Below are 57,430 nucleotides of genomic sequence, written 5' to 3'. Positions count from 1 at the left end.
GGCCGTCGCGGGGCTGCGCCGCTGCCGCGTCCAGCACCGCTCCGCCACCCCCAAGCCGGTCTGGAACCCCGACATCCCGCTCACCGAGTCCTTCCGCGACCAGTGGCAGGAGGTCCCGGACAACGAGGAGTTCGACAACGGCTTCAAGGCGCAGTGGGAGCTGTTCCTGCGCCATGTCGCCCTCGACGAGCCCTGGCACTGGGACCTGCTGGCCGGCGCGCGCGGCGTGCAACTCGCCGAGCTGGGCCTCAAGTCGTCGGCGGAGGGCCGCCGCCTGGACGTCCCGGAGCTGGGCCTGTGACCATCCACCTCCCCGCCGAGGGCGGCGCCATCCGCCCGTACCAGCCCCGCACCGAACCCGCGGCCTTCGCCCCCGGCGGCGCGCCGCTCGCCTGCCGTACGGTCTTCTCCGCGGCCCATGTCGTCGCCGACCCGTACGCCGATGTGACCCCCGACGGCCCCGCCGCCGTCGACTGGGACGCCACCCTCGCCTTCCGCCGCCACCTGTGGTCCCACGGGCTCGGCGTCGCCGAGGCCATGGACACCGCCCAGCGCGGCATGGGCCTGGACTGGGCCGGCGCCGCCGAGCTGATCCGCCGCTCGGCCGCCGAGGCCAAGGCGGTCGGCGGCCGCATCGCCTGCGGCGTCGGCACCGACCAGCTGCCCGCCACCGACATCGGCTACCCGTACAGCCTCGACCAGGTCAGGGCCGCGTACGAGGAACAGCTGGAGGTCGTCGAGACGGCGGGCGCCCAGGCCATCCTGATGGCCTCCCGCGCCCTGACCGCCGTGGCCAAGGGCCCCGAGGACTACTTGGAGGTCTACGGCCACCTGCTGCGCCAGGCCGCCGAGCCGGTCGTCCTGCACTGGCTCGGCCCCATGTTCGACCCGGCGCTCGAGGGCTACTGGGGTTCCACCGACCTGGACGCCGCCACCCGCACCTTCCTCGACGTCATCGCCGCCCACCCCGACAAGGTCGACGGCATCAAGGTCTCCCTCCTCGACGCCCAGCGCGAGATCGAGCTGCGCCGCCTGCTGCCGGACGGCGTGCGCTGCTACACGGGCGACGACTTCAACTACCCCGAGCTGATCGCGGGCGACGACCGCGGCTTCAGCCACGCCCTGCTCGGCATCTTCGACCCGCTGGGCCCGCTGGCCGCCGAGGCGGTGCGCAGGCTGGACACCGGCGATGTGGCGGCCTTCCGCGGCCTGCTGGACCCCACGGTCGAGCTGTCCCGCCACCTCTTCCAGGCCCCGACCCGCTTCTACAAGACGGGCGTCGTCTTCCTGGCCTGGCTGGCGGGCCACCAGTCGCACTTCACGATGGTGGGCGGCCAGCAGTCATCCCGTTCGCTCCCGCACCTGGCGCGCGCGTACGAACTGGCGGACGGTCTTGGCCTGTTCCCGGACCCGGCCCTCGCGGAGTCGAGAATGAAGAATCTGCTGGCGGTATACGGAGTGGCGCAATGACCCAGGACCTCACCCGCCTGAGCCTCAACCAGGAAACGATCAAGCAGTGGTCGCTGTCCGAGCTGGCGGAGGGCTGCGTCAAGGCGGGCGTCCCGGGCGTGGGCCTGTGGCGCGCGCCGGTGCAGGAGTACGGCGTCGAGGCGGCCGCGAGGCTGATCCGCGACGCGGGCCTGGCCGTCACCTCGCTGTGCCGGGGCGGCTTCTTCACCGCGATCGACCCGGACGAGCGCGCCGCCGCCCTCGCCGACAACCGCGCCGCCATCGACGAGGCCGCCACCCTCGGCACCGACACCCTCATCCTGGTCTCCGGCGGCCTCCCGCCCGGCAGCCGCGACCTGTTCGCCGCCCGCGAGCGCATCGCCGACGCCCTGGCCGAGCTCGCCCCGTACGCCGCCGAGCGCGGCGTCCGCCTGGCCATCGAGCCCCTGCACCCCATGTACGCCTCCGACCGCTGCGTCGTCTCCACCCTCGCCCAGGCCCTCGACCTGGCCGAGCGCTTCCCGGCGGATCAGGTGGGCGTCGTCGTCGACACCTACCACCTGTGGTGGGACGACACCGTGGCCGACCAGATCGCCCGCGCGGGCGCGGGCGGCCGCATCGCCTCCTTCCAGCTCGCCGACTGGATCACCCCCCTCCCGGAGGGCGTCCTCCTGGGCCGCGGCCAACTCGGCGACGGCGCGGTCGACTTCCGCTGGTTCCGCGAGCGGGTCGACGCGACGGGCTTCGACGGCCCCATCGAGGTGGAGATCTTCAACCCGGCCCTGTGGGCACGGGACGGCGCGGAGGTGCTCGCGGAGGTGGCCGACCGCTACCGCACGCTGGTGCTCTAGCCGCCGCTTCGGGGTGTGTTCGGCAGGGGTGCGTCCAGACCGCCGAACACACCCCCGGCGCGGGGCCCGGAAACCCGCCGCCTGATCAGATGACCGGCGGCCGGCCCAGCCGGGTCATCCGCCAAACCGTGGCCCACCGCATCGGCCGACGCGGTGGGCACGGGGTGCGCAGGCCCTCGACGAAGCCTCCGAACCACGCCCGCAAACCCGCCGCCGACCTGGTGCGGGCCACGGTCAGCGTGGTCCAGACGCCCAGGTAGACGGGGACGAGGAGGGCGGGCAGGTGCCGCTTGGCCAGCCAGACCCGGTTGCGGGCCACCATGCGGTAGAAGACCGCGTGCCGGGTCGGCGACGTCCACGGGTGCCGGAGCACCAACTCCGGCTCGTAGAGCACCTTCCAACCCGCGTCCAGGGCCCGCCAGGCCAGGTCGGTCTCCTCATGGGCGTAGAAGAACGGCTCGGGCCAGCCGCCGATTTCCTCCAGCATCCGCATGGACAGGCCGTGCCCGCCCCCGAGGAACGTCGTCACCAGCCCGCCGCGCATCGGATCCGAGGCACGCAGTCGGGGGACGTGGCGGCGCTGGGTGCGGCCCCGCTCGTCGGCGACACGGAAGCTGACGATGCCCAGCCGGGGGTCGGACTCGTACAGCTCCACCAGCCGCGTGAAGACGTCCGGGCTGATCAGCAGCCCGTCGTCGTCCAGGTCCACCACCACATCGACATCCCCGAACTCCTTCAGCCGGGCCAGGGCGACGTTCCGGCCGCCGGCGATGCCCAGGTTCTCCGGCAGTTCGACACCGGTGACCCCGTCGGGGAGGGGCGGCAGCGGCGAGCCGTTGCCGACGACCACCACCCGCGTCGCGGGGGTGTCCTGCTCGGCGACCGAGGCGAGCAGGTCGGCCAGTTCGGCGGGCCGAGTGCCCATGGTCAGGATGGCGACGCCAACGCGCGGGTGACGCACGGGTGAACTCCGTTCCTGGGGCCGGTTTCCGGCGATGCTATCCGCCCCCGGGGGCCGACCCCCGTCCGCCGCCGGGCAGCGTTCCTCCCCTACAGTGGACGCGGGCCGTGACTGGCGCTGAGGTGGAGCACCACCGGGGAGCGGCCTGACACCGGTTGTCGACGCCGCGCGCCTGGGCGACTCATGTGAGTGCCTCAGGAGTGACGTACCCATGACCGCGCTGTCCCAGGACCGTTCCTAGGGACTGAGCACGAGTCCTGTTGCCAGGACTCGTGCTCAGCCGTGTGCTCCGAACGGTTGTGGGCACTCCCCCAGCTACCGCTGGGAGGTACCCCCTGGTTCCCCGCTTTCGCTCCGCGTCCGGCGCCGGCGGATCGTGTCCGTGGTCCGGGAATGCGGGGGCGGGTTCCCTCGCGCCCCAGGATTCCCGATGTGGCCTGGACGCTCCGATGCCCCGCAGCATCACTCCGGTGCTGTGGGGGCGGTTGCGTCCGTCGCTTGATTGGGTATCCCAGGGCGCGCCGTCCGATGGCCACGGCGGCGGCGTCGTGGCGGGTGGTTGTGCGGGTGTTGGTGGTCAGAGGCCGTTGCCAGTGCTGGGCGCCCCAGCGGCTGGTGTAGGCCGGGTCGACGGCCACGAGGGTGATGCCGAGTTCGGCGGCCATGGAGGTCAGCCTGCTGCGAAGCCTGCTGACGGGCATGCCGGAGATCAGACGGCGGAAGCGTTTGCGCCGCCCGTGCTTCTCGCGGGTCGTCTCCGCCTGGAAGTCCAGGTCTTCGATGGCGATGGACAGGTGGTGGCGTTGGGTCCAGTGCAGGAGGCGGATGAGGGCGTGCCGCATCTGTGCGTCCCGGTGTGGTGCGCTGCCGGACAGGTCGTAGTCGAATCTGCGGGGTTCGCCGACGGGGTTGCCGTGGGCGTCCAGGCGCCAGGCGGCCAGATGGTCGGCGTTCATGTCCACGCCGATCAGCCCACCGGACCGGGCCGCCTCCAGCGGAACCATCTTCACGGGTGGGATCTGCCAGGAGGCTGTCACGTACCAGCGCCCACGCTCCACGTCGTAGTGGATGCGGTACGCCATGGCGCGGTTGGCCGCGATACGGTCGGCCCACTGCTCGCCCCGGTGCCGGAAGTGGACCCGGCAGGCCAGTATGTAGCGGCCGTGGGGTGCGTTCGCCAGATGGGCCAGCGGCGCCGGAAGCCTGATGCTCACCTCACCGTCCGGACTGACACGGATCGTCTCGTTCCCCCAGCGTTTCCCCGACTCGCCATCGGCCTGAAGGAACCAGCGCCCGGCCTCCCACCGCTCCCGCCACCCGGTCCCGGTCAGCCGGGCGGCTTGAAGGTTGTGCCGGTTGCGCAGCAGCTTCCTTCCACCGCGCACCACCCGCACCCGCCCGGCCTCACGATCGGCCCGCTCCCGCTCCAGCCGCTCCTCCAGCAGGCGCAGGCGCCGGGACTTGGCAAACCACTCCTGCCGGGAGCGGTAACCACCCGGTGAACCCTTGGAACCCTTCGACCCCACCGGCAGCGACAACCGACGCGCGATCATGCCGATGCCTGCCTGGAGGCTGTGGATATACGCGGACTGACCGCGCCGGGCCAGCGCCCACTGATCATGCGTGGCCTTGGTGATACTGCCCGCCCAGCGCGAGGAGGACTGACCGGTCACAGCCCGCTTGCGCTCCGCCCACTGGCCACTGTCATGATCAAGACCGGCCGCGCAGCGGACCTTCAGGTCCCGGGAGGCCAGCGAGCCCAGCAGCCCACCAACCAGGCGCAGAACCCTCTCGTCCTGCCCGGTCAGGCCCTTGAGGCTGCCGCGGATCGCCACCCCGGACGGACCGGGCACCACAAACGGCGCCGCCACCTCACGCAGCCCTCCCACTTCCCCCACCCCCACCCGGCAGCGAATAACCCGTCACCACACCCAACGAGCACCTCCCGCAAAGGTCACGCATTCGACGCAAGAACTCCCGTTCCCGACGCAGGCCCGTCGCACAGTCGTCGATACTCGCTCATACGCACCAAAACATGTCCAGGTACTGTCAACCGACAGCAGCTCCCAACCCCCGGCGGCCTCATGCGGCTGCTGGACGAGTACGACGTCGACCTCGCGGGCAAACACGCGGTCGTGGTGGGGCGCAGCGTCATTCTGGGCAAGCCCGCCGGGATGCTGCTGCTCGGCCGGGACGCCACGGTGACCTACTGTCACTCGCGCACCACCGATCTGTTGGCGATCGTGCGGGAGGCCGATGTGCTGGTGGCCGCGGTCGGCCCGTCCCCGGTTCATCGCCGGGGGCGATGTGAAGCCGGGTGCCGTGGTGATCGACGATGGATACAACCCGCCCAATGTCGGGGACGTCGATTTCGAGACCGCTAGGGAGCGGGCGAGCCTGATCACCCCCGTCCCGGGCGGGGTCGGCCCCATGACCATCGCCGTGCTCCTCGCGCAGACGGCGGAGGCGGCGGCACGGCAGTTGGGGGTGGACTGAGGCGCTCCACCGGCGCCATCGGCCGCGTCCGCGCCGCCTGGATGCTTACGCGGGCCGCAGGACGTGAAGCATGAGTTCTTCGTGGATTCGGTGAGCGGTGCTGGCCTTCCGACATGGCGAGCGCACTATCAGCTCGCACAGGGCCATGGTCCGCGTGCCGTCCTCGCGGGGTCATCTCCTCGGGAAGGGGTTCGAGCATCCCGGCCCACCAGCGGGAGCGGGGCGGGAGGGGCGTGCCGTAGGCGTAGCCGACGGGCTCTTCGACGGTCCGATCGAAGTGGAGATCTTCAATCCGGCCGTGTGGGCACGGGACGGCGCGGAGGTCCTGGCGGAGGTGGCCGACCGCTACCGGACATCTGGTGCTCCAGCGGCTGCCCGGGGTGCGTTCGACAGGGTGCGCCCAGGCCGCCGGACACACCCCGGCGCGGGAGCAGTCAGGCGAGGGCGCCGACGCGCTGGGCGAACGCACGTACGCCGGGGAGGGAGCGGTCATGCCGCATCAACCCGGCGGCTATGGTCCGTACGGAGCCGCGGCGGACTTCCTGCGGTGCTGCGTGCTCTGCGGCCAGCAGGGCGCGGTAGCAACGGTCGGGCTTACCCCACTGGTCGAAGGCGCGAGCGACGTCGATCCAGTAGCGGCCCTGGCGTTCGGTGGTGGGCAGGGCGGCGGTGTCGATACGGCGGGCGTGCTCGATGGCTTGTCCGGCGTCGCCGAGCAGGTAGCTGATCGAGATCTGGTGCAGGACCACCTGGCTGGGGCCGAAGACGGCGCCGCGCCCCATTTCATCGTGGCCGAGTCGACCGGCGGTGGTCTGTGCCTCGGCGATGAGCGTTCGCGCGGTGTGTCGGTCGCCTTGCTTCGCCGCCGTGTAGGCGGCGGTGGCGTACAGGTTGCCTTGGACGGACAGCCGTTCGGTCGTGTCCGTGGTGCGGTCGGCGGCCAACTGCTGGGCCGCGGTGACGGCAACGTCGGTGGCGCGGGCGTAGTGGCCCTGGCGCCGCCAGGCGCTGGAGACCATGCGGTGGGCCTCGGCGACGGTCAGCGCGTCCGCACCCCCCAGGGCAGCGGTCAGCGCTCGGTCGGCGGTGACCGCCGCGAGACCGTCCTCGCCAAGCTTGATACACAGCCTGGTCGCGACGGTGTAGAGGTCGGCGATCGCGGTTGCCGCCTGCCGGGGGCGCCCCTCGGCGCCGAGTGCCTGCGCGAGTGCGATTCGGGACGGCAGGCCACGGGCAAGGGCGTCATAGCGGCAGGCGCTGAAGTCGCGGCGGGAGGCGCCGACCGCCGCGAGGACCGTGGACGGGGTGGGGTCCGTGCCGAGTAGCGGGCTGTTCTGCCGGTGCAGCAGCAGGTCCTCCAGACCCGACAGCATCGGCCGCGCCGGAGACTGGGCGGCGGCCGACGTGGGCCCGAAGACCGCGCTGGTGGTCGCCCCGGCCAGACCGGTCAGGAGTTCGCGGCGTCGCACTGGGTCGTCCCCCTCTTCGCCGAACAGGGCCTGCGCTCCTACCCTAGTGGTGCCGGAGAGGCGCTGATCGACGTTTCGGCGGGATGCCGCCTGCTCGTGTCGGGGTGCGAGTCCCAGCAGGTCGGGCGGTATGTCCAGATACTCGGCAACCTGCCGCAGCAGCTGTACGTCGCGCATGGGCTGTATGCCGCGCTCCATCCGGGACAGCGAGGCGGCGGTGTAGCCGACGGCCGCTCCGAGTTGGGCCAGTGTGACGTCGGCCGCGCGGCGGGCTAACCGGACGATCGCCCCGGCGTCACGGCGGGCGAGGGCATCGCGCATGGCGACTGAGCGCCAGATCGGATGTGTGCCGTCCACGACAAGTCACCTCCTATGGGGCCCTATTGTCCCGTCAAACGGTCGCCGATACAGGCAGTTGCAAACCGTTTACGCCACGTGCAAACCGTGTACGTGTCAGAGGGCGGCACCTCCCGTCGGCGACCGGGCTGCGGTGTCCTCGAAGACCAGGACGGCCCGCAGTGAGCGGGTCGCAGTGACAGCCCAGGAATGAGTGCCATGGAGCAGAAGAGCCCGGCGGCTGAGGGCGTGTGGGCGTCGGTCACGTACGCGACTCCGCTGAAGCGGGACGCGATGTACGACCACCGTGCTCAGCAGGCTGGCCTCGGCATCGAGCTGCATCACACCGATGGCCGGAGCACAGAATCGGTGCTGGTCTTCACCCCCGACCAGGTGGAGCTGTACGCCATCCAGTTCGCGCAGCTCATCGCCAAGCGCGAGCAGGCCCGTCGAGAGGGCCAGTGACGCCGTACACCTCACCACGACGTGGAGGTATGGTGCACGACCGCCAAGTCGCCGTGCAGCCGGGCGGTCAGCTCGGCGGGGCCCTCCAGCTCGGGTAGCCGTGCACCACCTTGCGTGCACGCAGAGTTGATCAACAGTCAGTCGCTAAGGAGTGCGCTATGGGAAAGCACAACAAGCCGGACCCCGATCCCGGGCAGGGCACGCCGCCGCCAGGGAACACGGACGGACAAGTGCCCAAACCGCCACCGCCGTCAGGCACGCACAGGAAGTAGTCTCCGATGACCCAGTTCGAAGAGCGGCGGATGCGGTTGGCGGAGGCCATGGAGGCTGGTGGTGACTGGCCCGACCGCTCCCCGTGGATCCGGGACGCCGTCGCCGCCCTGCCCCGGCATCTGTTCGCCCCGGACCGGCTCTGGTGCTGGGACGGCTTCCACTACCAGCCGGTGGATCGCGCCGAGGATCCGGAGCTGTGGGCCGCCGAGGTGTACGCGGGGCCGAGCGACCCGGCCGTCACTCAGGTCATGGGCGGCCGGGCGTCCTCCAGCATCTCCTGTCAGGCCGTCGTGGTGGACATGCTGGATGCTCTGATGCTGCAAGAGGGGCATCGCGTTCTGGAGCTCGGCACCGGCGCGGGATGGAATGCCTCCCTGCTGGGGTGGCGGGCCGGGCCGGGGCGGGTGGTGAGTGTCGAGGTGGATGCGGGGCTCGCGGCAGAGGCACGGCGATGCCTGGCGGTGGCGGGGGCGGACGTGGACGTGCAGGTCGGCGACGGCAGCCTCGGATGGCCGGTCGGCGCGCCGTACGACCGGGTGATCTCGACTTACGCCGTGGACCGGGTGCCCTGGGAGTGGGTGGCCCAGACGCGCGGGGGCGGGCGGATCGTCACCCCGTGGGGGCGGCTGGGGCATGTGGCTCTCACGGTGGCCGAGGGCGGTGGCTCGGCGACGGGCTGGGTGCAGGGGCTGGCGATGTTCATGCCCAGTCGGGGGAGTGAGGCGGGACTGGGCTGGAGCGAGGTACGGGGTGATGGGCCGCCGCAGGATGAGCGCCCGGTCGCACGGGAGCTGCTGTCGCTCCGGGATGACGCGCACCTGTTGTTCGCGGTGCGCGTCGTCCTGCCCGACGTGGTGGTCATCATGAACGCATGCGACGGCACGGCGGTCTGGGCCCACGACGGTGTCTCGTCGTGGGCCATGCTGTCCGCGTCCGACGACGAAGGCGCTGCCATCGCGCATCAGGGTGGGCCGCGCCGCCTCGTCGAGGAGCTGGAGCGCGCCCGGGGCTGGTGGGTGAGCGAGGGCAGGCCGGAACTGTATGACTTCGGCATGACCGTGGAGCCGGACCAGCAGTATGTGTGGTGCCGCGATCCGGTCGCGGGGTCTCGGTGGCCCGTCTAAGACTTATCCCGTAATCCTCCGAGCGTCCGTTACCCGGACGGCTGAGTATCGTTAGGCCCGGCAGTGGGCGGCAAGACGCCCCGTCGAGTCAACCACGGCAGTCCATGCCTCCGGGCCGGACACTCGTGGCAGCTGAACTCCACCCCAGGTGAAGCACAGCCTCTGCTCGGCAGATTCCGGTAGGCGCCATGTCTACCCCAGGATGAGACCCGGCTTGCCGGGACCACGCTTGGGATGCCGTGTCCGCAATCCGGACTATCCCAGCATTACGGGATAGCTCTTACGTGAACGAGATAGTGGAGCACACGCTGTACGGGAGTTGAGTGTGGGTCAGGCCGCCAGGGCCGCGCGGGCCGCGGCGAGGGCCTGTTCGGCGTAGCCGCGGCCGAAGAGGACCGAGTGGACCAGCAGCGGGAAGAGCTGGTGCAGGCCGATGCGGTCGGGCCAGCCGTCGGCGAGCGGGGCCGATTGGCGGTAGCCGTCCAGGAGGTGGTCCAGGTGCGGGCAGCCGAAGAGGTGGAGCATCGCCAGGTCGGTCTCCCGGTGTCCGCCGTGCGCGGCCGGGTCGATCAGCCAGGCGTGGCCGTCGGCGCCCCACAGCACATTGCCGTTCCACAGGTCGCCGTGCAGCCGGGCGGGCGGCTCGGCCGGGCCCGCCAGGTCGGGCAGCCGCTCGCAGACGCGCTCGACCACGGCCGCCTCGGCGGGGCGCATGGTGCCCTCGTCCACCGCGCGGCGCAGATAGGGCAGCACCCGGTGGTCGGCGTACCAGGTCGGCCAGTCGGCGCCGGGGACGTTGCGCATCGGGGCGAGCCCGATGTACGCGTCCTCGGGCCCGCCGGGCGGCGGGGCGCCGAACGCGGGGGCGCCGGCGGCGTGCAGGGCGGCCAGGTCGCGGCCGAACCGGGCCGCCGCCTCGGCGCTCGGGCGGCCGGTCGGGACCCGCTCGGTCACCAGCCAGTGCGGGTCGTGGCCGTGCACCGCCGGGACGCGGACCGTCCCGGCCTCGGCCAGCCAGCGCAGGCCCGCCGCCTCGGCCCGCGCGGCGCCGGGGTCGGTGCCGCGCTTGACCATGACCACCTGCCCGCCGTCGAGCACGACTTCGGCGAGCGCCCCCGACAGCGGGCGCAGGGCGGTCACCGGGCGGCCGGTGAGGCGGGCCGCCGCGGCGCCGGGGTCTTCGCCAGTTCCGCCTTCGTACGTGGCCGACATCGTGTCGTGTCCCTCCGGGCCGCGGTCGTACGGGTCCGAGCCATCAGCGTACGGCGCCGAGGGTCGGGTAGTCGGTGTAGCCGGTGGGGCCGCCCACGTACATCATGTAGCGGTCGCGGACCGGGTTGACGGGCGCGCCGGTGCGCAGCCGCTCCACGAGGTCGGGGTTGGCGAGGAAGGGCCGGCCGAGCGCGACGATGTCGGCCCCCGCGGCCAGCAGCCGCTCGGCCGCCTGCCGTCCGCCGTCGGCGGGGATCTGCTCGCGGGGCAGGACCGGGTTGCCGATCAGCGTGCCGGGCCAGTCCGCGCGGATGCGCTGGAAGAGGGGCTGCTCCGGATCGGCGGAGACGATGTGGAGGTAGGCCGGGTTCCGGGTGGCCACCTGCGCGAGCAGCGCCGGGTACAGGGTGTCGGCGTCGGTGTCGGCGATGCCGTTGACCGTGTTGCCGGGTGAGATGCGCAGGCCGACCCGCTCGGGCCCGATCGCCGCGGCGACGGCGTCGACGACCTCGACCACGAACCGGACGCGGTTGTCCACGCTGCCGCCGTAGGCGTCGGTGCGCCGGTTGGTGTTGGGGGCGAGGAACTGGTGGAGGAGGTGGCCGTTGGCGGCGTGCACCTCGACCCCGGCGAAACCGGCGTCCAGCGCCCGGCGGGCCGCGGCGGCGAAGTCGTTCACGGTGGCGCGGATGTCCTCGGGCGTCATCTCGCGCGGGACCACCGCGTCCTGGCGGCCGGTGGGGGTGTGGATGGTCTCCGGGAGCGGGATCGGGGAGGGGGCCACGGGGGTCAGCCCGCTGTTGTCGGGGTGTCCGACCCGGCCGCCGTGCTGGATCTGGAGAAACATCGGGCCGCCGCCCGCCGCGGCCACCGCCTCGGTGACCCGCCGCCAGCCGGCCACATGGGCGTCGGTGTGGATGGCGGTGATGTTCGGGTAGGTCTGGCCGACAGCATTGGGCGTGGACGCCTCGGCGATGATCAGCCCCGCGGAGGCGCGCTGGGCGTAGTACTCGGCCATGAGCGGCGTCGGGCTGCCGTCGGCGGCCGCCCGGTTGCGCGTCAGCGGCGCCATGACCAGGCGGTTCGGCAGGTTCAGGGGGCCGAGGCGGGTGGGGGCGAAGAGGCGGGAGGTGGTCGCTGTGTCTGTCATGGTGTCCGTCATGCGGGTACCGTAGAACTTGCCATTGATGTCAGATTCAAGCTCGTGCGGTGTGAGGTGCGTCATGCGGATCGGTGAGCTGGCCCGGCGTACGGGAGTGAGTGAACGGTCCCTGCGCTACTACGAGGAGCAGGGTCTGCTGGTGGCGCGGCGCACCCCCGGCGGCCACCGCGAGTACGCGGACGTCGCCGTCGACCGGGTGCTGCGCATCCAGGAGTTGTACGCCGCGGGGCTGACCAGCACGAAGATCGGGCAGCTGCTGCCCTGTATGCGGGACGCCGACGGCGGCCCGTCCGAGACCGCCGACGCTCGCCTGGTCACGGACCTCACGGCGGAGCGGGACCGCATCGACCGCATGATCGAGGACCTGCGGCGCTCGCGCGCGGTCCTGGACGAGGTGATCGAGACGGCCTCGGGCAGTCCCGCCGGTCTCACGCGCGATGCGCCCGCCGGCACGCCTGCTGGTTCTCCGGGGCCGAGCAGGGCAGATGGCCGTGGCGCTCGATGAGGTTCCGTCCGGTGTCACCGGCCAGGAAGTCCAGGAACTTCGAGGTGAGGGAGTTGGGCGGCGGGGTCCCGTAGGTGTACGCGTACTCGGGCTCCCAGAACGGATATGTCTCGTCCCTGACGGTGTCGATCGAGGGCCGGTGCCCGCCCAGGCCCAGCAGCCGCACATCCTTCCGCTCCTCGGCGCGGTCGTTGGCCGCCTTCAGCTCGGTGTAGCCGATCGCGCCCGGCGTCCGCGCCACGGTCTTCAGCACCTCGTCCGTGCTGTCGAGCTCGCAGCGCACGAGGTGCGTGTTGTCGAACTTCGGCGTTCGGCAGTTGTCCGACGTACGCGCGGGCTCGGTCGTGCTGCCCAGCACCCGGTTCTCGAACACCCCGCGCGTGCCCGACTTCCCGTCCCGGCTCACCAGCCTGATCGGCAGATCGGGCCCGCCGACGAGCTGCTTCCAGTCGGTGATCTCGCCCGAGTAGATCTTCCGCACATCATCGAGGGTCAGATTCGATATCCGGACCTCCTTGTTCACCACCATCGTGAACACGGACAGCGCGGTCAGATGCTCCTTGAGCCCCGGATCCCCGCTCCCCTCCCGCCCGTCGGAGAACGACAGATACGCCGGAAAGCCCTTCGCGCCCTCCCCGACGTCCCGCAGCGTGTCCGTGCCGCGGCCGCTGCCCTGGGCGTCGACGGTGATGTGGGCGGCGCCGTCGCAGTCCTCCTCGTACGCCTTGTCCAGGTCGTTCATCACCGGCTCGAACGCGGTGGAGCCGACGACCGTGAGCGTCCCCTTGGCGCAGCCTTGACGCAGCGGGTCCGGTTCCAGGAGCTGAAAGCCGATGGGCTGGAGGATCATGAGAACCACCAGGCTGCCGATGAGCCCCAGCACGCGGTTGCTGGGCCGCCGGAAATGCTCGTTGTTCCGGATCCTGCCCTCCCGGATGCGCCCGGCGACATACGGCTGCTTGTCCGTCCCGGCGCCGGTCAGCAACACCAGCAGCTTGAAATGGTCGCCCTTGTTCAGCGGCACCCTCGGCAGGGAGATCTCATTGCCGCGGCAGATCAGCCCCGGATTCGTCGCGGTGCCGCGCTGGGGCAGATGGCGCACCAGATCCGGATGGCTGGGCTCGGTGACGGCGACATCCCTGACCGTGCGGTTGGGGAAGATGGCGGTGAGCCCGCGGTGTTCGGTCGAGGGCGCGGTGATGTAGTCGTCCACGTCGACGCTGCGGAATCCGTCGTTCTCGATCCGCAGCAGCACGAGCGAGGCCCCGGCGAGGTCGGGCGTGTTCTCCAGCATGCGCAGCCGCTGATGCAGCGGGCCGTCGCTCGTGCTGTCGTCTATCAACGTGTCCATCTGCACGCGGTATCCGATGCGTTTCCGCCCCGGGATCAGCCGCTCGTACGACAGCCCCCCGACCGTGACCACGACACCGAGCAGCGCCAGCAGATTCTCCGGAGCCACCAGCTCCTTCAGCCATCCCATGAACTTTTCCCCCGTCAGGTCATGAGCCCTGAGGGGGCGAATGTATGTCTCCGGGACGGACACGGGGCCGACGTGGCCGAACTCTCATGAAGTGTTCGTCTCGCGTTCAACCGTCGACGGCGTTCGCCCGGTGTGAAGGACCTCCCGTTCCCACTGGTGCCGTTGTTGCGTGTGCAGCCGCCAGTAGTGCTCGGCGATGACATCCGGGTCGAAGTCGGTGCCGGGGGCGACCGGGCCGTCCACGGTCACGGTCGCCACATGTACGCCCGACGGGCCGTACTGTTCGTCGAGAAGTGTCACCAGCGACCGCACACCGGCCTTGCCGAGCGAGAGGCTGAGGTACTGGGGCTTCGGCTCGGGCATTCCGCCGGTGATGAGAAACGTGCCGCTGCCGCGCTCCGCCATGGCCGGGAGGACGTGCGCGGCGGCGGTGATCGCCCCGACCACGTTGACGGCCCAGGCGTCCAGGTGCGCGGACGCGGACAGGTCGCCGAGCGCGTCCGACTGGATGATCGCGGCGTTGTACACGACGACGTCGGGCAGGCCGAACTGCGCGATCGCGGTGTCCAGGGCGGCGCGCAGGGCGCGTTCGTCGGTGGAGTCGGCGACCAGCGGGCGCATCGGCACCCCGGTGGGGGAAACGGCCTCCGCCGTGGCCGCCAGTGTTTTCTCCGACCGTGCCACGAGGGCGATCGGCAGGCCCTCGCGGGCGAAGCGGCGGGCGACCGACCGGCCGATCCCCGGCCCCGCTCCGATGATGACCGCACCCGGCATGATTGCTCCTTCGACGTCGGAAGTCCCGGCGAAGGAAGGCTAAAGTCTCACATCCATGTGAGGGTCAAGCGCGAACGGGAGAGTTCACGTGCGGATCGGCGCCCTGTCCCGCGCAACGGGGGTGAGTCAGCGGCTGCTGCGGTACTACGAGGAGCAAGATCTCCTCCGGCCGACGCGGCTCTCCAACGGCTACCGCGAGTACGCCGAATCGGACATCGCCGCGGTCAGGCATATCCGGGCCCTGCTGGCGGCCGGTCTGCCCAGCGCGGTCATCGCCCGGGTCCTGGGCTGTGTCCACGACGAGGGAGAACAGCTCATCCCGTCGTCGTGCCCCGGCATGGTCGATCACCTGCGACGGGAACACGTCCGGATCAGCGAGGCGATCGCCCGACTCCAAAGTTCCCAACAGGCCCTCGGCGGGCTGCTCGACGCGGCTCTGAGGCACTCCCGCGAGTCCCGTGAGTCCCGCGACGGCTGAGGCCGTTGTCGCACATACCCCATGGGGGTATTGTCGAGTCGTTGGAGTCACGGGGCGCGGCGCCGCGCCGGTGCGGCGGAATGAGGGAATGGGGGCATGGTGGACGTCGAGGGATTCGCGGCGGACGGGTATGACGCGGTGCGTCGGGTCTTCCAGAGGCTGGTGGACGACGGCTCGGAGACCGGCGCGGGCCTGTCGGTGTGGCGGGAGGGGCGCGAGGTCGTCCGGCTGAGCGGGGGTTGGTCCGATGCCGGGCGGAGCCGTCCCTGGCGCGACGACACGCTGGTCCAGCCCTACTCGCTGTCGAAGGCGTTCGTCACCCTCGCCGCGTTGGCGGCGGTCCGTCAGGGCGCGCCGGCGCTGGACGAGCCGATCTCCGGGTACTGGGGCGAGTACGGGGTCCGGGGCAAGGATCGGACCACGCTCCGGCACGTGCTGACACACCAGGCGGGCCAGCCGCGGTTCGCGGCCGAAGCCGCGGGGATCGATCTGCTGGATGACGGCGCGCTGCGGGAGAGCCTGGCCCGGGCGGCGCCGGAGTACGCTCCCGGGACGTCCCTGGGGGAGCACGCGCTGACCTACGGCCACTTGGTGGACGGCATCCTGCGCGCGGGCGCCGGTACGACGCTCGGGGAGATGTTCCATGACGTGGTGCGGCCCGCGCTGGGTCTGGACGCCTGGTTCGGGGTGCCGGATGACGCGCTGGGCCGCGTGGCCGACCTGGAGTACGCGAACCCGGAGTGGCCGCGGCGGCTGCACGCGGCGCCGTGGTTGGAGACCCCCGACGGCGCCCTGGACGTGGCGCGGGTGAACTCCCGGGCCTGGCGGCAGTCGGTCTTCGGAGCGTGCAACCTGCACACGACCGCGACCTCCATGGCGGCGTTCTTCTCCCGCCTCACCAGCGAGGACGGACCGGTGCGCGAACTGCTCGGGCCGGAGCTGCACGCCGAGCTCCTCGCATCCCAAGTCACCGACTTCGACGAGGTCTTCGGCACCAGGATCACCTGGACGCTCGGCTTCGTACGCGACCAGGGCAAGATCGCCAAGGGTGGGATCGGCGGCTCGGTCGCCTGGTGGTCGCTCCGGCACCACCACGCCTGCGCGTACCTGACGCGTCGGTTGGACGACCACTCCCGGGCCGCCGAGATCGCCGCCGCCTTGGGTGACGACCTGGCCGTGGTGGGCGAGGACTGACCGACCGAGGACAGCGACACGCCGTGACGACGGCGTGTCGCTGTCCGGTACTCACCACATCAGCCCGCCGGCTGGGCCGACCGCGTGAATTCCGAGGTCATCGCGACCGGGACGCGGAAGAAGCCGTCGTCGTGGTTCTGCTCCGCGGCGTGCAGCAGGGCGTCCGTGTCGCCGACGCCGGCCCAGCCGAGCATGTAGCCGAGCAGCGAGGTGCGGCCGGGTGCCCCCGTGTAGAACCCGTTGTCGCGGGCCCTGGCCAGGACGAGCTCCTGGTATTCGCGCGCCCGGGTCAGCAGCGAGTCGTCGCCGAGCACCCGCCCCGTGGCGATCAGCGACTGGACGACGCCGCTGCTGCCGTGGCAGACCGACAGGTCCACCGGCCGGTGGGCGGGCAGCCGTGTCGCCGCCTCGACCAGGGTCTTCAGCCGGCGGCCGGAGAGTTCGTCGGCCCGGCCGGCGGAGAACAGGATCTCGGCGGAGGCCAGCAGCAGACCGGCGGCGCCGTTGCACCACCCCGCGAGCGAACCGCCCGTGCCGGAACCGGCCCGAGTCGTCAGCCAGTCGGCGGACTCCCTGGCCAGCGCCTCGTCGCCGAGGACCCTTCCGGTGCGGGCGCGGGCCCACTGGAGCCCCAGCTCGCCGTGCGCCAGATCGAACCAGGGCGCGGTCCTGGGGGCCTGGAGATGGCCAAGGGCCAGATCACGCAGGCGCGCGAGCCGGGGCTCGCCGCACAGGGCGGCGGGGTCGTCGCCGGCCTCCAGGCGGGACAGCAGGACCATCAGCAGACCGGCCGGGCCGTTGCTGAGGTCGGTCTCCAGGTCGTCGGACGCGGCCCGGGCGTCAATCTTGTCGAGCAGGGATCCGAGCCAGTCGGTCGGCGCCGTCTGCGGTCGGGTGAGCAGCAGGGAGGAGGCGCCGCTGAACACGGACTCCGGCATCTGGTTCAGGGTCTCGCCGTAGCCCGCCAGGAGCTCGTCGAGCCCCCGGTCCGCACGGAGGTGAATGGTCCGGAAGCCGTCGTCCAGGGTGGTCGCCCGGTTGAGGAAGGCGACGATGCCGCCCATGTCATGGAACGAGACGAAGTTGCCCGGAGTGATGGTCGCCGCGGCCCGCCCGGGGCCGATGCCGCCCAGCCAGCCGGTCCGCGGGCCGTCCGGCGTGTGCAGGGTCACGCCGAGGTCGGCGATCCGCCGCGCGATCTCCGGCCACCAGGTGCCGGGGCGGGCGTGCCGCAGGGGCGCCGCGAACACGCTGTGCCGGGACAGCCCGGCCGGGCTGTCCTCGCCGAACACCTCGCCGAAGCACTCCTCGAGCAGGTGGTGGTGGTAGCCGTCCGGCCGGGCGGCGTTGAGGGTGACGCCACGCCGGGCGTGGTCCACCGACGAGGTCTTGAACACCTCGGGGAAACGCACCCGCGAGGTCGCCAGGTCGGTGGAGTCCGCCCGCGAGCTGAAATAGGGCACGTTCCCCGTGTGCATACCGGCGCGCTCCTCGTCGCCGACGCGACGGGCCAACTCGGCCGTGAACTGGCCGGAGTTCCCGAGCAGCCCGAACAGCCGCTCGGCCTCCTCGGGCCGGGAGAGGTAGGAGGGGTGCGTCGAGGCGTCCATGAACCGGCTGTAGACCAGCGTCGCCCGCAGCACATACCGGACGGGCATGTCCCGATGGGCGTCGAGGAGCGCCGGGATCGCACCGCCGCGCACGAACTCGAGGGCGTCGGTGTAGCCGGCCAGCACATCGGAGAAGTGGTCGGTCGCGGACAGCGGCGCGTCCCCCAGCCGTGGCAGGTTGGCGTCCTGCCGGTAGGTGATGGGATCCCGCCCGACGGACATGCCGTCGGTGCCGATGTCGCGGATCACCGTCCGGGTCATCTTGGACGGCTGATCGCCGGCCACACCCACCCCCGCCATGAGGAAGTCGACGGGGGAGGCAGGGCTCATCGAGGGCACGAGCATCGTGGAGGCGACCGACAGCTTCATGTGATTGATCAGCAGGTGCGGAAGCGTGTCGTTCTCGACGCCCGCGTCCGGCCGCAGGACGGTCTCGGTGTCGATCACGCAGGGGTGTTCGCCGTGGGCCAGCAGATTCTCGTCGTGCAGATCGGACGCCCCGATGGCGGAGAGGATCGCGCACAGCGCGCCGAACCGGTAGAAGTACCGGGCCGGTTGATCGGGCGAGGTCATCGGCTCCGAGGGGATGAACTGCTGCCAGCCGTGGGAGCCGGACGTCACCGACATGGGCAGGCAGTCCCGCAGCGAGAAGGTGAGGTAGGGGTCGGCGGCGGTGTACAGGTCCCGTACGAAACTGTCCGTCGCCAGGGCGCGCGGCTTGAAGATCAGCCGCGCGCCGCTGGTCAGCCGCACCCCGATCACCTGGCGGTTGTCGTTGTGCGGATCGGACCCGGTGAGGAAGATGTCCTCGACCAACTCCCCGGCCGCCGCCGTACGGGGCGTCAGGCAGTCGGCCCGCAGCGCCTCCTGGTCCGCCGTGTACGCGGCGAACATATCGGTGTACGCGTCGAGCGAGTTGTCCACCAGAGCCGCCAGCCGCTGCCGCAGCACCGGGTAGGCGTCGGAGATGCGCCGGCAGGTGCCGGGCGCGCCGAGATGCCTGCGGAACCGCTGTAGCGCCTCGTCGACGTCTGCCGTCATGGGCAGCCCCAGGCCCTCGCGGAAGGCGTGGAACTCGCCGATCAGCGTACGGAAGGAGTGGCCCTCGACAGCCGTCAGCAGCTCTCCCCAGATGGTGTCCACCACCGCCTCGCGCCGTTCGGGGCGCGTGACCGGGGCCATGACCTCGCGCAGCGCCGCGACCACGGAGCTCCTGGGCACGAGGTGCTGATAGAAGGGGAGGAAGGCGGGGATCGAAACGTCCGGGTCGGGGACCGGGCCCTCCGGGCCGGTTATGCCTTCCGGTCCCGATATCAGGACATCGGGGTCACTTTCCGCGTAGAGATTCATGTAGACCGGTCCTCCGTTCAGCAATTCCTCGTGTGTGCCCTGTTCGATGACGCGTCCGCGGTCGAGCACGTAAATGCGGTCGGCCGCTTTGATGGTCGCCAGTCGGTGGGCGATGATGATCTGTGTCGCGCCTATGTCCTGGATGATGTCCGTGACGCGTCGCTCGTTGATGGTGTCCAGCGAGGCCGTCGCCTCGTCGAGCACCAGGATCGCGGGCCGCTGGAGCAGGGTCCGTACGATGGCCAGCCGCTGCCGCTGACCGCCGGAGAAGTTCGCGCCCATTTCCGAGATCAGGGTGTTGAGCCCCATGGGGAGGTCCTGGAGGAAGTCGAGGATTCCGACGCTCTCGCAGAATTCGCGCACTTGTTCCTCGGAGATGTCCTGCCCCATTGTCAGGTTCTCCAGGATCGTGCGATTGTGCAGATGCACTTCCTGGGGGATGTATCCGATGGAGCGGCGCAGCGAATCCTTGTCGTATTCGGTCATGTCCCGCCCGCCGAACTCGATGGTGCCCCGCGTCGGTTCGTAAAGACCGCAGATGATCTGTCCCAGCGTGCTCTTACCGGATCCCGAGGTGCCGACGAGGGCGACCTTGGCCCCGGCCGGAATGTCGATCGAGACATCGCTCAGGACCGGGTCACTGTGGGCCGTGTACTGGAAGCCGATGTCGGTCAGGCGGATGGAGGTCGAGGGCAGCCGCTTGAGGTCGCCGCCCCGGTTCTCCGACGGCGTCTCGACGATGTCGTTGAGCCGCGCCATGTAGCGGGACGCCTCGGCGAACTCGGTGCAGGTCTGGAACACCGACGTCGACAGCGCGAAGTAGGTGCCTGACACCGTCTGCACCGCCATGGCCTGGCCCAGGGAGATCTGTCCGTGGCCGACGAGGTACAGGCTCGACAGCAGCAGGATCAACGGGCCGAACATCTGGGTGGTGGAGGTCAGGCCCGAGATGCGGCCCTGTTGCAGGCGCATACGGTCCTTCATCGCCTGGAGGGACGAGGAATAGACCTTGCTCCAGCCGGTCAGGAACTCGGCCGCATAGCCGCCCATTTTGATGGTGGGCACCGAGACGATCGCGTCCAGCTGGGCCGACTGGCTCCTGCTCAGCTGAGTCATCTCCGCGTCCACGGACTCCAGCACCCGGACCCGGGTCTTCATCAGATACAGGGCATTGGCCAGGGACAGTCCCGCCGTTACCAGGCCGAGCCGCCATTCGGCGATCAGCAGATAGCCGCTGACGCATATCAGCGTCCCGACGTCCAGCACACCCTGCGCCACGCGCGAGGAGAGCAGATCCCTGATCACATTCACGCTGCTGAGCCGGAACAGAAGGTCGCCGGGTTGTCGCGTCGTGAAGAACTTGTACGGCAGGGAGAGCAGCTTGGAGAACGTCTGGATCATCAGATGCTCGCCTATCATCGCCACCACGGACGAGAGCACGGCGACTCTGAGCAGATACAGCGCGAAATACCCGACGGCTACGGCGACGATGACCGAAAGGACCGTGGCCAGGTCGTCCAGGCCTCCCCAGCGGACGTACCGGTCGACCGCCCATTCCGTCAGCATCGGTATGCCGAGGGTTCCCGCGTATCCACCGAGCGAGAGAAGCCCCACCAGCGCGATGCGCCTGCGCGAACCCTTTGCGAAGAGCGGGACACCGCGCCACTCCGCCATGAACTTCCGCGGCGTCGGTTCGAAGTCGGGGCCGGGCTCGGCGGATACGGCGATACCGCTGAAGCCGGCCTCCAGTTCCTTCCTGCTGAGGCGCCGCCGCCCGAGCGCCGGGTCCATGATGACCGCTCCGCGGCCGTCGAACCGCTCGAGCACCACGAAGTGGTAGTCCTCCCAGTAGAGGATCACCGGCGAGGTGAACTTCGCGAGCGCCGACACGTCCTTGACGCGGAAGAGCTTCGCGTCCATGCCGCGCTCCCGGAGGAAGCGGGCCAACTGGGTCGCGCTGAGGCCGTCCCGGCCGGCATCCATGACCTGCCGCGCGCTGGATATCTCCTCGGCGCGCCCGTGGTAGCGCAGCACCGCGACACAGCAGCACAGGCCGCATTCGGTCTGGGCCACCTGCGTGATCGTCGGTACCCGCCGGGCCGGGCCGGACCGGCGGAGGATGGTATTCCACGTCATGTCATCGGCCCTCCGCGCTCAGATCGACTTGGGACAGGTCGACGGGGGACAGGCGGACGGACGGATCGAGGCGGTTGACGAGATGGATCACCATCCCGGCGGTCCCGACGAGGAGGCTGTTGGTGTGCGCGTACCGGCTCCGTGTGTCCGCGGCCTTGCGGGTGAACACCTCGGGGCGCAGCCAGGTCCGCTCGATGACCGCGACCTCGGCGCGCAGCGAATCCTCTGTGCTCGCCACGGCGGAGAGGATGTCGTGGTTGCCGAGATCCCCATGGCACCAGGTCAGATTGCGCCCGAAGCCACGGCGGAGCATGTTGCCCACGGCCACCTTCCGCATGCGCTCCACCGACTCGTCGCCGGTCATCGCGCCGTACGCGCTCAGGGCGAGCGCGATGCCGGCCGAGCCGTGGCACCAGCCGGTGGCGAAGGACCAGGGGGTGGCCACGTTGGAGTACCAGTCGCCCTCACGAGGGGCGTAGAAGTCCCGCAGCCGCGCGATCAGGCGGGACAGCGTGGCGTCAACGGTTCCTCGTTGCTGCTCGGGCAGGCGCGGGTAGGCCCGGCTCAGCGCGTGGATGACACCGCTCACCCCGTGTCCGAAGCCGGACTGGTCGAGTACGGGGTGATGGGCGTCCGGCCGCAGGGCGTCCGTGAGCATGGCCGTCAGCGCGGCGGCCGACTCGCCGGCGTGCGGTCCGCCGATCGCCGTCACGCAGGACAGGACGCCCGCCAGTCCGCTGATCATGTCCAGGGGCCGGTCGGCGGCAGGGTGAGCGCCCACGAGATCGAGCACATCGGGCACCGCCTGCTGCGCGGTGCGGACCCAATCGGGCTGTCCGAGCAGCCTGCCCGCCGCCGCCAGCGCGAACGGCGTGCCGGCCGATCCGGCGTAGGCCGAGAAGGGCGCCGTCTGCCGTGTGTCCGATGTCTCGGACGGTGTATCGGACAGGCCCTCCGCGATGGCCGAGAAGATCTGTGTGGCGAGGCCCCGGTAGGCGGGGTGGTCCAGGACGCGGCCGGCCGCCGCCAGGGCCAGCGCGGGGCCGACCCTCCCTGTGTACAGGTCGTATCCGAGCACCGCGGGCGGCCATGGCCGATTGGACTGGGCGGAGGCGAGCGGACCGATCCAGGTGTGGGGAAGATCGGCGTACCGGTCGGGCAGGGCCGAGGCGACCATGGTGTCGCACAGCCGGGTCACGACCCCGGCGAGCGTGTCGTCCGGGTTCCCCGTCGACCGCCCGCCCGCCGTGGCGCCGGGCAGCGGGGGTTCGAAGTCGTCGGCCGAGGCCAGATGGTCGTCGGGGAAGCGGCAGGAGAAGGCAGAGCGGATGAGCCTCAGCTGCTCGCTCACCTCGAACTCGGTCAGGGCGGTGACCTTCGCCGCGGCCAGATCGAGTGGCGATGTGGTCAGCACCGCCCCGACCTCGGCGCCCTCGCCGTCCATGAGGGCCACGTCCGCCGCGGCGACGGTGAAGTAGGGGATGTCGCGCCCCGCGAGCTGCCGCAGCTCGGAGCGGACGATCGCGCGCGCGGCGGACTGGCTGGCAATGGCCACCCGCTTCAGCACCGCCAGATAGGACGCGCGGTAGCTCATGGCCCGGGCGCTCGACGCCGTACGCAGCGTCTGCGCGTACACCATCGTCGGATGGTGGAGGTAGCGCACGCGCACACCGGCGGCGGCCTTGCGCACCAGCGCCGTCCAGCGCCCCTTGTCCGACATCACCGCGCGGCACACCCGGACGAATCCGGCCGCCATCCCCTCGCCGAGCGCATGGACCTCGTCCTGGCTCAGCGTCCCCACGACCGTCTGCCGTTCCTCCGCCGCCTGCTTGCTCAGCGTCAGTCGCACCTCGTCGGTGAACGGGGCCTCGAACTGAAGGGACTTGAACGGCGACTCGCCGCCGCCCTGTTCGCCGAGGAAGCCGAGGTCGACATAGCCGGAGTCCTCGTCCCGGCCGCCCATGAGCAGGGGCAGGATCCCGATGCCGTAGACCGACTGTGTGATCCTGTGATGGGCATTGTCCGGTGTCTCGGCGGGCGTACCGAGGTGGAGCCGGACGGGCTGGAGGATCGTCTCCAGATCGATCGGCACCGGGCCGCGGCGGGTGGCCACGACATTCTCGAAATGCATGTCCTGCGCGTTGAGCAGGTACATCACGGCGGCGAGCTCGCCACTGGCCTGCATGAACGGTGCGGAGATGTCGGCGACGTCCTCCGCCGCCACGTACTCCACGTATCCATAGCCGGCCCGCTCCAGGACCTTGGCGGCGACCAGGGAGGTGCCCAGCCAGTCGTTGGCCTCGCGGGCGATGACGGTGTACGCGGCCTCGCAGGACACGTCCCGTGGCTTGTAGGCCAGCTTCCTGCCGGACCGGAACTCGAGGACGGACACGCTGCGGCCGTGGTGGTGCGCGTCGCCGTCGGCGAACCCGCAGGAGACGACCTGGTCCGCCGGGTCGATGCCGAAGGTGGCGGCGATCGCGTCCCGGTCGGCCGTGAGCCTCTGGCAGAGCTCCCGGAAGTTATGCGCCTCGTAGGTCAGCACGACGCGTGTGACATGCCGCAGTACGGGAAACGACAGGCCGCTCAGTTCCTCGAAGGACCCGCGGATCGACTGGTCGACGAAATGCTGGTACCGCAGAGCCGGGTCCGCGCCCATGAGCCGACCGTGCCGGCGTGCGTGGTTGATGGCGGCGACCAACGGCCTGGTGTACACCTCGCGCAGCCGGGCCTCGGCACGCTCCAGCAACTGCCGCAGCACAGCCGGGGGATCGGCGAACAGCGGCGCGAACGGGGTGACAGGATCGGGGTCCGCGAGTGAGGCGGCGGCGATTCTGATGATCCTCTGGAACGGATAACGCTCGGGCGCCGCGCACCACTGCACCACCGCGGCGCGGATGGCCGGGAGCTCGGTGGCACGGGGACTTTCTGTGCCTCGAAACACTTCGAGGGTCTGTGCGTCGAATTGCGCCAGCGGCGCAATGGCATCCGAGATCTGGGCTTCGCTCAGTTCCGGATAGTACGGGGCTGTGGTTTTCACGACTCGTCATACTCCATATTCATGTGGACGCGCCGGATTTGGCGGACGGGGCGGAACCGGGGGCCCGTACGCGGGCCCCCGTTCCACCGCGATGCGTTACGCACTCACCGAACCGGGCACCCGGCGCTCAGCACCTGCTGGTGCACTTGGTGGTGGGGCAGAACGCGGCGGAGACCGCGGTGGCGACCCCGGCCTGGATGGCGGTGATACCGAGGATGAGACCGGTGGCGACGCACGCGGGCCCGGTGCCCCCGTGGACGTCCGCCTCGCTCAGTTCGACGAGCTCGGTTTCGTCCCATGCGCCGAGGATGTCCGTGTCCTTCTGCATGGCAATTCCCTTCTGTGTTTGGTTCGTCAGTTGCAGTTGGGCTGGCATTCCTTGGTCAAGGTGCAGAACAATCCGAACCCGCCCTTCCCTCCGTAGTGCGCACTGACGCGCATGATGAAGGGGGCCATTTGGTCCGGGCCGATCGTGCCGCCGTTCTGTGCGGCGTCGTGGAGGTCCTGCTCCGCGAGCTCTTCCACGAGGGGAACGTCGCCCTCGAATTCCTCACGCATTTTCTTTCTCCTTCGTCGGATTGAATACGGGCGCCGAGCGCCCCGCTGTTCCGGCGGCCCGTGAATTCAGTCTGCGAGGCCGTTGTTGACTGGCCGCATCGCGAAGAGCGGGGTTCGCGCACAGGCCGTGCATACGGCCCGCACAGGCGTCAGGCGGCCGGCGCCAGCGCCGCCACGAGGCGCTGGGCTTCCACGCGGTCCCAGTTCAGCGCCGCGGTCCGCATCGCCGCGACGTTCGGCGGCAGGTCGAGCCCCAGGTCGTCGGCGAACAGGCGTTGACACCGGCCGATGACGTCCAGGGCGCCGACGGCGTCGCCGTTGATGCAGTGCACCGCGGACAGCAGCTCCCAGAAACGCTGCCGATAGGGCGCCTCGGCGATGGCGCTCTCGATCCGATAGGAGAGCGTCTCGGTGCGGTCGGCCAGAACGGCCGCGGTGAACAGGTCCTGGTACGCGTCGAAGCGCGCGCTGTTGAGCCCGGCGACATGGGCGCCGAACCAGCGGGTCGGCGGCAGACTCGGGCCGAACGGACCGCGCCACAGAGCCACCGTCTTCTCCAGCGCGGCCACCGCCCGGTCCGCGTCGCCGCGCAGGAGCAGGTTCCGGCCGTGCCGGGCGGACACCATGAACATCGGCACGTCGAATTCCTCGGGGGCGACGTCCAACGCGTAGCCGCTGAGGCTGCCGCGACAGGTCCGCACCCGCCGGCTCAGGCCCGGTTCGATGTCGTCGAGGTCGCGGCGCAGGGCCGTGAGGTGACTGCGGATGTTGGCCGCGGCGGAGGCGGGCGGTTCGTCCCACAGCAACTCGGTGAACTCGGCCACCGTGATGGCCTGCCCGGCGCGGAGCAGAAGGGCGGTGAGAATGGCCCGCCTGAGCGGCGAGGCCGGTTCGTGTCCGCCGAGGACTTCCATGGGGCCGAGAACTCTGAAGAGCATGAGCGATTCCGCTGCCCGCGGTTCCCGGTCGATGGTCGAGAGGGCCGCCGTTTTCCCCTCGCTTTTCATGGCTGTGTTTATGGCCGTCAACTCTCTTCTCCCCGTTTTCCAGCTCGTCGAGATCGAGCAGACCGTGATGTCGCTTGATTGCCGGCAACAAAATTCCTACCAAGGCGGACCGGGGGGAACAACGGATGGACGTCGTCCCGGACAGTCCGCCGCCGTCCGGTCCCGGTCGACGCTGTCCGGCCTGGTCAGAGACGCGCGCGACGGTCGTCCGGGACGTCCCGGACGACCGTGGGAATTCCTCTGTCGCATATCCGGGGGAGGCTCGGACATGTAGAGGCGGAAGCTACGGAAGGAAGCCATGCTTCGTACGCCGACGTGTTCATCCCATGAACGTCGACGACATCGTCGGAGAGACATTCCTCGCCGCGGGCGCGGCCTTCGTGGCCACCTGCCGAAGCGGCGGCGGGCGGCCTACCAGCCGCCCGTCGCCAGCTCGGCCACGACCGCCGCGTGGTCGGAGGGCCAGACGCCGACCTCGTCGACGGGTCCGTCGCCCGCGCGGCGTACGGAGCGGACGTGGCCGAGGCCGTCGGGTCCCGGCGGGCCGACGTGGATGTAGTCGATGCGCGCGCTCGGCTCGAAGGTCCGGGCCACGTACGGGTTCGCGGCGTCCCAGGTGGCCGACGGCGCCGCCGGGTCGGCGTACTCCCAGGCGTCCAGCAGCACCTGCCCGGGGACGGCGGGGGCCGTGCGGTAGCCGCCGTGCAGCCGCATCTCGTCGGAGTCCGGCCAGGCGTTGAAGTCCCCGGTGACCACCGCCGGGAAGGGCGTGGCGCCGCGGCGCTCGGCGATGAACCGGGCCAGGGCGGTCACCTGGGCGCGGCGCACCGCGGACTCGTGCGGGTCGGCGTTGAGGTGGGTGGTGAAGAACGGCACCGCGTGGCCGGGCGCGTCCACCAGGGCGTACAGCGCCAGCCGCCCGTCGTCCGGGCCGCCCGCGGCCGGCAGCCGGGCCACGTCCCGCTCGGCGATGGGCCAGCGGCTGAGCACCGCGTTGCCGAAGTCGATGGTCGGGTCCCCGATGCGGCGCTGCCACTTCTGGGGGCGGTCGGAGGCGGCCCAGGTCCAGTGCATGCCGAGTTCCCCCGCGAGCCACCCCGCCAGGTTCTCGGCGCCGTCCGCCCACACCTCCTGGAGGCCGAGCACATCGGGCCGTACCGAGCGCAGGGTGGCGAGGATCGCCTCGCGGCGTCGCTCCCAGGGGCCGAACCGCCACCAGACGTTCCAGGTCATCACCCGCATCCCGCCGCTCCCGCCTTCCGGTCCCGCGCGTGATCACCCTCCCGGTGTGATCATCACCGGCTCGACCATATGCGGCGCGGGCGGCGGCGGGGAGGATGCCGAAACTCCGGGAATTCGTGCAACCCTTCCGGCCCCGCGCGGGTCGTATCTGGCGTCAGGCTTCCTGGGGGGATCCGGGGGGATCGAGAGGAAGCCTTGCGGAGGGGGAAACGAGGGGCCCGGCCGATGGCCGGGCCCCTCGAAATATGTCCTTAAATGTCCGCGTGTGCGCCCGGCGGGCGGCCGGTCAGAACGGCACGCCGCAGCGCAGCAGCACATTCGCGTACGGCCGCGCCTCGCCCGTGCGCACCACCAGCCGCGCCGCCGCCGTCCGCGCCTTGAGCTCCTCGTGGGGCACCAGCTCCAGCGCCGGGCCGGGGAAGAGGCCGTCCAGGAGGGCGGTCGCCGACGGGTTGTGCTCCCGCACCTCTAGGGCCGCGGTCGCGCCCTCGATCACCAACTCGTCGAGCAGCGCCGTCAGCACCTGCTCGAAGGACGGCACCCCCGCCACGAAGGCGAGGTCGACCACGGGCGGACCGGCGGGCCCGGCGGGGATCGGCAGCCCGGCGTCGCAGACCATCACCGTGTCGGTGTGGCCCAACTCGGCCAGCGCCCCGCTCAGCTGACGATGGAAAATCCCGGACCGCTTCACAGCGCCGCGACCTCCTCCGCCGTGGGGAAGGACTCCTGCGCGCCGTCGCGGGTCACCGCGGCCGCGCCGACCCGTACGGCGAACCGCACCGCCGTCTCCAGGTCCTCGCCGAGGCCCAGGCGCCAGGCCAGTGCGCCGGTGAAGGCGTCCCCGGCGCCCGTGGTGTCCACCGCCTTGACCGGGAGGCTCGGGACCAGGGCCGTACGGTCGCGGTCGGCGACCAACGCGCCCGCCGCGCCCAGGGTGACCACCACCGAGCGCGGGCCGCGCGCCAGCAGGGCGGCCGCCCAGGCCTCGGGGGCCTCCTCGCGGCCCGCTGGGTCGTCGCCCAGCAGGAAGCGCGCCTCGTGCTCGTTGACCACCAGCGGATCGCAGACGGCCAGCACCTCGGCGGGGAGCGGGGCGGGCGGCGAGGGGTTGAGGACGACCCGCGGGCCGCCCTCGCCCGTGCCGTCGCCCGTGCCCTCGCCCCTGCCCTCGCCCGTGTCCGCGCCGCCCCGTGCCGTACGGACCACCTCCGCGACCGTGGCGACCGTGTCCAGCGGGATCTCCAGCTGAAGCGAGACCACACGGGCCGAGGCCAGCAGCGCCGCGGCGGCCCGCACGTCCTCAGGGCTCAGCCGGGCATTGGCGCCGGGGGAGACCACGATGCTGTTGTCGCCGGACGGATCCACGGTGATCAGCGCCACGCCGGTGGGCGCGCCGCCGACCAGGACACCCGCGGTGTCCACGCCCGCCGCCCGCTGCGACTCGAGCAGCAGCCGGCCGTAGGCGTCGTCGCCCACGCGGGCCAGCAGGGCCGTACGGGCGCCCAGCCGGGCGGCGGCGACGGCCTGGTTGGCGCCCTTGCCGCCCGGGTGGACGACGAGGTCGGAGCCGAGGACGGTCTCCCCGGCGGCCGGGCGGCGTTCGACGCCGATCACCAGGTCGGCGTTGGCCGACCCTACGACCAGCAGGTCGTAGTCGGGCATCCTGCACGTCCTTTCGCTTCGCTGCATATGTGCGTGTGTGAGTGAGGGGTTCGGGCGCTCCGGCCGGCCCCGGGGCGGGGCCGGCCGGACCCGCGTCACTTCGCGGCGACGACCTTCACCGGCACCTTCACCGTCTGGTCGACCTTCTGCCCCTTCGCGATCTTGATCGCGTTCTGCACGGCCATCTTGCCGAGTTCCTTGGGCTGCTGGGCGACCGTCGCCGCGAGGGTGCCCTTCTGGACCGCCGTCAGGCCGTCGGGGGTGCCGTCGAAGCCGATGACCTTGACGGACTTGCCGGCCTTGGAGCCCAGGGCCTTGACCGCGCCCAGCGCCATCTCGTCGTTCTCGGCGAAGATTCCGTTGATCCCGGAGTGCGCCTGGAGCAGGTTGGTGGTGACGTCCAGGCCCTTGGTGCGGTCGAAGTCCGCGGGCTGCTTGGCGACGACCTGGATGCCCGGGTAGGCCTTCAGGCCCTCCGCGAAGCCCTGGCCGCGCTCGCGCGAGGCCGAGGTGCCGGCGGTGCCCTGGAGGACCAGGATCCGGCCCTTGCCGCCGAGTTGCTCGGCGAGCGTCTTGGCGGCGAGCTTGCCGCCCGCGATGTTGTCGGAGGCGACGAGCGTGGCGATGTCCGCCTTGTTGACGGTGCGGTCGGCCGCGAGCACGGGGATGCCGGCCTTGTTGGCCGCCCTGACGGACGGTCCTGACGCGTCGGAGTCCACCGGGTTGATGATGATCGTCTTCACGTTCTGGCTGGTGAAGTTCTGTATCTGGTTGGCCTGCTGGGAGGCGTCGTTCTGCGCGTCGGTGACGGTGAGGCTGATCCCCTGGGCCTTGGCCTCCGCCTGCGCGCCCTGCTTCAGCTGGACGAAGAAGGGGTTGTTGAGGGTCGAGACCGACAGGGCCACCTTGATCTTGCCGCCGCTGCCGGAGGAGTCGGAGCGCCACACCGCGGCGCCGATCACCACCGCCACCACGGCCACCGCCGCGACCGCGTACTTGCCGATCTGGGCGGGCGTCATCCTGCCCCCGGGGCCGGCGGAACCACCCGCGGCGCCGCCGGGCGCGCCCGGGCGGGACCCGGCGCGGCGGCGCACGGTGTCGAGCAGCACGGCCAGCGCGATGACGACGCCGATGACGACCTGCTGCCAGAAGGCGGAGACCTCGAGCAGGTTGAGCCCGTTGCGCAGCACGGCGAGGATCAGCGCGCCGATGAGCGTGCCGGAGGCCTTGCCGACGCCGCCGGAGAGGCTGGCGCCGCCGATGACGACCGCGGCGATCGCGTCGAGTTCGTAGCCGACCGCGGCCTGCGGCTGCGCGGAGGACAGCCGGGAGGCGAGCACGATGCCCGCGACGGCCGCGAACGCGCCGGACAGGGCGTAGATGGCCAGCTTCTGGCGGTTGACGCGGATGCCGGAGAGCCGGGCGGCCTCCTCGTTGCCGCCGATCGCGTACATGGCGCGGCCGACGTACGTACGGGCCAGGAGGCCCGCGGTGAGCAGGCCCATCACGACCATGACGATGACCGGGACCGGCAGCCAGCCGCCGATGGTGTCGCCGAGGTGGGAGACCGAGTCGGGGAACGGGATCGGGCTGCCCTGGGAGATGACCAGGGACAGGCCGCGGCCGACCGACAGCATGGCGAGGGTGGCGATGAACGGCGGGAGCTTGCCGAAGGAGATCAGCGCGCCGCTGACCAGGCCGCAGGCCAGGCCGGTGGCGACGGCGAGGATCACCGCGAGCCACACCGGCAGGCCCTGAGAGGTCGCGGACCAGGCGAGCACGGTCGCCGACAGCGCGGCCACCGAGCCGACCGACAGGTCGATCCCGGCCGAGACGATGACGAAGGTGACGCCGAAGGCGAGGATCGCGGTGACCGCCGCCTGGACGCCGACGTTGAGCAGGTTGTCGGTGGTGAGGAAGTCGCCGGACAGCAGCGACATGGCGGCGAGGAGCAGCACCAGGGCGCTCAGCGCGCCGTTGTCGAGCAGCACCCGGCGCAGCGCCGACGTGCCCCCGGAGCCCGGCCGTACCTGGCGGGGCTTGATCGTGTCAGTGGCCACGGGAGCCCTCTCTTTCCTTGTCGTCGCCGAGCGCCTCGAGGGCGTCGGCGTTGACGGTTTTGACGTCCTTCACGGCCAGGGCCATCACGGCGTCCTGGGTCGCTTCCTGGCGGCCCAGTTCGCCGGTGATCCGGCCCTGTGCCATGACCAGCACCCGGTCGCTCATGCCCAGCACCTCGGGGAGGTCGCTGGAGATCATCAGCACCGCGTGCCCGGAGGCGGTGAGTTCGTTGATGAGCTGGTAGATCTCGACCTTGGCGCCCACGTCGATGCCGCGGGTGGGTTCGTCGAGGATGAGCACCTTGCTGTCGGCGAGCAGCCACTTGCCGATGACGACCTTCTGCTGGTTGCCGCCGGACAGGGTGCGTACATGCTGGTCCAGACCGGCCATGCGGACCGCGAGCTGCTCGGAGATCCGGGCCGCCGCGCGGCGCTGTCCGGCCCGGTCGACGAGCCCGGCGCGGGTGGCGCGGCGCAGCGTGACCAGGCCGAGGTTCTCCTGGACGGAGGCGTCGAGCACCAGGCCCTGGCCCTTGCGGTCCTCGGGGACGAGCCCGATGCCGGCGGCCATGGCGGCGCCCACGTCGTGGCGGGGGAGCCGCTCGCCGAGGACCTCGATGGTGCCGGAGTCGTAGGGGTCGGCGCCGAAGACGGCGCGTACGACCTCGGTGCGGCCCGCGCCGACGAGCCCGGCGAGCCCCACCACCTCCCCGGCGCGCACCTCGAAGGCGACGTCATGGAAGACGCCGTTCCGGGTCAGCCCGTCGACCTTGAGCAGGGGCGCTCCGGCCTCGGCGGGCTGCCGCGGGTACTGCTGCTCGATGGAGCGGCCCACCATCAGCCGGACCAGCTCGTTCTCCTCGGTGGAGGCCGGGACCTGGGTGACGCTGCGGCCGTCGCGCAGGACGGTGACGCGGTCGCCCAGGGCGGCTATCTCCTCCAGGTGGTGGGTGATGAAGACGATGCCGACGCCGTCCGCGCGCAGGGTGCGGACGATCCGGAAGAGCTTGTCGACCTCTTCGGTGGTGAGCACCGCGGTCGGCTCGTCCATGATCAGGACGCGGGCGTCCAGGGACAGCGCCTTGGCGATCTCGACCATCTGGAGCCGGGCGATGCCCAGGTCGCGGATGCGGTCGGCGGGGGAGACGTCCACCCCGACGCGGGCCAGCAGCTCGGCGGCCCGCTGGTGCATCGCCTTGCGGTCGATCAGCCCCAGGCGGCGCGGCTGGCGGCCGAGGAAGATGTTCTCCGCGACGGTGAGGTCGGGGACGAGGTTGAACTCCTGGTAGATGGTGGCGATGCCGAGCCGCTCGGCGTCCTGGGCGCTGTGGATGCGCGCCGGGGAGCCGTCGACGAGGATGCGGCCGCCGTCGGGGCGGTGGGCGCCGGAGAGCATCTTGATCAGCGTGCTCTTGCCCGCGCCGTTCTCGCCCAGCAGGACGTGCACCTCGCCGCGGCGCAGGTCGAAGTCGACGCCGTCGAGCGCGACCACTCCGGGGAAGGTCTTGCGGACACCCTCCATGCGCAGCAGCTCGGCCGCGCCCTCCGCGCTCGGCGGCACGCCCTGCGGCGGCTGTATGGCGCTCGGCGTGCTCATGGCTTGCTCCCTTCGGGCTCGCCGCACGAGCGGCGGGTGACCAGGCGGGCGGACAGGATCACCGAGTCGGTGGTCCGCCCCTCGACGCGGTCGATCAGCGCGCGCACGGCGGCGCGGCCGAGTTCGCCCGTCGGCTGGGCGATGGCGGTGATCGGGGGATCGGTGTGGACGAACCACGGGATGTCGTCGAACGCGGCGAGCGCCACGTCGTCGGGCACCCGCAGGCCGCGCGCGCGGATCTCGTCCATCGCGCCGAGCGCCATGAGGTTGTCCGCGGCGAAGATGACGTCGGGGGGTTCGGGCAGGTCGAGGAAGCGGGCGGTCATCCGCCGTCCGCTGTCCGCCTGGAAGTCGCCCTGCCCTATGTGGTCGGCGGGCAGGGCCAGGCCGAACTCGCGCAGCGCGGACCGGAAGGCCTCCACGCGCTCGCGGCCGGTGGTGGTGGCGGCCGGGCCGGCGATGATGGCGAGCCGGCGGTGGCCGAGCGCGCACAGATGGGCCACCAGGTCGCGTACGGCGCCGCGGCCGTCGGTGCGGACCACGGGCACGTCCACGCCCCTGATCCAGCGGTCGACGAAGACCATCGGAGTGCCCGAGCGGGCGGCGTCCAGCATCAGCGGGGAGCCGCCGTCGGTGGGGCTGACCAGCAGGCCGTCGATGCGGCGGTCCATGAGGGTGCGCACATGGTGGTCCTGAAGGTCGGGGCGCTCGTCGGCATTCCCGATCACCACGCTGTAGCCCAGCGCGCGCGCCTCGTCCTCGACCGAGCGGGCGAGCTCGGTGAAGAACGGGTTGAGTACGTCGCTGATCACCAGCCCGAGGGTGCGGGTCTGGTCGGTGCGCAGGGAGCGGGCCACGGCGTTGGGTCGGTAGCCGAGGTCGGCGACGGCGGTGAGCACCCGGTCACGGGTGTTCGCGCGGACGGACGGATGGTCGTTGAGCACGCGGGAGACCGTTGCCACGGACACTCCGGCGTGGTGCGCCACGTCCTTGATGCTCGCCATTCCACCTCCTCGTGGAATCGATTACAAAGAGGATTGGAATCGATTACACGGGGCCGGGCAAGGGTGCGGCGGCACTCGAAACCGGATCGTAATATTCCGGTCGATGGCCGCCCATGATCGGCTCCGCGGGAGTTGTGCACAGGGTTGTGCACAGGGCCGGGGGCGTGTCGGCGTCCGGCGGTACCGTCGGGACATGCTCAAACTCGCGGTGGTCGAAGGGGTCCTGGAGCGGATCACCTACGCCAATGAGGAGAACGGCTACACGGTCGCCCGGGTCGACACCGGCCGTGGCTCCGGCGATCTGCTCACCGTCGTCGGCTCGCTGCTGGGCGCGCAGCCGGGCGAGTCGCTGCGGATGGAGGGCCGCTGGGGCTCCCACCCGCAGTACGGCAAGCAGTTCACCGTCGAGAACTACACCACCGTGCTGCCCGCCACCATCCAGGGCATCCGGCGCTATCTGGGCTCCGGCCTGATCAAGGGCATCGGGCCCGTCTTCGCCGACCGCATCACCGAGCACTTCGGCCTGGACACCCTGCAGGTCATCGAGGAGGAGCCGAAGCGGCTGATCGAGGTCCCCGGCCTCGGCCCGAAGCGCACGAAGAAGATCGCCGATGCCTGGGAGGAGCAGAAGGCGATCAAGGAGGTCATGCTCTTCCTCCAGACGGTGGAGGTGTCCACGTCCATCGCCGTGCGGATCTACAAGAAGTACGGGGACGCCTCGATCTCGGTCGTGAAGAACGAGCCGTACCGGCTGGCCGCCGATGTGTGGGGCATCGGCTTTCTGACCGCCGACAAGATCGCCCAGTCCGTCGGCATCCCGCACGACAGCCCCGAGCGGGTCAAGGCCGGCCTTCAGTACGCGCTGTCCCAGTCGACGGACAGCGGCCACTGCTTCCTCCCCGAGGAGCAACTGATCGCGGACTCGGTCAAGTTGCTCCAGGTCGACACCGGCCTGGTCATCGAGTGCCTGGCCGAGCTGGCGGACGAGGAGGGTGTGGTGCGCGAGAGCGTGCCGGGCCCGGACGGGGGCGAGCCGGTCACGGCCGTCTATCTGGTGCCCTTCCACCGCGCCGAGATCTCCCTGGCCGGCCAGGTGCTGCGGCTGCTGCGCGGCGGGGAGGACCGCATGCCCGCCTTCCAGGATGTGGACTGGGACAAGGCGCTGGCCTGGCTCACCCGGCGCACCGGCGCGGATCTGGCCCCCGAGCAGAGCGAGGCGGTCCGGCTCGCGCTGACCGAGAAGGTCGCGGTGCTGACCGGCGGGCCAGGCTGCGGCAAGTCCTTCACCGTGCGGTCCGTGGTGGAGCTGGCGCGCGCCAAGAAGGCCAAGGTGGTGCTCGCGGCGCCCACGGGCCGGGCCGCCAAGCGGCTGGCGGAGCTGACCGGCGCCGAGGCGTCCACGGTCCACCGGCTGCTCGAGCTCAAGCCCGGCGGGGACGCGGCGTACGACCGGGACCGGCCGCTGGACGCCGATCTGGTGGTGGTGGACGAGGCGTCCATGCTCGATCTGCTGCTGGCCAACAAGCTGGTCAAGGCGGTTCCGCCGGGTGCCCATCTGCTCTTCGTCGGGGACGTGGACCAGCTGCCGAGCGTGGGCGCGGGCGAGGTGCTGCGCGATCTGCTGTCCGAGGGCAGCCCCGTCCCGGCGGTGCGGCTGACCAGGATCTTCCGCCAGGCGCAGCAGTCCGGCGTGGTCACCAACGCCCACCGGATCAACTCCGGGGTGCCGCCGATCACCCACGGCATGCCCGACTTCTTCCTGTTCGCCGAGGAGGACACCGAGGCCGCCGGGAAGCTCACGGTGGATGTGGCGGCCCGTCGGATCCCCGCCAAGTTCGGCCTCGACCCGCGCCGTGATGTGCAGGTCCTGGCCCCGATGCACCGCGGCCCGGCCGGCGCCGGCACGCTCAACGGACTGCTTCAGCAGGCCGTCACCCCGGCCCGGCCGGATCTGCCCGAGCGCCGCTTCGGCGGCCGGGTCTTCCGCGTCGGCGACAAGGTCACCCAGATCCGCAACAATTATGAGAAAGGGGCCAATGGGGTCTTCAACGGCACGGTGGGCGTTGTCACCTCCCTCGACAGCGACGAGCAGTGTCTGACCGTGCTGACCGACGAGGACGAGGAGGTGGCGTACGACTTCGATGAGCTGGACGAGCTGGCACACGCCTATGCGGTGACCATCCACCGCTCGCAGGGCAGCGAGTACCCGGCCGTGGTCATCCCGGTGACCACCGGCGCCTGGATGATGCTTCAGCGAAATCTGCTCTACACGGCGGTGACCCGCGCCAAGCGCCTGGTGGTGCTCGTCGGCTCGCGCCGCGCCCTGGGACAGGCGGTGCGCACGGTGTCGGCGGGCAGAAGGTGCACCGCGCTGGACCACCGGCTCGCCACTTTCGGCCGATGAGGTTTGGCACGAGTGTCGGAGCGAACGTGTCGGGAGGGTTTCCGGACCGTCACGAACGGGGCAGGATGGCCGTGGACGCGGCACTCAGTGCCGCAAAAAGGCCCTTCGGCCGACCCCGAGTGCACGTTCATCGTCCGAATGGGGGAAGGTGGGGGGAGTCAGGGCACCTCGAAGAAGAGAACCAGACGTCGGTGAGGGATGACGTGAGTGACAACTCTGTAGTACTGCGGTACGGCGACGGCGAATACACCTACCCGGTGGTCGACAGCACTGTTGGTGACAAGGGCTTCGACATCGGCAAGGTTCGCGCCCAGACCGGTCTGGTGACCCTGGACTCCGGTTATGGCAACACCGCCGCCTACAAATCCGCGATCACCTATCTCGACGGTGAGCAGGGGATCCTGCGCTACCGCGGCTACCCCATCGAGCAGCTGGCGGAGCGCGCCACGTTCCTCGAGACGGCCTTCCTGCTGATCAACGGGGAGCTGCCGACCGTCGACGAGCTGGCCGAGTTCCGGGACCAGATCACGACGCACACGCTGCTGCACGAGGACGTCAAGCGGTTCTACGACGGCTTCCCGCGCGACGCCCACCCGATGGCGATGCTGTCCTCCGTGGTCAGCGCGCTGTCGACGTTCTACCAGGACAGCCACAACCCGCACGACGAGAAGCAGCGCTACCTCTCCACGATCCGGCTGCTGGCCAAGCTGCCCACCATCGCGGCGTATGCGTACAAGAAGTCCGTCGGCCACCCGTTTGTCTACCCGCGTAACGACCTGGGTTATGTCGAGAACTTCCTGCGGATGACCTTCTCGGTCCCGGCGCAGGAGTACCAGCTCGACCCGACCGTGGTCAGCGCCCTGGACAAGCTGCTGATTCTGCACGCCGACCACGAGCAGAACTGTTCGACCTCCACGGTCCGCCTCGTCGGCTCCTCGCAGGCCAACATGTTCGCCTCGATCTCGGCGGGCATCAGCGCCCTGTGGGGCCCGCTGCACGGTGGCGCCAACCAGTCGGTGCTGGAGATGCTGGAGGGCATCCAGGCCTCCGGCGGCGACGTCGACTCCTTCATCCGCAAGGTGAAGAACAAGGAAGACGGCGTGAAGCTCATGGGCTTCGGGCACCGCGTCTACAAGAACTTCGACCCCCGGGCGAAGATCATCAAGTCGGCGGCGCACGATGTCCTCTCGGCGCTCGGCAAGTCCGACGAACTGCTCGACATCGCGCTCAAGCTCGAAGAGCACGCTCTTGCCGATGACTACTTCGTGGAGCGCAAGCTCTACCCGAACGTGGACTTCTACACCGGTCTGATCTACCGGGCGATGGGCTTCCCGACCGAGATGTTCACGGTGCTGTTCGCGCTCGGCCGGCTGCCGGGCTGGATCGCCCAGTGGCACGAGATGATCAAGGAGCCGGGCTCGCGCATTGGCCGTCCGCGCCAGATCTACACGGGCGTCGTCGAGCGCGACTTCGTCCCGGTCGAGCAGCGCTGACACCCGGTGCCACGCACGGCCTGAAAGAGGTCCAGGAGAGGGCTGGAAGAGGCCTGGACGAGGCGTAGGGAAACGCGAAAGCGCCCCGCTGCCGATCCCCCCACGGGTCGGAGCGGGGCGCTTCCATTCCCGGTTACGGATTCCCCCCACGGGATCCGGCCGGGTGTCCGCTGGCCGCACACGAGCCTTGCTTCGGTGCGGCACGCGATCTGCCGGGACGCGTACGTGCGGGAGGGCCGCTCAAAGCTCCCCGAGTACGTCGCCCCGGCCACGCGTAGCGGGATCCGTCCCCCAAGACGAATCCTCACCGCCCCATTAGACTCCCCACCCCCCATGATGGTTACGTTCGGTCGCCTGTGATCTGCGTCTCTTGCCATATGGGGGCGTAAAAGGGCAAGAGCCTCGATCTGAAGATCAGGGCCCCGGTGTATGGGTGTTGTGCGGCTTATGGGGACTTGGTGAATCTATGGAGATTCGGTGAAGGTCCGCAGTCGCAGGCTGTTGGTGACCACGAAAACCGACGAGAACGCCATCGCGGCGCCCGCGATCATCGGGTTGAGCATCCCGGCCGCGGCGAGCGGCAGCGCGGCGACGTTGTAGCCGAAGGCCCAGAAGAGATTGCCCTTGATGACGGCCAGGGTCCGGCGCGCCAGTCGGATCGCGTCCGCGGCCACCCGCAGATCGCCCCGCACCAGCGTCAGATCGCCCGCCTCGATGGCGGCGTCCGTCCCCGTGCCCATCGCCAGGCCCAGGTCGGCGGTGGCCAGGGCGGCCGCGTCGTTGACCCCGTCGCCGACCATCGCGACCGTACGGCCCTCCGCGCGCAGCCGCCGGATCACGTCCACCTTGTCCTGCGGCAGCACCTCGGCGATGACCTCCTCGATGCCCACCTCCCGCGCCACCGACTCGGCGACCAGCCGGTTGTCGCCCGTCAGCAGCACCGGGTCCAGGCCGAGGCCGCGCAGCCGGGCCACGGCCTCGGCGCTGGTCTCCTTGACGGCGTCGGAGACCGACAGCACGCCCCGTGGGCGCCCGTCCCAGGCCACGGCGATCGCCGTGCGCCCCTCGGCCTCGGCGGACGCCTTCGCGGCCGCCAGATCGTCCGTCAGCCCGATCCCATGGGCCGCGAGCAGCTTCTCGCGGCCGACGAGGACCGTGTGCCCGTCCACGACGCCCTGGACGCCGAGACCGGGCACGCTCTCGAAGTCCTGGGCCGTGGGCAGGGCGCCCGCGCGGGCGGCCGCCCCGTCGGCCACGGCGCGGGCCACCGGGTGCTCCGAGGCGTGCTCCAGGGCCCCGGCCAGCCGCAGCAGTTCGTCCTCGGCCACGCCGGGCGCGGGGTGGACGCCGTGCAGCCGCATCCGTCCCGTCGTCACCGTGCCGGTCTTGTCGAGGACGACGGTGTCCACGCGGCGGGTCGACTCCAGCACCTCGGGGCCCTTGATCAGGATGCCGAGCTGGGCGCCGCGGCCGGTGCCGACCATGAGTGCGGTCGGGGTGGCCAGGCCCAGGGCACACGGACAGGCGATGATCAGCACGGCCACGGCGGCGGTGAACGCGGCGGTCGCGTCCCCGGTCAGCAGCAGCCAGGCCGCCAGTGTGCCGACGGCGATCAGGACCACGACCGGTACGAAGACCCCGGAGACGCGGTCCGCGAGGCGCTGCACCTCCGCCTTGCCGTTCTGCGCGTCCTCCACCAGCGCGGCCATCCGGGACAGCTGGGTGTCGGCGCCCACGCGGGTGGCCTCGACGACCAGGCGGCCGGAGGTGTTCACGGTCGCGCCCGCCACGCTGTCGCCCACCGCGACGTCCACCGGCACCGATTCGCCGGTCAGCATGGCGGCGTCCACGGCCGAGGCGCCCTCGACGACCGTGCCGTCGGTGGCGATCTTCTCGCCGGGGCGCACCACGAAGTGGTCGCCGACGGCCAGCCGGGAGACCGGGACGCGGACCTCCCGGCCCTCGCGCAGCACGGCCACGTCCTTGGCGCCCAGCTCCATCAGCGCGCGCAGCGCGGCGCCCGCCCGGCGCTTGGACTTCGCCTCCAGATAGCGGCCGAGGAGGATGAAGGCGGTCACCCCGGCGGCGGCCTCCAGATAGATCGTGGACGACCCGTCCGTACGCGCGACGGTGAGGTCGAAGCCGTGGCGCATGCCGGGCATGCCCGCGTCGCCGAAGAACAGGGCCCACAGCGACCAGCCGAAGGCCGCCAGGGTGCCGAGGGAGACCAGGGTGTCCATGGTGGCCGCGCCGTGCCGGGCGTTCGTCCAGGCGGCCTTGTGGAAGGGCAGACCGCCCCAGACGACCACGGGGGCGGCGAGGGTGAGGGACAGCCACTGCCAGTACTCGAACTGGAGCGAGGGCACCATCGCCAGGAGGACGACGGGCGCGGACAGCACGAGCGAGACCAGGAGGCGGTGGCGCAGCGCGTCGCTCTCCGGGTCGGTGGGGGCGGCCTCCCCGGTGGTGCTGTCGGGCGCCGCTTCGGGCCCGGATCCCGGCTCGGGCTCGGGTTCCGGTTCGGCGGGCTTCGGCGGCTCGGCGGTGTAGCCGGTCCGGATGACGGTGGTGATCAGATCGGTGATCTGGGTGTCGCCGCCGTAGGTGACCTTGGCCTTTTCGGTGGCGTAGTTGACCGTGGCGGTCACGCCGTCCATGCGGTTCAGCTTCTTCTCGACGCGTGCCGCGCAGGAGGCGCAGGTCATGCCGCCGATGGTGAGCTCCACCTGTGACGTCGGGGCCGTCGTCGGGGCCTGCTCCGCTGTGGGCGGCTGCCCCTTCGCGGCTTCCGGGGCCGTGCTGGTCATTCTCGGTCTCCTGGGAGGAGGGCCGGGCCGTGCGGGTGGGCGAGTGGGCGCCGCGCGGCCCGGCGGGGGTGTCGTCGGGCGCTCAGGCCTGGCCGGTGAGCTCGTAGCCGGCCTCGTCGACGGCGGCGCGCACGGCCTCCTCGTCCAGCGGGGCGGCCGAGATGACGGTGACCTGACCGGTGGCGGCGACGGCCTTGACGGAGCTCACGCCGTCGATGGCGGAGATCTCCTCGGACACGGCCCCCTCGCAGTGGCCGCAGGTCATGCCGGTCACCTGGTAGACGGTGGTGACGCCGGACGCGGTGGTGGCCTCGGTGCTCATGGCTTCTCCTGTGGTGAGCGGGGCGGATGCGGCTGTGTTCATCGTGGTCAGGGGGCAAGGGTGACCCGGTGGCCCTGATGATGACACCATGATACCCCTAGGGGGTATGGAATGGGCCGACCTCCCCCTTCTTTCCCGGGGCGCCGTGTCGGACGGCGGTCGGCGGGAGGCGGTCGCGGTCAGGGGGTGCGGGAGGGCATCCCCGCGCCGATGATCGGGGCGAGATAGCCGTGGAGGGAGGCCTTCAGCTCCTCGACGTATGCGTCCCGCTCCTCGCCCTCGTGGGCCAGTACGAGCTCGAGACCCGCCTTGAACAGGGAGAACACCATTGTCGCGGTGCGGGTGCGGCGGTCGGCGGGGAGCGCGGGCTGGATGAGCTCGATCAGCTCCTCGAGGCGCGCTTGCAGGGCCACATGCAGCGCGTCGTGCTCCTCGGTCATCAGGCCGGGGACGTCGCCCGAATGGATGAGCGTCAGAAAGACGGGGTTCTGGCAGTTGAACTCGACCATCGGGTCGATCACCGAGTCCAGCATCTCGGGGAGCGGGAGCGAGGCGTACTCGGGGGTGAAGAGTACGCCGTGGGCCTCCCGCATCTGGTGGGTGAGGCGCTGGCCGAGCTCGACGGCGATGGCCTCCTTGTTCGGGAAGAACTGGTACAGCGTGCCGGGGGAGACGCCGGCTTCGCGGGCGATGGCGTTGGTGCTCGCCGCGGCGTAGCCCGTCCGGCTGAACACATCGGCCGCGGCGTCGAGCAGCTGCTGGATCCGGCGCTCGCCGCGCGCCTGCCGCCGGCGCGGCTTCGCTTCGCCGGCGGGCCGGTCCGCCTTGGTCTCGGTCACGCGTCCATCATCCCCAGTTTTCGATCCGCATTGACAAACACGAGCGCCCGCTCGCATTCTTGAGAAACGCGAGCGGTCGCTCGTGTTTGCCGCTCCTTGGGCAATCAGCGACCCATGCTGCCTGCGACAACGACGGCTGGGCGCATGGGCACAGGTGAAGGGGACACCGCGCTATGACCGTTGTCAACCGGCCGCACGAGAGCCGGGGCAGAGGCTGGACGGGGGTGGTGACCGCCCGTCCGCGGCTGACCCTGCTGCTCGCCCTGCTGTTCACGGCCCTGGCCGTCGTGGCCGGCAGCGGGGTCGCCGACCGGCTGGGAAGCGGCGGCTGGCAGGACCCGGCCGCCGAGTCGGCCTACGCCACCAAGGCGCTCGAGAAGCACTTCCCGGCCTCCCAGCCGAATCTGCTCCTGCTCGTCGACACCGGCAAGGCGACGGTGGACACCCCGGCGGTCGCCGCCGAGGGCCGCGCGCTGGCCGGAAAGCTCGCGGGCGAGCCGTCGGTCACCGGCGTCACCTCCTACTGGGACGGGGCCGCCGGCCTGCGGGACAGGGACGGGCGCGAGGCCCTGATCGCGGCGCGGATCGTGGGCGACGAGACCGCCGCCTCGAAGACGCTGGAGCGCATCGCCCCCGCCTACCGGGGCGACCACGGTCCGGTGAAGGTCTCGATCGGCGGCCCGGTCGCGGTGCGCCATGAACTTCAGACCACCATCCAGGAGGATCTGCTGCGGGCCGAGATGATCGCCCTGCCCATCACCCTGGTGCTGCTCGTCATGGTCTTCGGCAGCGCGGTCGCCGCCCTGCTCCCGCTGGGCGTGGGCATCATCGCGATCCTGGGGACCGACGCCGTGCTGCGCGGCCTCACCGAGTTCACCGATGTCTCGGTGTTCGCCCAGAACCTGACCACCGCGCTCGGCCTCGGACTCGCCATCGACTACGCCCTGTTCATCGTGCGGCGCTTCCGGGAGGAGCTGGCCCGGGGCGCCGGGACGCTGCCCGCCATCGCCGCCACGCTGCGCACCGCGGGCCGTACGGTGCTGTTCTCCGCGCTCACCGTCGCCGTCTCGCTCGCCGCGATGCTGGTCTTCCCGCAGTACTTCCTGCGCTCGTTCGCCTACGCGGGCATCGCCGTGGTGCTGATCGCCGCGCTGGCCGCGCTGGTGGTGCTGCCCGCCGCGCTCGCCCTGCTCGGCGAGCGGGTCAACGCGCTGGACCTGAACCGGCTGATCCGGCGCGGCCGCCGGGAGCGCGGCGAGTCCGGGGCGGGCTGGGCCCGGGTGGCCCGGCTGGTGATGCGCCGGGCCCCGCTGTTCGCGCTGGCCACCACCGCCGGTCTGATCGTTCTCGGGCTGCCCTTCCTGCGGGTGGAGTTCGGCACCGCCGATGACCGCCAGCTGCCCGCGAGCGCCGAGTCCCATGTGGTCCAGCAGCACATCAGGGACAACTTCCCCGGCAACCCCGGCGGAGCGATCGACATCCTCGTCGACTCCCGGCCCGGCCAGGCGGCCCTCGCCGACTACAGCGGCCGGATCTCCGCCCTGCCCGGGGTGGCGCGTGTGGACAGCCCGGCCGGCCGGTTCGCCGGCGGCCGGCAGGTGGCGGAGCCCGGCCCGTCGGAGGCGCTGCGCGCCGCCGACGGCGCCGCGTACATCACGGTGCTGTCCAAGGGCGAGGTCGTGGACCAGTCGAGCCAGCGGCTGGTGCGCGACATCCGCGCCCAGCACCCGCCGTTCGCCGCCTCGGTCACCGGCGTCGCCGCGGTGCTGGTGGACAGCAAGCACTCCATAGCCGAGCGGCTGCCCTGGGCCCTCGCCATCATCGTGGTCGTCACCCTGCTGCTGGTCTTCCTGCTCACCGGAAGCGTGCTGATCCCCCTTCAGGCCGTGCTGCTCAACGCCCTCAGCCTCACCGCGATGTTCGGGGCGGTGGTGTGGGTCTTCCAGGAAGGGCATCTCTCCGGCCCGCTGTCCTTCACCAGCACCGGGGACATCGAGACGACGTTGCCGGTGCTGATGTTCTGTGTGGCCTTCGGACTCTCCATGGACTACGGGGTGTTCCTGCTCTCCCGGATGAAGGAGGAGTACGACCGCACGGGCGACCACCGGGCCGCCGTCGAGTTCGGCGTGCGGCGCACGGGCGGGCTGATCACCGCGGCCGCCGTGATCCTCGCCGTCGTCATGGTGGCCATCGGCACCTCGCGGGTCACCAACACCAAGATGCTCGGCCTCGGCATCGCGCTGGCCGTCCTGATGGACGCCATGGTGGTGCGCAGCCTGCTGGTGCCCGCCGTGATGCGGCTGACCGGCCGGGCGACCTGGTGGGCCCCGGCCCCGCTGCGCCGGCTGCACGCCCGTATCGGCCTCAGCGAGGGTGAGTCCACGGGCCCGGCCCCCGGCGCCGCCCCCGTCGGGGGCGCGGACGACGGCGAGCGCGGCCCCGCGCGGGACGAGGCGCGGCGCCGGGTGAGCGCGGGCGGCTAGTGCCTGGCCGGGGGCGGGCCAGGGGCGTCCGCCCCCTACGCCTCAGGCCCGCGGCGGGAGCGGTTGCCGGGTCTGAGGGTCACCCAGGTCCGGATGGTGTCCGCGTACCAGAACGGCTTGCCGCCCTCCACGAGATCGGGGGGCGGCAGCAGGCCGTGCTTGCGATATGACCGTACGGTGTCCGTCCGCACGCCGATGTGCGCGGCGATCTCCTTGTACGACCAAAGCCTCCGGTCGGTCATCTCTCGCGCCTTCCTCCGGGCGCCGCAGTCACGGTCCGCGAGGGGCCGTTGGGGGAAACTGCGGCGCGACCGCTTGTGATCACTCAGCCTGTGCCCGGTCAACGACGGTGAGTGACGCGCTGGTAGGCGTTGTTGAAGGCTTGTGACGGAAGGATCGCCGAGATGTGACGGCCGTGACAGCCGGGTGACTCAGCTGTAGAACGCGGGTCGTTCGATCATTTCCACGACCGTGCGCTCACCGGTGGTCTGGGCCCGGACCCCCGCCTCGGAGACGGCGGCGGCCGCATAGCCGTCCCAGGTGCTGGGGCCCTCCACCGCGCCGCGCCGGGTGGCGTTCACCCAGGCCTGGACCTCGCGGTCGTACGCCTCCTCGAAGCGGGCCACGAAGTCGGGGGCGATCTCGCCGCCCCAGCCGCTCGCGCGGTTGATCAGCATGCCGTGGGCGTCGCCGACCCGCGCGGTGCCGCGCTCGCAGACCGCCTCGGCCTGCACCTGATAGCCGAAGCCGCAGGTCACGAAGATCTCGACGTCGACGAGCGCTCCGCCGTCGGTCTCGAAGATCACCAACTGCGGGTCCCCGAGCCCCTCGGGGGCATTCGCGGTGGGGGCCGGGCGCAGCACGGTCACCGCGGTGATCTCCTGCTCCAGCAGCCAGCGGGACTGGTCCATCTCGTGCACCACCGAGTCGGTGATGAGCATGTCGCTGGTGAAGTAGGAGTGCACCGAGGCGTTGCGGTGGCGGCAGTGCAGCAGCAGCGGACGCCCGAGTTCGCCGCCCGCGAGCAGCGACTTGAGCTTCATGAACTCGCTGTCGTAGCGGCGCATGAAGCCGACCTGGACCCGGCGGTGGCCCAGCCGCTGCTCGGCCTCCAGCACGCGCAGCGCGGACGCCGGGTCCGGGGTGAGCGGCTTCTCGCACAGCACCGGCAGGTCGTGCTCGAAGGCGGTGAGCAGCGCGGCCTCGTGGGCCGGGCCGGGCGAGGCGATCAGCACCGCGTCCACGTCCGGGGCGGCCATGGCGGCGGCCGGGTCGGTGTAGGCCCGGGCGCCCTCGACACCGTCGGCGACATGCTTGGCGCGGGCCTCGTCGATGTCGACGACGGCGGCCACCCGCGCCCCGCTGATCACGTCGTTGATCCGGCGGACGTGGTCGGCGCCCATCATGCCGGTACCGATGACGGCGACTCCGAGCGTCCCCTGCTGCGTCATGGTGTGTCTTCTCTCCCTGTTCTGGTGTGGCGGGTGCGCGGGTGTGGTGTCAGGCGCCGCAGGAGCGCAGGAAGCGGCGGGTGCGCTGGGCGATCGGGAACGGCTTGTCGGGCGGGCAGGGGTACATGTCCTGCTCGACGATGGCGAACAGGTCCACGCCCAGCTTCTGGGCCGCGGCCAGCACCGGCTCGAGGGCGGGGACGCCGTCGGGCGGCTCGCACATGACCCCGCGCTGGACGGCGGGACCGAAGGGCACCCCGTTCTTGACCACGTCGGCCAGGATCTCGGGGTCGACCTGCTTGAGGTGGAGATAGCCGATGCGCTCGCCGTAGGTCTCGATCAGCTTGACGCTGTCGCCGCCGCAGTAGGCGTAGTGGCCGGTGTCCAGACAGAGGCCGACCACGTCGGAGTCGGTGGAGTCGAGGAAACGGGCGACGTTCTCCTCGCCGTCGATGTGGGTGTCGGCGTGCGGGTGGACCACGATGTCGAGCCCGAACCGCTCCCGCACCTGGCGGCCCAGCCGCTCCATGCCGGTGGACAGATGGCGCCACTGCTCGGCGGTCAGCTGCGGGGGCTCGATCAGCTCGGCGGTCTTGTCGTCCCGCCAGAAGGCGGGGATGACGACCAGGTGGCGGGCGCCCATGGCCTGGGTGAGCCCGGCGACCTCGGAGACATGCTCCCAGGTGGCGTCCCAGACGCCGGGGCCGCGGTGCAGCGCGGTGAAGACCGTGCCGGCCGAGACCTTCAGATTCCGCCGGCCGACCTCCTCGGTGAGCCGCGCCGGGTCGCTCGGCAGATAGCCGTACGGGCCCAGCTCGATCCACTCGTAGCCCGCCTCGGCGACCTCGTCGAGAAAGCGCTGCCAGGGGACCTGCTGCGGGTCGTCGGGGAACCACACCCCCCAGGAGTCGGGGGCCGAGCCGACCCGGATGCGGTCCAGGGCGGGTACGGGGGAGGCGGCAGTCATGGAGGGGATCTCCTCTCACCGGTCGTCGGTGACCGGGGAAGGGGCGCGGTGCGGATTGCGTGCGGGCGGCGAGCCGTGGTGTGTGCCCGGGTGATGTTGTTTTCGGGCAGCTTCACGGCCCGGGTGGCCGTCCGTCAAGGGTCGTCAGGACATTCGGACGTAAGGTCAGGATGTCAAGGTGAACCTACCGTCGGCACGGGGTTCGGAAGAGGGGGGGCGAAAGGGGTCAGGCGGAGGGAGTCTGCACCGTCTCGGGGAGCTCCTCGACATCGACCCCGCGGACCTGCGCGAGCTCGTGCTTGAGGGCGGCCAGCTCGGCCCCGCCCGCCATGTGGTTGGTGAGCTCCTCCAGGGTGACGTCCGCGCGGGCGGCGTTCAGCTCCAGCGCGCCGAGCCTGAGCACCGAGAAGTGGTCGCCCACCATGTAGGCGTGGTGCGGGTTGTGGGTGATGAAGATGACGCCGAGCCCGCGCTCGCGCGCGGCGGCGATGTACTTGAGCACCACGCCGGACTGCTTGACGCCGAGCGCCGCCGTGGGCTCGTCCAGGATCAGCACCCGGGCGCCGAAGTACACGGCCCGGGCGATGGCCACCGACTGGCGCTGGCCGCCGGAGAGGGTGCCGATGGGCTGGTCCAGGTCGTCGAGGTGGATGCCCATGGCGGACAGCTCCTCGTCGGTGGTCCGCTTCATCCGCTCGATGTCCAGGCGGCGTACGGGCCAGGGGCCGCGGGTCAGCTCGGAGCCGAGGAAGAAGTTCCGCCACACCGGCATCAGCGGCACGGTGGCCAGGTCCTGGTAGACGGTGGCGATGCCGAGGTCGAGGGCCGCGCGCGGGTTGGAGAGCCGCACCGGCTTGCCGTCGACGAGGAATTCCCCGTCGTCGTGCTGGTGCAGCCCGGACACGATCTTGATGAGGGTGGACTTGCCGGCGCCGTTGTCGCCCAGGACGCAGGTCACCCGGCCCGGCCGGACGGTCAGGTCGATGCCGTGCAGCGCGCGGACGTTGCCGTAGAGCTTGCCGACGCCGTTCAGCCGGACCACCGGCTCCGGGTCCTGCCCCGGGGCGGCTTCCTTGATCTGGTTGGTGGTCATTGCCATCACCTCCTGGTCGCCTGGCGGCGCACCCACAGATTGACCAGCGTCGCGAGCAGCAGCATCACGCCGACGAAGAACTTGAACCAGTCGGGGTTCCAGTTGGCGTAGACGATGCCCTGGTTGACCATGCCGAAGATGAAGGCGCCGAGAACCGCGCCGATCGCCGAGCCGTAGCCGCCGGTGAGCAGACAGCCGCCGATCACCGCCGCGATGATGTAGTAGAACTCGTTGCCCACGCCCTCGCCGGCCTGCACGGTGTTGTACTCGAACAGCAGGTGCATACCGACGAACCAGGCCGCGAAGCCCACGGTCATGAACAGCGCGATCTTGGTGAAGGTCACCGGGACGCCCACGGCCCGGGCGCTCTCCTTGGAGCCGCCGACCGCGAAGATCCAGTTGCCGAACTTGGTGCGCAGCAGCACCCAGGTGGCGATGGCCGCGAAGAACAGCCACCACAGCACGGTGATCTTCACATCGACGCCGCCGATCGAGACCTCGGAGGCGAAGACCGACTTGGCCTGGTCGAAGCCGTCCATGTCATTGATCGGGTCGGAGGCGACATTGTCGGTCAGCAGCTTGGTGACGGCCAGGTTGGCGCCCTGGAGCATCAGGAAGCTGGCGAGGGTGACCAGAAAGCTGGGCAGTCCGGTCTTGATCAGCAGCACACCGTTGATCAGGCCCACCGCGAGCGAGACGGCCAGGGCGACCACGACCCCCACCCACACATTGGTGGTGAGCTGGAAGCTGAGCATGCTCGCGGTCAGCGCCGAGGAGGTGACGGCGACACCGGCCGACAGGTCGAACTCGCCGCCGATCATCAGCAGGGAGACGGCCAGGGCCATGATGCCGATGGTGGACCCCTGATAGAGGACCGTGGCGAAGGCGTCGGCCTGGCGGAAGGTCGGGGCGACGGCGAAGAAGAAGAGGTACACGCCGACGGCCGCGACCAGCGCGCCGATCTCGGGGCGGGCCAGCGTCCTGCGGACCAGCGAGCGCTCGGTGGTGCGGGACGTGGGAACGGTGGGGGAGGCCGGCGGCGTGGCGGCCGCCGGCGTCGTGGCCTGGGTCATCGGGCGATCACCGGGTGCCCTTCTCGGCGAACTTGGCGATGGTCTCCACGTTGTCCTTGGTGACGAAGGCGGGTCCGGTCAGCACCGGCTGCTCGCCGCCGCCGCTGAAGTTGCCGTTCACCTTGTAGAGCCACAGCGAGTCGATCGACAGATAGCCCTGGAGGTAGGGCTGCTGGTCGACGGCGAACTGCACATCGCCGCTCTTGACCGCGTTGACGAGGGTCTTGTTGAGGTCGAAGGTGGCGACCTTGGCCTTGCCGCCCGCTTCCTTGGCGGACTGCACGGCGGTGAGGGCGAAGGGGGCGCCGAGGGTGACGACGTAGTCGATGCTCGAGTCCTGCTTGAGCTTTGCGCTGATCGTCGACTTGACCGACGGCATGTCGGTCCCGTTGACGTAGAGGTTCTCCGTCTTGCCCTTGAAGGTCTTCTTCACGCCGGCGCAGCGGGCCTCGAGGGCGACATGGCCCTGATCCTGGATCACACAGATGTTGTGTTTGGCGCCGAGCTCGTTAAGACGCTTGCCGAAGGCCTGGCCGGCGATGGACTCGTCCTGGCCGAAGTACTCCAGCAGGCCCATGTCCTTCCAGTTGTCGAGTCCGGCGTTGAAGCCGACGACCGGGATGCCGGCCTTCTCCGCCTTCGCTATGACGCCCTTCATGGCGTCGGGCTTGGCGAGGGTGACCGCGATGCCGTCGACGTGCTGGTCGATGGCGTTCTGGATGTAGTTGGCCTGGTCGGCGGCGTTGGCGCTGCTGGAGTACACCAGCTCGACGTTGTCCTTGGCCGCCGCGGCCTGCGCGCCCTTGCGGATGGTGTCCCAGAAGGTGTCTCCGGGAGGGGCGTGGGTGATCATCGCGATCTTCAGCCGGGGGGTCTTCGCCTTGCCGCTGACGGCGATGTTTCCCGAGTCTTCCTGGGCCTTCTTGCCGCCTTGGCTGCTGCATCCGGTGGCGACGAGGACGCCTGCCGTGACCAGTGCGGCCAGGGCCGTCGCTCTGCGGGTTCGGTTGATTCTGAGGTCCATCTGTTCCAGCACCTCTCCAGCCGGGACCGTTGTTGACACGGCCGTTGCAGAAGGGGAGCCAACTCCCCGGGGCCGTGGGCTGTCAAGGGTTTGTCATGACAACATTTCATCTGGACGTAACGACGTGATAACGTCGCCCCCCGGTGCGCATGGTAGGTCCGAATGTAAGGACAAATCCTTGACAGGGGGCGGGCGGCGCGTCTAGACCTGAAGGGCCACAGCCGCCCCGGCGTTCGTGGGCCATCAGTCTGAGCTGCGTCTTTCCTGAAGGGGTACGCATGAGTGAGCCGTACGACCTGATCACGATGGGCCGGATCGGGGTGGACATCTATCCCCTTCAAACCGGTGTCCCGCTGCCGCAGGTCGAGACGTTCGGCAAATTCCTCGGCGGCTCCGCGACCAATGTCGCGGTGGCCGCCGCCCGGCTCGGCCGTCGCACCGCGGTGATCAGCCGCACCGGGGCGGACCCCTTCGGCGAGTACATCCACCAGGCGCTGCGCGAGTTCGGCGTGGACGACCGCTGGGTCACCCCGGTCGACGCCTACCCCACGCCGGTCACGTTCTGCGAGATCTTCCCGCCCGACGACTTCCCGCTGTACTTCTACCGCCGGCCCAAGGCCCCCGACCTGGAGATCCACCCCGGCGAGCTGGACCTCGACGCCGTGCGCGCCGCCCGCATCTTCTGGATGACCGGCACCGGCCTCAGCGAGGAGCCCAGCCGCGCCGCCACCCTGGCCGCGCTGGAGGCGCGCGCCAAGGCCGGCCCGACCGTCTTCGACCTCGACTGGCGGCCGATGTTCTGGCCGGACCCGGCCGAGGCACGCGCCTACTACAAGCAGGCGCTGAGCCACGCCACCGTCGCCGTCGGGAACCTCGACGAGTGCGAGGTCGCCACCGGGGTGCGGGTCCCCGCGGCCTGCGCCGAGAGCCTGCTCGAGGCGGGGGTGGAGCTCGCCGTCGTCAAACAGGGCCCCAAGGGCGTCCTCGCCGTGCACCGCGACGGCACCACGGCCGAGGTGCCGCCGGTCCCCGTCGAGGTCGTCAACGGCCTGGGCGCGGGCGACTCGTTCGGCGGGTCCCTGTGCCACGGCCTGCTGTCCGGCTGGGACCTGGAGCGCATCATGCGGTACGCCAACGCCGCGGGCGCCATCGTGGCGTCCCGCCTCGCCTGCTCCTCCGCGATGCCCACCGAAGCCGAGGTCGAGGCCCTGCTCGCCGGGGATTGACACACCGGCGCCCAGCCATCCCCTTCTCTTGATCACCCGCTCCTACAGCCCCCGGCGGGCCCGGGCCGCGCGGCCCGGGCGGACGGCGTGATCTCATGAACGCGACTGCGAGGAGCACAACGTTGAGCATCAGCATCTCCGACCTCGTCACGGTGCGGAGCCGGCACCCGGAGGCGATCGCCGAGGCGGCCGCCCGCCGCGTCCGGCGCCCCCTCATCGGCGACAGCGGCCGTCTGATGATCGTCGCCGCCGACCACCCCGCGCGCGGCGCCCTCGCCGTCGGAGGCCACAAGCTGGCCATGGCCAACCGCGCCGAGCTGCTGGAGCGGCTGTGCGTCGCCCTGTCCCGCCCAGGCGTCGACGGAGTGCTCGCCACCGCCGACATCCTCGAGGACCTGCTGCTGCTCGGCGCCCTCGACAACAAGGTCGTCATGGGCTCGATGAACCGCGGCGGCCTGGCCGGGGCCTCCTTCGAGCTCGACGACCGCTTCACCGGCCACCGCCCCCAGGACATCGCCCGGCTCGGCTTCGACGCGGGCAAGCTGCTGCTGCGCATCGACTACTCCGACGAGGGCTCGCTGGCCACCATGGTCTCCACGGCCAGAGCCATCGACGAGATGGCCGAGCGCCGGCTGCCCATCTTCGTCGAGCCCTTCATCTCCCGCCGGATCGACGGCAAGGTCACCAACGACCTGCGCGCCGAGGCCGTCACCAAGTCCATCGCCATCGCCTCCGGGCTCGCCGGAACCTCCGCGTACACCTGGCTGAAGGTGCCGGTCACGGACGACGCCGACGACATGGCGGCCGTCATGGAGACCTCCACGCTCCCCGCGGTGCTGCTCGGCGGGGACGTCGGCAAGAGCCCGCAGGACCAGGAGGGCGCGTACGAGAAGTGGCGCAAGGCGCTGCGCCTGCCCACCGTCCAGGGCCTGGTGGTCGGCCGCGCGCTGCTCTACCCGGCGGAAGGCAGCGTCGAGCAGGCCGTCGACACCGCCGTCGGCCTGCTGTGACGGCGGGGACCAGGGCATAGCGCAGACAGGCACAGGCGAGCGCCGACAAGACGTGACAAGGCGGAGACTGACGACATGACCACTACGGACCCCTCCAGCTTCCATCTCCAGGCCGGCAAGGCGGCCGCCGGGCCGTACGCCGTGGACATCGACCCCGAGCGGGCCGGCTGGGGCTACTCCTCGCTGCGCGTCCTCGACCTGCCGCCCGGTGGCTCGCACCGGCTGGCCACCGGCGACAGCGAGTGGATCGTGCTGCCGCTGAGCGGCGGCTGCACCGTGGTGACGGAGGGCCGGACCTTCGAACTGCACGGCCGGGAGAGCGTGTTCAGCGGCGTCAGCGACTTCGCGTATCTGCCGCGCGACGCGCACGCCGAGATCGCGAGCGAGGCGGGCGGGCGGTTCGCGCTCACCGGCGCCCGCTGCGAGCGGCGGCTGCCCGCCCGCTACGGACCGGCCTCCGCCGTCCCCGTCGAGTTGCGCGGCACCGGCAACTGCTCGCGTCAGGTGAACAACTTCGGCGCCGCCGCCCCCGCCGGAGGCGGAAAATCAGGTGGCAGTTTCGAGTGCGACAAGCTGATCGCGGTCGAGGTCCTCACCCCCGGCGGCAACTGGTCCTCGTACCCGCCGCACAAGCACGACGAGTGCCGCCCCGGCGAGGAGTCCGAGCTGGAGGAGATCTACTACTTCGAGATCGCCGAGGCGCACGGCAACGAGGGCGTCGGCTACCAGCGGGTCTCCCCCTCCGGGCGCGGCCGCGGCACCGATGTGCTCGCCGAGGTCCGCTCCGGCGACCTGGTCCTGATCCCCGACGGCTGGCACGGCCCGTCCATCGCCGCCCCCGGCCACGACATGTACTACCTCAACGTCATGGCGGGCCCCGGGCAGGACCGCGACTGGCTGATCTGCGACCACCCCGACCACGCCTGGATCCGCGCCACCTGGCCCGACCAGCCCGTCGACCCCCGCCTCCCCCTCTACGACGCCCCCTTGGGAGACCCACGATGAGCGGAGCCACCCGCAGGCTCACCACCGCCCAGGCACTGGTGGAGTTCCTGACCCACCAGTACACCGAGCGCGACGGGAGGCGACAGCGCCTCATCACCGCCTGCTGGGGCATCTTCGGGCACGGCAATGTGGCGGGCCTCGGCCAGGCGCTGCTGGAGACCGGCCAGGGCGCCATGCCGTATCTCCAGGGCCGCAACGAGCAGGCCATGGTGCACGCGGCCGTCGGCTACGCCCGCCAGTCCGACCGGCTCGCCGCCCAGGCCGTCACCACCTCCATCGGCCCGGGGGCCACCAACCTGGTCACCGGCGCCGCCCTGGCCACCGTCAACCGGCTGCCCGTGCTCCTGCTGCCCGGCGACACCTTCGCGACCCGCCCCGCCGACCCGGTGCTCCAGCAGTTGGAGGTTCCCTTCGCGGGCGATGTGTCGGTCAACGACTGTCTGCGGCCGGTCTCCCGCTACTTCGACCGGATCGTCCGCCCCGAGTCGCTGATCCCGGCCGCGCTCCAGGCCATGCGGGTGCTCACCGACCCGGCCGACACCGGCGCCGTCACCCTCGCCTTCCCGCAGGACGTCCAGGCCGAGGCGTTCGACTGGCCCGAGGAGTTCTTCGCCGACCGCGTCTGGCACGTACGCCGCCCGGCGCCCGAGCCGGCCGAGCTGGCCGCGGCCGCGAGCGCCGTGCGCTCCGCCCGGCGGCCGCTGATCGTCGCGGGCGGCGGCATCCACCACAGCGAGGCCGAGGAGGCCCTGCGCGCGCTCGTCGACGCCACCGGCATCCCCGTCGCCTCCACCCAGGCCGGCAAGGGCTCGCTGCGCCACGACCACCCCGCCGACATCGGCGGCATCGGACACACCGGCACCGCGGTCGCGGACGACCTGGCCCGCGCCGCCGACCTGGTCATCGGCGTGGGCACCCGCTACAGCGACTTCACGACCGCCTCCGCGACCCTCTTCTCGAACCCCGGCGTCCGCTTCCTCAACCTCAACATCGCGCCGTTCGACGCGCACAAGCTCAGCGCGACGACCCTGGTCGCCGACGCCCGCGCCGGTCTCGAGGCGCTCACCCAGGCGCTGGCCGGCCATCGCGTCGAGGAGGCGTACGAGGCCGAGTACGCCGCCGGGAAGGCGCGCTGGGAGCAGCGGGTCGACGCCGCGTACGCCGCCGGGGACGAGTCCGCCCGGCCCTCCCAGACCCAGGTCCTGGGCGCCCTGGACGCGACCGTCGGCGACGAGGACGTGATCATCAATGCGGCCGGCTCGCTCCCCGGCGACCTGCACAAGCTGTGGCGGGCCCGCTCGCCGCGCCAGTACCACCTCGAATACGGCTACTCCTGCATGGGCTACGAGATCCCGGCCGCCATCGGCGTCCGGCTCGCGGCGCCCGACCGGCCGGTGTGGGCGCTGGTCGGGGACGGCACGTATCTGATGATGCCGACCGAGATCGTCACCGCGGTCCAGGAGGGCGTCAACATCAACATCGTGCTGATCCAGAACCATGGCTACGCCTCCATCGGCGGCCTGTCGGAGGAGACTGGTGGTGAGCGCTTCGGCACCGCCTACCGCTTCCGCGCCGCCGACGGCACGTACTCCGGCGACCCGCTCCCCGTCGACCTGGCCGCGAACGCGGCCTCGCTCGGCATGGAGGTGATCCGCGCCGGGAGCGTGGCCGAACTGCGCGAGGCGCTGGCCGCGGCCCGCGCCTCGGACCGGCCCACATGTGTCTATGTGGAGACCGAAACAGCCGACACAGTGTCCGGCGCGCCCGCGGCGCAGGCGTGGTGGGATGTGCCCGTTGCCCAGACCGCGACCCGCGCGGCAGCCGTCAAGGCCCGTGAGGCGTACGACCGGCAGGCCGCGGCCCGCCGCCGCCACCTCTGACCGCCGACTTGTGACTGAAGAGAAAGGCTCCGCACCCATGAAGACCGTCAACCACTGGATCGGTGGCAAGCCCGTCGAGGGCGCGTCGGGAGACTTCGGCCCGGTCTACAACCCGGCGACCGGCGCGCAGGAGACCCGGGTGGCGTTCGCCTCCGTGGCGGAGGTGGACGCGGCCGTGGCCGCCGCCCAGGACGCGTTCGCGTCCTGGGGCACCGTCTCGCTGGCCAAGCGCACCGCGATCCTCTACAAGTACCGCGAGCTGCTGGACGCCCACCGCGACGAGATCGCCGGGCTGATCACCGCCGAGCACGGCAAGGTGCACTCCGACGCCCTGGGCGAGGTGGCCCGCGGCCTGGAGATCGTCGAGCTGGCGTGCTCCATCGCGGAGAAGCTGAAGGGTGAGCTGTCCACCCAGGTCTCCAGCGGGGTCGACGTCGCCTCGATCCGCCAGCCGCTCGGCGTGGTCGCCGGCATCACGCCGTTCAACTTCCCGGCCATGGTGCCGATGTGGATGTTCCCGGTGGCCATCGCCTGCGGCAACACCTTTGTGCTCAAGCCCAGCGAGAAGGACCCCTCGGCTTCCTGGCGGCTGGCCGAGCTGGCGGCCGAGGCGGGCCTGCCGGACGGCGTGCTCAACGTCGTCAACGGCGACAAGGTGGCCGTCGACCGGCTCCTTGAGCACCCGGACGTCGCCGCGGTCAGCTTCGTCGGCTCCACGCCGATCGCCCGGTACATCCAGGCGAAGGCCATCGAGCACGGCAAGCGGGTGCAGGCGCTCGGCGGCGCCAAGAACCACATGCTGGTGCTGCCCGACGCCGACCTGGACTTCGCCGCGGACAACGCCATCAACGCGGCGTACGGCTCGGCCGGCGAGCGCTGCATGGCCGTGTCGGTCGTGGTCGCGGTGGGCGACACGGGCGACGAGCTGGTGAAGAAGATCGCCGACCGCGCGGCCAGGCTCCGCATCGGCCCCGGCGACGACCCGGCCTCCGAGATGGGCCCGCTCATCACCAAGGAGCACCGCGACAAGGTCGCCTCCTATGTGCACGGCGCCGCCGCCCAGGGCGCCGAGGTCGTGGTGGACGGGACCGGCTACACGGTCGAGGGCCACGAGAACGGGTTCTTCATCGGCGTCTCGCTGCTGGACAAGGTGCCCACCACCGCCGACGCCTACCGTGACGAGATCTTCGGCCCGGTGCTGTGCGTGGTCCGCGCCGAGACGTACGACGAGGCCATCGAGCTGATCAACAGCTCGAAGTGGGGCAACGGCACGGCCATCTTCACCCGCGACGGCGGCGCCGCCCGCCGCTTCCAGCTGGAGGTGGAGGCGGGCATGGTCGGCATCAACGTGCCGATCCCGGTGCCCGTCGGCTACCACTCCTTCGGCGGCTGGAAGGATTCGCTCTTCGGCGACCAGCACATCTACGGCAACGACGGGGTGCGCTTCTACACCCGCGGCAAGGTCATCACCACCCGCTGGCCGGAGCCGTCGGAGGAGGTCGGGATCAACCTCGGCTTCCCGAAGAACCACTGACGGTATGTCAGTGAAGTCCCGGGTCGCGGCAGGTCCGCTCGCGGGCCCGATCTGATCGACCACCCGTTCGAGTGAAGCCCCCCGCCGGTGCGGAACCGGTGGGGGGTTTCGTGTGTATCAGAGAAGGGGATCCCAAACGGACATTCGCGCACGGGGGAACGGCGCGCAGAGGGACTTGGGGGCGATCGCGGTGCCGATGAGCGGGCGTCAGGTCGGGACGAGATTTCTGGAGGGGGAGGGCGCCGACGAGTTCATGGCGGCGTTCAAGCGGGCGGTGGTGCCGGCGGACCGGCGGGCCGCGGCGCGCGATGTGCTGCCGCCGGTGGTGCTGCTCGCCGAGGGTGGGGAGAGCGGCGAGGGTGACGGTGGGGGCGAGGATCCGGGCGGGCGGGCGCACCGGGCCATGCGCGGTCTGGAGCGGTGTCTGCGCCGCGAGCGGGGCGGCAAGCTGGTGCCGTACGCGGCGCTGGGGGCGGCCGAGGCGGCCCGCGCCGTGCGGGGCCGCCGTCCATTGACGCTGGCCGTCGGGCAGCGGCTGTGCGAGGACGTTCCGCCCAGGACCGGGCGGCTGCGCCTGCCGGACTTCCAGCTGATGCGCGATGTCGTCGAGTGCGCCCTGGAGCAGGGGCCCGGGGCTCAGTCGCTCACCGGCGAGCAGATGCGCGACCGTTGTTACGAGGGGCGTCGCAGACGAGGCCCGGTGCTGCGGGCGCTGTGGCAGCTGGGCGGCGGTGATCCGCCGACGGCGCAGAGCCCCGCACAGGGCCCCGGCTGGCTGGCGCTCGCGCTGGCCGCCGTCGCCCGCCCGGCGTTTCAGGTCTTACCGCGCTGGTGGTGGGCGCGCCGTTGCACCCGTCGGCTGCTGTGGTCGGGCACCACCGGCTGGTTCGCCGACTGGCGGGGGAGCGGTCATGGGAGGCGCTCCGAGGAGTTCTTCGAGAGCGCCGCGCAGCTGGTGGAGTTGCCCGCGCCGGAGGGTGAGCGACAGGACGAGAGCGAGGCGGGACACGGGCCGGAGGGGGAGGAGTGGCTCTCCACCGTTGAGCAGCTGCTGCTGCGCGCCCTGCTGGCGGATCTGAAGGCCACGGCCGGGCCCGGGCGGGTCTCGCCGTGGCGGCGTCGGAGAGCCACGCGCTTCACCGTGCTGTTGGAGCTGGGCGCTGATGGCGGAAGTGGCGATCCGGCGGCGCGCTTTCTGAGCGCGTACGGGACCGCGGCCGAGGAGCTGGAGTGCGCGGCCACCGTCGTGGTGGCCACGGGCCCGGCAGGGGTGGTGGTCCCGGGGGAGCGCTGCGCCCGGCTGTCGGACGCCGCCACGGCGCTG

The 57,430-nt window shown here is 71.1% G+C and carries 44 protein-coding genes, 2 pseudogenes and 1 riboswitch (2 of these 47 running past the window's edge); of the genes and pseudogenes, 19 read left to right on the top strand and 27 right to left on the bottom strand.

All coding sequences use genetic code 11. From position 1 onward, the window contains the following. The 3 genes in view from ACZ4WQ_RS05930 to ACZ4WQ_RS05920 are tightly spaced (each overlapping or abutting the next) and all read left to right on the top strand, a layout consistent with a single transcriptional unit that may run on beyond the window. Window positions 1–301: the final stretch of a Gfo/Idh/MocA family protein gene (locus tag ACZ4WQ_RS05930; RefSeq protein WP_311729657.1), read on the top strand. 851 nt of this gene lie to the left of the window's left edge; the window shows 301 of its 1,152 coding nt (coding positions 852–1,152); its start codon lies off the left edge, out of view; it ends in the stop codon at window positions 299–301. Then, entirely contained in the window at window positions 298–1,470 is a 1,173-nt protein-coding gene (locus ACZ4WQ_RS05925) for a dihydrodipicolinate synthase family protein (protein WP_385340740.1), read from the top strand. Before ACZ4WQ_RS05930 ends, ACZ4WQ_RS05925 begins: the two co-directional genes overlap by 4 nt. Beyond that, on the top strand, window positions 1,467–2,300 hold the full coding sequence (locus tag ACZ4WQ_RS05920) for a sugar phosphate isomerase/epimerase family protein (protein ID WP_398369241.1): 834 nt from the start codon (window positions 1,467–1,469) through the stop codon (window positions 2,298–2,300). Before ACZ4WQ_RS05925 ends, ACZ4WQ_RS05920 begins: the two co-directional genes overlap by 4 nt. Before the next feature lie 85 nt (window positions 2,301–2,385). On the opposite strand, the gene ACZ4WQ_RS05915 is transcribed toward ACZ4WQ_RS05920, so the two are convergent. Together ACZ4WQ_RS05915 and ACZ4WQ_RS05910 are read right to left on the bottom strand one after the other, a co-directional pair. Then, on the bottom strand, window positions 2,386–3,261 hold the full coding sequence (locus tag ACZ4WQ_RS05915) for a glycosyltransferase family 2 protein (RefSeq protein ID WP_398369243.1): 876 nt from the start codon (window positions 3,259–3,261) through the stop codon (window positions 2,386–2,388). Window positions 3,262–3,358: 97 nt separating this feature from the next. Beyond that, window positions 3,359–3,446: riboswitch (ZMP/ZTP riboswitch) on the top strand. 9 nt (window positions 3,447–3,455) lie between these two features. Next, window positions 3,456–5,150 (bottom strand): IS200/IS605 family accessory protein TnpB-related protein, encoded by a 1,695-nt coding sequence (locus ACZ4WQ_RS05910; protein ID WP_398369245.1) that lies wholly within the window; start codon window positions 5,148–5,150, stop codon window positions 3,456–3,458. 180 nt (window positions 5,151–5,330) lie between these two features. Here ACZ4WQ_RS05910 and ACZ4WQ_RS05905 point away from each other — a divergent pair. Both ACZ4WQ_RS05905 and ACZ4WQ_RS05900 read left to right on the top strand, forming a co-directional pair. After that, a pseudogene (locus ACZ4WQ_RS05905) lies at window positions 5,331–5,757 on the top strand (bifunctional 5,10-methylene-tetrahydrofolate dehydrogenase/5,10-methylene-tetrahydrofolate cyclohydrolase); the annotation flags it as partial. A 259-nt stretch (window positions 5,758–6,016) separates the two neighbouring features. Continuing rightward, a pseudogene (locus ACZ4WQ_RS05900) lies at window positions 6,017–6,106 on the top strand (sugar phosphate isomerase/epimerase); the annotation flags it as partial. Between the two features lie 85 nt (window positions 6,107–6,191). On the opposite strand, the gene ACZ4WQ_RS05895 reads toward ACZ4WQ_RS05900, so the two are convergent. Beyond that, window positions 6,192–7,583 carry a helix-turn-helix domain-containing protein gene (locus ACZ4WQ_RS05895; protein ID WP_398369247.1) on the bottom strand — a complete coding sequence of 464 codons (1,392 nt, stop codon included), beginning with the start codon at window positions 7,581–7,583 and terminating at the stop codon, window positions 6,192–6,194. 198 nt (window positions 7,584–7,781) lie between these two features. On the opposite strand from ACZ4WQ_RS05895, the gene ACZ4WQ_RS05890 reads away from it, so the two are divergent. Together ACZ4WQ_RS05890 and ACZ4WQ_RS05885 are read left to right on the top strand one after the other, a co-directional pair. Next, window positions 7,782–8,027, top strand: coding sequence for a hypothetical protein (locus ACZ4WQ_RS05890; protein WP_311729651.1), 246 nt, complete (start codon window positions 7,782–7,784; stop codon window positions 8,025–8,027). 278 nt (window positions 8,028–8,305) lie between these two features. After that, on the top strand, window positions 8,306–9,424 hold the full coding sequence (locus ACZ4WQ_RS05885) for a methyltransferase domain-containing protein (RefSeq protein WP_398369249.1): 1,119 nt from the start codon (window positions 8,306–8,308) through the stop codon (window positions 9,422–9,424). Between the two features lie 330 nt (window positions 9,425–9,754). On the opposite strand, the gene ACZ4WQ_RS05880 is transcribed toward ACZ4WQ_RS05885, so the two are convergent. Both ACZ4WQ_RS05880 and ACZ4WQ_RS05875 read right to left on the bottom strand, forming a co-directional pair. Beyond that, window positions 9,755–10,636, bottom strand: a complete 882-nt coding sequence (locus ACZ4WQ_RS05880) for a fructosamine kinase family protein (RefSeq protein ID WP_398369251.1) — start codon at window positions 10,634–10,636, stop codon at window positions 9,755–9,757. 43 nt (window positions 10,637–10,679) lie between these two features. Then, the gene (locus ACZ4WQ_RS05875) at window positions 10,680–11,786 is read right to left on the bottom strand and encodes an alkene reductase (protein ID WP_398369253.1); all 1,107 of its coding nucleotides are present in this window, start codon (window positions 11,784–11,786) and stop codon (window positions 10,680–10,682) included. 73 nt (window positions 11,787–11,859) lie between these two features. Between ACZ4WQ_RS05875 and ACZ4WQ_RS05870 the strand changes: the two genes are divergently transcribed. Beyond that, window positions 11,860–12,303 carry a MerR family transcriptional regulator gene (locus ACZ4WQ_RS05870; RefSeq protein ID WP_311729647.1) on the top strand — a complete coding sequence of 148 codons (444 nt, stop codon included), beginning with the start codon at window positions 11,860–11,862 and terminating at the stop codon, window positions 12,301–12,303. On the opposite strand, the gene ACZ4WQ_RS05865 is transcribed toward ACZ4WQ_RS05870, so the two are convergent. After that, window positions 12,227–13,783, bottom strand: coding sequence for a substrate-binding domain-containing protein (locus tag ACZ4WQ_RS05865; RefSeq protein WP_398369255.1), 1,557 nt, complete (start codon window positions 13,781–13,783; stop codon window positions 12,227–12,229). The two genes, ACZ4WQ_RS05870 and ACZ4WQ_RS05865, sit on opposite strands and share 77 nt — an antisense overlap. Window positions 13,784–13,867: 84 nt before the next feature. Next, window positions 13,868–14,557 (bottom strand): SDR family NAD(P)-dependent oxidoreductase, encoded by a 690-nt coding sequence (locus ACZ4WQ_RS05860; RefSeq protein WP_398369257.1) that lies wholly within the window; start codon window positions 14,555–14,557, stop codon window positions 13,868–13,870. Window positions 14,558–14,645: 88 nt separating this feature from the next. On the opposite strand from ACZ4WQ_RS05860, the gene ACZ4WQ_RS05855 reads away from it, so the two are divergent. Continuing rightward, a complete protein-coding gene (locus ACZ4WQ_RS05855; protein ID WP_385340757.1) occupies window positions 14,646–15,035 on the top strand; it encodes a MerR family transcriptional regulator in 390 nt (129 codons plus the stop codon). 96 nt (window positions 15,036–15,131) lie between these two features. After that, on the top strand, window positions 15,132–16,229 hold the full coding sequence (locus tag ACZ4WQ_RS05850; protein WP_311729643.1) for a serine hydrolase domain-containing protein: 1,098 nt from the start codon (window positions 15,132–15,134) through the stop codon (window positions 16,227–16,229). 59 nt (window positions 16,230–16,288) lie between these two features. Here ACZ4WQ_RS05850 and lanM read toward each other — a convergent pair whose 3' ends face one another. The 11 genes from lanM to ACZ4WQ_RS05795 form a co-directional block, all read right to left on the bottom strand. Continuing rightward, complete coding sequence (gene lanM, locus ACZ4WQ_RS05845) at window positions 16,289–21,325, bottom strand: type 2 lanthipeptide synthetase LanM (protein WP_398369260.1); 5,037 nt, start codon at window positions 21,323–21,325, stop codon at window positions 16,289–16,291. 1 nt (window position 21,326) lies between these two features. Next, window positions 21,327–24,365: a type 2 lanthipeptide synthetase LanM family protein gene (locus ACZ4WQ_RS05840; RefSeq protein WP_398369262.1), complete on the bottom strand. Its 3,039-nt coding sequence runs from the start codon at window positions 24,363–24,365 to the stop codon at window positions 21,327–21,329. A gap of 127 nt (window positions 24,366–24,492) precedes the next feature. After that, a complete protein-coding gene (locus ACZ4WQ_RS05835) occupies window positions 24,493–24,693 on the bottom strand; it encodes a class II lanthipeptide, LchA2/BrtA2 family (protein WP_311729640.1) in 201 nt (66 codons plus the stop codon). Window positions 24,694–24,719: 26 nt separating this feature from the next. Beyond that, window positions 24,720–24,923 carry a plantaricin C family lantibiotic gene (locus tag ACZ4WQ_RS05830; protein ID WP_311729639.1) on the bottom strand — a complete coding sequence of 68 codons (204 nt, stop codon included), beginning with the start codon at window positions 24,921–24,923 and terminating at the stop codon, window positions 24,720–24,722. Window positions 24,924–25,072: 149 nt separating this feature from the next. After that, complete coding sequence (locus tag ACZ4WQ_RS05825) at window positions 25,073–25,861, bottom strand: AfsR/SARP family transcriptional regulator (RefSeq protein ID WP_398369265.1); 789 nt, start codon at window positions 25,859–25,861, stop codon at window positions 25,073–25,075. A 480-nt stretch (window positions 25,862–26,341) separates the two neighbouring features. Next, on the bottom strand, window positions 26,342–27,172 hold the full coding sequence (locus ACZ4WQ_RS05820; protein WP_311729637.1) for an endonuclease/exonuclease/phosphatase family protein: 831 nt from the start codon (window positions 27,170–27,172) through the stop codon (window positions 26,342–26,344). A 286-nt stretch (window positions 27,173–27,458) separates the two neighbouring features. Then, window positions 27,459–27,863: a D-ribose pyranase gene (gene rbsD / locus ACZ4WQ_RS05815; protein ID WP_361182765.1), complete on the bottom strand. Its 405-nt coding sequence runs from the start codon at window positions 27,861–27,863 to the stop codon at window positions 27,459–27,461. Then, window positions 27,860–28,834: a ribokinase gene (locus tag ACZ4WQ_RS05810; RefSeq protein ID WP_311729635.1), complete on the bottom strand. Its 975-nt coding sequence runs from the start codon at window positions 28,832–28,834 to the stop codon at window positions 27,860–27,862. The genes rbsD and ACZ4WQ_RS05810 overlap by 4 nt, the downstream gene beginning before the upstream one ends. A gap of 95 nt (window positions 28,835–28,929) precedes the next feature. Further along, window positions 28,930–30,894 carry an ABC transporter permease/substrate-binding protein gene (locus ACZ4WQ_RS05805; RefSeq protein ID WP_361182761.1) on the bottom strand — a complete coding sequence of 655 codons (1,965 nt, stop codon included), beginning with the start codon at window positions 30,892–30,894 and terminating at the stop codon, window positions 28,930–28,932. Continuing rightward, a complete protein-coding gene (locus ACZ4WQ_RS05800) occupies window positions 30,884–32,416 on the bottom strand; it encodes a sugar ABC transporter ATP-binding protein (protein ID WP_311729725.1) in 1,533 nt (510 codons plus the stop codon). The genes ACZ4WQ_RS05805 and ACZ4WQ_RS05800 overlap by 11 nt, the downstream gene beginning before the upstream one ends. 71 nt (window positions 32,417–32,487) lie before the next feature. Further along, window positions 32,488–33,495 (bottom strand): LacI family DNA-binding transcriptional regulator, encoded by a 1,008-nt coding sequence (locus tag ACZ4WQ_RS05795; RefSeq protein ID WP_311729633.1) that lies wholly within the window; start codon window positions 33,493–33,495, stop codon window positions 32,488–32,490. 193 nt (window positions 33,496–33,688) lie between these two features. Between ACZ4WQ_RS05795 and recD2 the strand changes: the two genes are divergently transcribed. Both recD2 and ACZ4WQ_RS05785 read left to right on the top strand, forming a co-directional pair. Next, window positions 33,689–35,899 (top strand): SF1B family DNA helicase RecD2, encoded by a 2,211-nt coding sequence (recD2, locus tag ACZ4WQ_RS05790; RefSeq protein ID WP_361182758.1) that lies wholly within the window; start codon window positions 33,689–33,691, stop codon window positions 35,897–35,899. A 203-nt stretch (window positions 35,900–36,102) separates the two neighbouring features. Then, a complete protein-coding gene (locus tag ACZ4WQ_RS05785; RefSeq protein WP_311729631.1) occupies window positions 36,103–37,392 on the top strand; it encodes a citrate synthase in 1,290 nt (429 codons plus the stop codon). A gap of 464 nt (window positions 37,393–37,856) precedes the next feature. Here the strand turns inward: ACZ4WQ_RS05785 and ACZ4WQ_RS05780 are convergent, their stop codons facing one another. From ACZ4WQ_RS05780 to ACZ4WQ_RS05770, 3 genes are all read right to left on the bottom strand, one after another. Continuing rightward, window positions 37,857–40,199: a heavy metal translocating P-type ATPase gene (locus tag ACZ4WQ_RS05780; protein WP_398369269.1), complete on the bottom strand. Its 2,343-nt coding sequence runs from the start codon at window positions 40,197–40,199 to the stop codon at window positions 37,857–37,859. Window positions 40,200–40,281: 82 nt separating this feature from the next. Continuing rightward, window positions 40,282–40,521 carry a heavy-metal-associated domain-containing protein gene (locus ACZ4WQ_RS05775; RefSeq protein WP_311729629.1) on the bottom strand — a complete coding sequence of 80 codons (240 nt, stop codon included), beginning with the start codon at window positions 40,519–40,521 and terminating at the stop codon, window positions 40,282–40,284. A gap of 179 nt (window positions 40,522–40,700) precedes the next feature. After that, the gene (locus ACZ4WQ_RS05770) at window positions 40,701–41,360 is read right to left on the bottom strand and encodes a TetR/AcrR family transcriptional regulator (RefSeq protein ID WP_352128366.1); all 660 of its coding nucleotides are present in this window, start codon (window positions 41,358–41,360) and stop codon (window positions 40,701–40,703) included. Window positions 41,361–41,533: 173 nt separating this feature from the next. Here ACZ4WQ_RS05770 and ACZ4WQ_RS05765 point away from each other — a divergent pair, with 173 nt between their 5' ends. Continuing rightward, window positions 41,534–43,843, top strand: coding sequence for an MMPL family transporter (locus ACZ4WQ_RS05765; RefSeq protein ID WP_398369272.1), 2,310 nt, complete (start codon window positions 41,534–41,536; stop codon window positions 43,841–43,843). A gap of 35 nt (window positions 43,844–43,878) precedes the next feature. Here the strand turns inward: ACZ4WQ_RS05765 and ACZ4WQ_RS05760 are convergent, their stop codons facing one another. From ACZ4WQ_RS05760 to ACZ4WQ_RS05735, 6 genes are all read right to left on the bottom strand, one after another. Continuing rightward, window positions 43,879–44,085 carry a helix-turn-helix transcriptional regulator gene (locus tag ACZ4WQ_RS05760; protein ID WP_311729626.1) on the bottom strand — a complete coding sequence of 69 codons (207 nt, stop codon included), beginning with the start codon at window positions 44,083–44,085 and terminating at the stop codon, window positions 43,879–43,881. Between the two features lie 189 nt (window positions 44,086–44,274). Further along, on the bottom strand, window positions 44,275–45,294 hold the full coding sequence (locus ACZ4WQ_RS05755) for a Gfo/Idh/MocA family protein (protein ID WP_311729625.1): 1,020 nt from the start codon (window positions 45,292–45,294) through the stop codon (window positions 44,275–44,277). Window positions 45,295–45,343: 49 nt separating this feature from the next. Next, complete coding sequence (locus ACZ4WQ_RS05750) at window positions 45,344–46,261, bottom strand: sugar phosphate isomerase/epimerase family protein (RefSeq protein WP_385340778.1); 918 nt, start codon at window positions 46,259–46,261, stop codon at window positions 45,344–45,346. Window positions 46,262–46,487: 226 nt separating this feature from the next. After that, window positions 46,488–47,354 (bottom strand): ATP-binding cassette domain-containing protein, encoded by an 867-nt coding sequence (locus ACZ4WQ_RS05745; protein WP_352128370.1) that lies wholly within the window; start codon window positions 47,352–47,354, stop codon window positions 46,488–46,490. Between the two features lie 5 nt (window positions 47,355–47,359). Beyond that, complete coding sequence (locus ACZ4WQ_RS05740) at window positions 47,360–48,427, bottom strand: ABC transporter permease (RefSeq protein ID WP_398369276.1); 1,068 nt, start codon at window positions 48,425–48,427, stop codon at window positions 47,360–47,362. A gap of 7 nt (window positions 48,428–48,434) precedes the next feature. After that, the gene (locus ACZ4WQ_RS05735) at window positions 48,435–49,451 is read right to left on the bottom strand and encodes a sugar ABC transporter substrate-binding protein (RefSeq protein WP_311729621.1); all 1,017 of its coding nucleotides are present in this window, start codon (window positions 49,449–49,451) and stop codon (window positions 48,435–48,437) included. Between the two features lie 278 nt (window positions 49,452–49,729). Between ACZ4WQ_RS05735 and iolC the strand changes: the two genes are divergently transcribed. The 6 genes from iolC to ACZ4WQ_RS05705 form a co-directional block, all read left to right on the top strand. Continuing rightward, window positions 49,730–50,677, top strand: coding sequence for a 5-dehydro-2-deoxygluconokinase (gene iolC, locus ACZ4WQ_RS05730; RefSeq protein WP_311729620.1), 948 nt, complete (start codon window positions 49,730–49,732; stop codon window positions 50,675–50,677). Between the two features lie 122 nt (window positions 50,678–50,799). Further along, window positions 50,800–51,687 (top strand): Cgl0159 family (beta/alpha)8-fold protein, encoded by an 888-nt coding sequence (locus ACZ4WQ_RS05725; RefSeq protein WP_311729619.1) that lies wholly within the window; start codon window positions 50,800–50,802, stop codon window positions 51,685–51,687. Between the two features lie 75 nt (window positions 51,688–51,762). Next, a complete protein-coding gene (gene iolB / locus ACZ4WQ_RS05720) occupies window positions 51,763–52,692 on the top strand; it encodes a 5-deoxy-glucuronate isomerase (protein ID WP_385340786.1) in 930 nt (309 codons plus the stop codon). Then, window positions 52,689–54,572 carry a 3D-(3,5/4)-trihydroxycyclohexane-1,2-dione acylhydrolase (decyclizing) gene (gene iolD / locus ACZ4WQ_RS05715; protein ID WP_398369280.1) on the top strand — a complete coding sequence of 628 codons (1,884 nt, stop codon included), beginning with the start codon at window positions 52,689–52,691 and terminating at the stop codon, window positions 54,570–54,572. The genes iolB and iolD overlap by 4 nt, the downstream gene beginning before the upstream one ends. 37 nt (window positions 54,573–54,609) lie before the next feature. After that, window positions 54,610–56,106, top strand: a complete 1,497-nt coding sequence (locus tag ACZ4WQ_RS05710; protein ID WP_361182742.1) for a CoA-acylating methylmalonate-semialdehyde dehydrogenase — start codon at window positions 54,610–54,612, stop codon at window positions 56,104–56,106. A 196-nt stretch (window positions 56,107–56,302) separates the two neighbouring features. Further along, on the top strand, window positions 56,303–57,430 hold the start of the coding sequence (locus ACZ4WQ_RS05705) for a hypothetical protein (protein WP_398369282.1). Its footprint extends 1,686 nt past the window's final position; 1,128 of the gene's 2,814 nt are visible here — the first part of the coding sequence; its start codon is at window positions 56,303–56,305; its stop codon lies off the right edge, out of view.

Source organism: Streptomyces sp. NPDC028305, assembly GCF_055569495.1.
Note: the sequence above shows the minus strand (reverse complement) of the source record. Positions and strands in the feature narration are given on the sequence as shown.

Excerpts from the sequence above, each read along its gene's own strand:
- ACZ4WQ_RS05735 (WP_311729621.1), bottom strand. The coding sequence starts at position 49,451 with ATGGACCTCAGAATCAACCGAACCCGCAGAGCGACGGCCCTGGCCGCA.
- ACZ4WQ_RS05835 (WP_311729640.1), bottom strand. The coding sequence starts at position 24,693 with ATGCAGAAGGACACGGACATCCTCGGCGCATGGGACGAAACCGAGCTC.
- ACZ4WQ_RS05740 (WP_398369276.1), bottom strand. The coding sequence starts at position 48,427 with ATGACCCAGGCCACGACGCCGGCGGCCGCCACGCCGCCGGCCTCCCCC.
- ACZ4WQ_RS05865 (WP_398369255.1), bottom strand. The coding sequence starts at position 13,783 with ATGGGATGGCTGAAGGAGCTGGTGGCTCCGGAGAATCTGCTGGCGCTG.
- ACZ4WQ_RS05890 (WP_311729651.1), top strand. The coding sequence starts at position 7,782 with ATGGAGCAGAAGAGCCCGGCGGCTGAGGGCGTGTGGGCGTCGGTCACG.
- ACZ4WQ_RS05775 (WP_311729629.1), bottom strand. The coding sequence starts at position 40,521 with ATGAGCACCGAGGCCACCACCGCGTCCGGCGTCACCACCGTCTACCAG.
- ACZ4WQ_RS05920 (WP_398369241.1), top strand. The coding sequence starts at position 1,467 with ATGACCCAGGACCTCACCCGCCTGAGCCTCAACCAGGAAACGATCAAG.
- recD2 (WP_361182758.1), top strand. The coding sequence starts at position 33,689 with ATGCTCAAACTCGCGGTGGTCGAAGGGGTCCTGGAGCGGATCACCTAC.
- ACZ4WQ_RS05710 (WP_361182742.1), top strand. The coding sequence starts at position 54,610 with ATGAAGACCGTCAACCACTGGATCGGTGGCAAGCCCGTCGAGGGCGCG.
- iolD (WP_398369280.1), top strand. The coding sequence starts at position 52,689 with ATGAGCGGAGCCACCCGCAGGCTCACCACCGCCCAGGCACTGGTGGAG.
- ACZ4WQ_RS05825 (WP_398369265.1), bottom strand. The coding sequence starts at position 25,861 with ATGCTCTTCAGAGTTCTCGGCCCCATGGAAGTCCTCGGCGGACACGAA.
- ACZ4WQ_RS05810 (WP_311729635.1), bottom strand. The coding sequence starts at position 28,834 with ATGCCCGACTACGACCTGCTGGTCGTAGGGTCGGCCAACGCCGACCTG.
- lanM (WP_398369260.1), bottom strand. The coding sequence starts at position 21,325 with ATGACGTGGAATACCATCCTCCGCCGGTCCGGCCCGGCCCGGCGGGTA.
- ACZ4WQ_RS05850 (WP_311729643.1), top strand. The coding sequence starts at position 15,132 with ATGGTGGACGTCGAGGGATTCGCGGCGGACGGGTATGACGCGGTGCGT.
- ACZ4WQ_RS05795 (WP_311729633.1), bottom strand. The coding sequence starts at position 33,495 with ATGGCGAGCATCAAGGACGTGGCGCACCACGCCGGAGTGTCCGTGGCA.
- ACZ4WQ_RS05760 (WP_311729626.1), bottom strand. The coding sequence starts at position 44,085 with ATGACCGACCGGAGGCTTTGGTCGTACAAGGAGATCGCCGCGCACATC.
- ACZ4WQ_RS05875 (WP_398369253.1), bottom strand. The coding sequence starts at position 11,786 with ATGACAGACACAGCGACCACCTCCCGCCTCTTCGCCCCCACCCGCCTC.
- ACZ4WQ_RS05880 (WP_398369251.1), bottom strand. The coding sequence starts at position 10,636 with ATGTCGGCCACGTACGAAGGCGGAACTGGCGAAGACCCCGGCGCCGCG.
- ACZ4WQ_RS05885 (WP_398369249.1), top strand. The coding sequence starts at position 8,306 with ATGACCCAGTTCGAAGAGCGGCGGATGCGGTTGGCGGAGGCCATGGAG.
- iolC (WP_311729620.1), top strand. The coding sequence starts at position 49,730 with ATGAGTGAGCCGTACGACCTGATCACGATGGGCCGGATCGGGGTGGAC.
- ACZ4WQ_RS05755 (WP_311729625.1), bottom strand. The coding sequence starts at position 45,294 with ATGACGCAGCAGGGGACGCTCGGAGTCGCCGTCATCGGTACCGGCATG.
- ACZ4WQ_RS05765 (WP_398369272.1), top strand. The coding sequence starts at position 41,534 with ATGACCGTTGTCAACCGGCCGCACGAGAGCCGGGGCAGAGGCTGGACG.
- ACZ4WQ_RS05820 (WP_311729637.1), bottom strand. The coding sequence starts at position 27,172 with ATGCGGGTGATGACCTGGAACGTCTGGTGGCGGTTCGGCCCCTGGGAG.
- iolB (WP_385340786.1), top strand. The coding sequence starts at position 51,763 with ATGACCACTACGGACCCCTCCAGCTTCCATCTCCAGGCCGGCAAGGCG.
- ACZ4WQ_RS05830 (WP_311729639.1), bottom strand. The coding sequence starts at position 24,923 with ATGCGTGAGGAATTCGAGGGCGACGTTCCCCTCGTGGAAGAGCTCGCG.
- ACZ4WQ_RS05745 (WP_352128370.1), bottom strand. The coding sequence starts at position 47,354 with ATGACCACCAACCAGATCAAGGAAGCCGCCCCGGGGCAGGACCCGGAG.
- ACZ4WQ_RS05750 (WP_385340778.1), bottom strand. The coding sequence starts at position 46,261 with ATGACTGCCGCCTCCCCCGTACCCGCCCTGGACCGCATCCGGGTCGGC.
- ACZ4WQ_RS05780 (WP_398369269.1), bottom strand. The coding sequence starts at position 40,199 with ATGACCAGCACGGCCCCGGAAGCCGCGAAGGGGCAGCCGCCCACAGCG.
- ACZ4WQ_RS05800 (WP_311729725.1), bottom strand. The coding sequence starts at position 32,416 with ATGGAGGGTGTCCGCAAGACCTTCCCCGGAGTGGTCGCGCTCGACGGC.
- ACZ4WQ_RS05860 (WP_398369257.1), bottom strand. The coding sequence starts at position 14,557 with ATGCCGGGTGCGGTCATCATCGGAGCGGGGCCGGGGATCGGCCGGTCG.
- ACZ4WQ_RS05870 (WP_311729647.1), top strand. The coding sequence starts at position 11,860 with ATGCGGATCGGTGAGCTGGCCCGGCGTACGGGAGTGAGTGAACGGTCC.